Genomic DNA, 57,671 nt, shown 5'->3' with positions numbered 1-57,671 from the left:
GCGGGGTTGCCGCCTCCGGGCTCGGCGGCGAAGGCGGTGTACCGGAGGACGTCGATGCTCATGCTCCGACGCTACTGCGGGGACGGCGCGGTCCGCGCGGGCCGATCACCGACGGGTGGCTCGGCACCTGCAGGTGGGGGTAACCCCCGCACGACTCCGGGTGTGCACGTGATGTTTCAGCCGGTGATCCATCACGAGACTTGTTGCATGAGCACCGACACGCAGCCCACCACCTCCCGCCGGACCCTCCGGATCGCCCTCGCCTCGTCCGCCGCACTCTCCGCGCTGCTGCTGACCGCGGGGTGCAGCATGATCCAGGACATCGTCCCGAACAAGACACCGCAGAAGCACTTCGCCACGTACTCGGACGCCCCGCGGTCCGGCGAGTCGAAGGACATGGCGTTCTTCATGCCGGAGTGGGTGCCGGAGGACGCGAAGGACATCGACGTCCGTCTCAACGCCTCGGCGCCCGGGTACGTCATCGGGTTCGCGTCGAAGGAGGGCGTCGACACGGACTCCTGCACGCCGCTCGACGAGTCGTACGGCGGATCGGCGATGCAGGCGGACTTCCTGCCCGAGGACCTCCCGACGACGGGCCTGGTCACGTGTGGCGACGGGCGCGCGGTCGCCGAGATCGGGGACCGCTGGTACGGCTGGACCACGAAGGACGCGATCCCCGGTCAGGACGACTCGAGCACGTTGCGCACCGACGGCTGACGTGCCCACGGGGCGGACGGGAGGCCCGTGGCGAACCCGCCACGGGCCTCCCGTCCGCCGTGCACTCGCGCCCAGGGCTACTCCGCGGCCGCCGCCTTGCGACGGCGGACGATCAGGACGCCGGCACCCGCCGCGAGGAGGAGGAACGCGATGAGCGCACCGGCCCCGAGGCCCTCGGCACCCGTGAACGCGAGCTCGCCCGACGCGGTGATGGTGATCGGGGTCCAGCCCAGCACCGTGCCGTCCGCAGCGGTCACCACGATGCGGTGCTCGCCAGCCGGAGCATCGGCCGGGATCGTGACGCGCACCGTGCCGTCAGCGCCGACCGTCACCGTGCCGAGCAGCGTCGGGGTCGAGTACAACCACACGTTCACCTGGTCACCGGCGTACCGCGTGCCCACCGTGACCGTGATGGTCTCCCCCGCGCGGGCCGACGACTGGGCCGAGACGCTCCCACGGTTCGTGTCCGTCAGGCCGGTCCCCGAGGGAGCCACCGGGGCGATCGGAGCGTCCGGCGACGGGGTCGGCGTCGGCGTCGACGTCGATCCACCGGTCCCGGGGGTCGGCGCAGGCGTCGATCCGCCGTCACCCGGAGCAGGCGTGGGCGTCGGCGTCGGGTCGGTGCCCGGGTCCGTGCCGCCGCTCTCGCACGGGTACGTCCCGGTGCGGAGCGAGAACCCGTCCGTGTCGTTGTCGTCGGCGGTGAACGTTGCGCGCTCCCCGTCGGTGCAGACGCCGGAGATCGCGAAGCCCTCGTTGGCGAGCGTCCGGTCCGCGTTCGACGGCGCTTCGAAGACCTTCGCGGCGGTGAAGACACCGTCGGTCAGCTCGTACAGCGCGGTGCGTCCGGCGCAGGCGTCGTCGCACACCACCCAGAGCGCGTCGAGGGTCGGGTCGAACTGCACGTCGGCGACGACCGCGAACGGCGAACCGATGGTGGCAACGCGCTGGAACGAACCGTCCGCCATCAGGGCGTAGGCGGAGACGCTCGCGGTGCCCTCGACACCGACGAAGAAGAGCCCCTCGCCGTGTCCGGCGTACGTCGACGGCGCGTAGGCCGCGCCGGTGTGCTCGTCGGCGAAGCCGTGCTCGGTGAGCCACGAGTCCGGGATCCAGGTGACGCCCTCGAGGCCGGCGTTCGCACCGAGCCCCGGGAAGTCGGCTGCGAGGTCCCACTCGTCGGTGGCGCGCAAGGTCGACTCAGACCCGTCGGTGGTGGCGTACCGCAGGACCGACGGACGGCTGGTCTTCGACACGTCGTTGTCCCGCTCGGTCGACACGTACACGGCGCCCGGGTCGTCGCTCGTGACGGTGACGCCCTCGGCGTCCGGGGTCCCCGTGCCGTCGGCGTACCGCAGGTCCGTGCCCGCGGCGTTCGACGGCGCCCAGCCACCCTGACCGTCCGAGGTCAGCTGGTAGAGCAGGCCGTCGCCGTTCTGCACGGCCCAGAGCTGGCCGTCCTCGGACGTGCTGGACGTGGTCCAGTCGATGCCGCTCAGGTCACCGGTGAAGGTGTCCTCGTCGTCGAGCACGGTCTCGTCCGGGCCGCCGGGCCACGGCTCGGCGGTGACGACTCCGGCGAACCGGTTCGCCGTGCCCTTCGTCGGCTCGGCGGTGTCGGCGAAGTCGCCGGTGCCGTCCGGGTTGCGGCCGTACGTGGCGTCAGCGTGGGCCGTCCACGAGTACGAGTCGACCAGCGCACCCCGCGGATCGAAGACCCGGGCGGAGTCGGCCTTGCCGAGCCCGAAGCCGAAGTCCGTCTCGTCGAGGACGGTGAAGCCCCCAGCCGCGATCGTCGTGCCGGCGGGGATCGTGTACGCGTGGTCGTCCTCGCTGTCCCGCAGGACGTACCCACCCAGGTCGACCGTGGTGCTGCCGACGTTGGTCAGCTCCACCCAGTCGCCGGGGGTGCCGTCCTGCGACTCGACCTCGTTGATGCGCACGGGCGAGGAGCAGTCGTTGGCGGCGCCCTTCGTCGACGCGGTGGTGTCGACCAGCGCACCGGTCCCGTCGGCGCACCGGCCGTACGTGACGACCGCGTGGCTCGTCCACGAGTACCGGAGCACCAGGTCGCCGGCGGGGTCGTACATCCGCGCGGTGTCGGCGCCGCCGAGCCCGAAGTCGAACCCGGGCGCGGTCGCCGAGAGCTGGTCGATGACGAAGTACCCGCCGGGGGCGATCGTCGAGCCGGCGGGCAGGACGTAGGCGTCGTGGGTGCTGTCGTCGTCGAGGAACGCGTAACCGGTCAGGTCGATCGACGCCGACGACGTGTTCTTCAGCTCGACCCAGTCGGTGTCGTCGCCGTTCGACTCGACCTCGTTGACGACGAGGCCGTTCCGAGCGGCAGCGCCGACGCTCGGGTCGTCGTCACCGACGGCGGCGAGTGCCGGGCTGGCCGTGACGACGCCGGCGCCGACGGCCAGCGCGGTGACGATGACAGCGCCGAGCCGCACGGAGCGGGGGCGCAGGGCAGGAGTGCGCATGCAGGTCCTTCTCGGGAGGGGAGGGGAGACCTGCACGACTGTTCAGCACCTGGGCATCCGACCGGTGGCCGCCCGGTGAACGACAGGTGTCGCGCGGCGCCCCGGCGCCGGGATCCCTCAGCCCTGCGCGACCCCGGAGAAGTCGGGCGACCCGTCGGGCAGCGCCGGCAGTGGCGTGCCGTCGACGTACCGCGGCCACGCCAGGGCGCGCGACGACGCCGGACGCGGCTCGTACAAGTACCGGTCCGCGCTGACCGGACCGGCAGCCGCGGCAGCCGTCGGGGCATCGGGCACCGGGGTGGCACCCCACGTCGCGATCGGTGCCGCGGGCGCCGTCGGGGGTGCTGCCGGTGGCGCTTCCGGCGTCGGCCACGCTCCGACCGCCCCCGCCGGGACGGCGCCCCGCGGGCGGAAGAGCGCGTTGCTGAGCGGGACGACGACCGTTCCGAGCAGGTCGAGGATGACCACCACCCAGACGAGTCGCCAGTAGCCGCGGGCGTAGTCCACGTCGGGCGCGAGCAGCGGGATCGACAGCAGCAGTGCGAGCAGGGCGATGACCCCGACGGTGGCCTTCGCGACGACCTGGAGCGCCGGTGTCGGGTACCGGCGGTGGATGACGAGCAGCAGGTGCACGTGCAGGAGCGCCACGCGGGCGACGCCGACGAGCCAGATCCAGTGCCAGAACCGCTCGCCGACGAGCCAGAGGCCGTCCTCGCCGGAGGAGTCCGTCGGGGCGAACCACACCTTGTACAGCCCCGCGACGAGCAGGTACATCGACGTGGCGATGCTGACGAACGCGAACGTGCCCGATCGGCGTGACGAGACGTCGGCGTCGTACCAGGACAGCAGGGCGAAGACGACCACCACGACGATCGTCAGGAGCAGCTGCACCGCGACCCGTCCGAAGTCGCCGACCAACACCGCCACGATGCCGACGAGCCCGGCTGCGACGACCGCGCCGATGATCGTCCGGAACACGAGTGGCCGGACCTTCGCCCAGCGTCGGTCGATCGTGCCCGCGGCGCGGTTGTCCGTCATGTGTCCCCCGTCGTTCGCCGCCCACCTGGCGGATCCGTCGGTTCGCAGCGTAGCGGGCGGTGCGAGCCACCCCCGACCGCCGTCAGCGGCGGATGAACCGCGGTCAGCGGCGGATGAGCAGCCCGCTCGCCCGCGGGGACAACGCGGCGTCGAGCACCAGGCACGCGGCCCCCACCGCGGCGACGTCGGCACCGCGGTCACTCTCGACCACGTCGACCGCGTGCTTCGGCACGAGCAACGGCGACCCGACGATCGCCGCGCGGGCGGCCGGCAGTGCGGCGCTCGCGATGCGCGACCAGAACGGTCCGCCGAACACGACCCGGTCGATGTCGAGCAGGTTCACGATGACGACGGCGGCGTCGCCCATGACGGTGCCGGCCTCGGCGGCGAGCGTGGTCGCGGCCTCGTCGCCGTCGGCGATGGCCTCGGCGAGTTCGTCCCAGGCACGGTTCACCGCATCGACCGACCCGTCGGACGAGACCGGGCCGTCGGGCGAGACCGCACCAGCAGCGTCGCCACCACCGGACAACGCCACCCCCCGCTCCCGCGCGATCCGCACGAGCCGGTCCGGCGCCACGGCCGCACCCACCTCGCCCCGGGTGCCGGACCCGTCCGGGGTGCCGGCGAGCGATCGCTGGTCGACCATGATGTGCCCGGCGTCCCCGGCGTTCGACCCGACCCCGCGCACGGGTTCGTGGTCGACGACGAGCCCGACGCCGAACCCGGTGCCGAAGTACACGAACGCGAAGTTCCGCGCCGACGACTCCCCCGCCAGGAACATCTCGCCGACCGCGGCGGCCGTGACGTCCTTCTCGAGCAGGACGGGGTAGCCCGTGGCCTCGGCGAGCGCGTCGCGCAGGGGCACGTCCCGCCACCGGGGCAGGAACGGCGGGTCGACGACGATGCCGGCGTCGACGTCGATGGGGCCCGGGCTGGCGATCCCGACACCGAGCACCCCGTCGACGTCCACGCCCGCGTCGGCGATCAGGCCGTCGACGGCGGAGCCGATGGTGCGGACGACCTCGGACGGGTCGTCGGCGGTCGGCGTCGAGGTGGTCGACGAGGCGACGACGGTGCCGGCCAGGTCGAGGAGCACGTAGGTGACGACGGCCGGGTCGACGTGCACGCCGACGGCGTAGCGGCTGCCGGGTTCGAGCCGCAGGATGGTGCGGGGCTTGCCCCGACCGGCGACGACGGTGCCGGACTCGACGATCATGCCGGCCTCGATCAGGAACCGGGTGACGTTCGACACGGTCTGCGCGCTGAGGCCCGTTCGCGAGGCGAGTTCGACGCGGCTCAGGCCGTCCGGCGAGCGTCGGACGGCATCGAGCACGACCGTGCGGTTGAACCCGCCGATCGACGGGAGGTTCGCTCCACGCCGATGTTCTGCCATTCCGCGACCATACCGCGGCAACGGTGCGGTCTCGGTCTGCCGTCCGCGCTGGCCCCCGCACGGGTCGCACCGTTACCCTGGCCGCATGGCCGACCTGCGTCTCGAAGAACTCTCCGCGAAGACCGCTGCCGCGGCGAACTCCCTGACGCTCAAGCCGGGCCAGGAACAGTTCGTGCAGCCGACCACCTACGGGGTCGCCGAGTCCGACGTCAAGCCGAGCTCCGCGTGGACCCGTGTGGTCCTGGACGGCGACGAGGTCCTGGGCCTCATCATCGGTTCGTTCGACGCGGACAACGCGCAGGAAGAGCTGCGCAGCGCCATCTGGCGGGTCAACGTCGCCGGCACGGCGCAGGGTCGCGGCGTCGGCCGCTTCGCCGTGCACGGCCTGGCCGACGAAGCGCGCAGCCGCGGGCAGGAACGCCTGACGGTCGTGTACGAGCCCGGTGGCGACGACAGCCCCGAGGCGTTCTTCCGCGCCGTGGGTTTCGAGGTCGTCCGCGAGACCCAGTACGGCGACCACTTCGCGGTCCTGACGCTCTAGCGTTCTCCAACGACGTGCCCGAGGACGACGCGCCGGATCAGGACTTCGGGGCGGCGGTGGCCGAGGTGGTCCGGATGATCCCGCCGGGTCACGTCATGACGTACGGCGACGTCGCCGCAGCGCTCGGCTCTCGCGCGTCGCGTGCGGTCGGCAAGGTGATGGCGCACGAGGGCGCCGACCTGCCCTGGTGGCGCGTGGTGCGCGCGGGTGGGCACCCGCCGCTGCACCACGAGGCCCGTGCGCTCCAGCACTACCGCGCGGAGGGGACGCCGCTCGTGCAGGGGACGGCGGCCTGGAGGCTCGACATGCGTCGTGCCCGCTGGTCGCCGTCCACGGATGCGGACGACCCGTTCTGATGCCCGGCCCGCGCACGTCGGCCGTGCGTCCGCCGGCGGTCAGCGGTCGAAGCGCTCGCCCTTCGGGCTCGTCGGGATCAGGCACAGCACGTACACGACGAGCGAGCCGATGCCGGGCACGACGTGCAGGAACTGCCAGAAGCCGGACAGGCCGGCGTCGTGCAGCCGTCGGGCTCCGAGGGCGAGCGACCCGATCAGGGTCGCGAGGCCCCAGAGGACGAACAGGTAGGACCCGACGGGGTTCTCGAACAGCGCGGTGTCCGGCGTGAACGCCTGCGGGACGAGCTGCAGCACGAGTCCGATCGCGAGCGACGTGATCCACCACCACCAGAACTCGGCACGCGAGGCCCGTCCGGTGAACACGGTGTACTTCCGCCAGAACCGCCGGACGGCCTCGGTGAAGGGTGCGCCGTAGAAGGGGTCGCGCAGGGCGACGCCGCCGGGCTGCACGCTGTCGTTGCTCATGGAGCAAGCCAACCACGTGGTGCAGCCCGGCTGCGTCCTACACGAGCGAGTCGCGCCAGGCCGCGTGCAGCTGGGCGAACCGCCCGGTACCCGAGATGAGGTCGGCGGGGGTGCCGTCCTCGACGATCTTCCCGTGTTCCATCACGAGCACGCGGTGGGCGATCGCGACCGTGGACAGGCGGTGCGCGATGATCACCGCGGTGCGGTCGGCGAGCAGGGTCTCGAGCCCTTCCTGCACCAGCCGCTCCGAGGGGATGTCGAGCGACGCCGTGGCCTCGTCGAGGATGAGCACCTTCGGGTCCGCGATGAACGCCCGCGCGAACGAGAGCAGCTGCCGCTGTCCCGCCGAGACACGACCACCGCGCTTGTTCACGTCGGTGTCGTACCCGTCGGGGAGCGCCATGATGAACTCGTGCGCGCCGACCGCCTTGGCTGACGCCTCGATCTCGGCGCGGGAGGCCCCCGGCTTGCCGAGCGCGATGTTGTCCGCGACCGTGCCGGAGAACAAGTAGGCCTCCTGCGTGACCATGACGATCGCGCGGCGCATGTCCTTCGTGTCGAGGTCGCGCAGGTCCACGCCGTCGAGCCGCACGGAACCGTGCGACGGGTCGTAGAAGCGCGCCATCAGCTTGGCGAGCGTCGACTTGCCGGCGCCGGTGGACCCGACGAGCGCGATGGTCTGCCCGGACGGGATGTGCAGGTCGAACTCCGGCAGGACGACCTTGCCCGCGTTGTACGCGAACACGACCTCGTCGAAGTCCATCTTGCCCGTGGCGTCGGCCAGCTTGGTCGGCTTCACGGGGTCCGGCACGCTCGGTCGTTCCTCGAGGACGCCGGAGATCTTCTCCATCGCCGCCGAGGCCGACTGGTACCCGTTGTAGAACATCGCGAGCTCCTGCGCCGGGTCGAAGAAGCGCTTGGCGTACAGCGCGACCGCGAGCAGCGCACCGACCTCGAGCGTCCCGCCGACGATCCGGAACCCACCGACGATGACGACCGCGGCGAGCGTGGCGTTGCCGATGAGCACGAGCACCGGGTCGAAGGTCCCGAACAGGTTGAACACCTTCGTGTTCGCCAGCCGGTAGTCCTCGACGAAGCCGCCGTACTCGTCCTTGTTGCGGGACTCCTTGCGGAACGCCTGCACGGCACGGATGCCCGTCATCGTCTCGACGAAGTGCACGATCACGCGCGCCGAGGTGACGCGGGTGGCGCGGAACAGCGTCTGCGAGTTCTTCTGGAACCAGCGGATCAGGAACCAGAGCGGCACGAGCGACACCGCGAGCACGAGCCCGGACGTCGGGTCGAGCAGCACCAGGGCCACGGCGGTGAACACCATGTACAGCACGCCCTGGATGAGCTGGTTCAGGCCGGAGTCGAGCAGCTCGCGGATCGAGTCGAGGTCACTCGTCTGGCGGGAGATGATCCGGCCGGACGTGTAGGTCTCGTGGAACTCGAGCGACAGCCGCTGCGTGTGCAGGAACACCCGCTTGCGCAGGTCGAACAGGATCGCCTGGCTGATCCGTGCGGCGAGCACGGTGTACCAGGCGGTGAGCACCGCGCCGAGGACGGCCACGACGATGTACGTCGCGACGACGCCGAACGCCGGCACCCAGTCGTTCTGGTCCATCACGGCGGGCAGGGCGTTGTCGATGCCCCACGCGATGAGCGCCGGGCCCGCGACGGTGCCCGCCGTGGAGACCACGACGACGATCCCGAGCAGCACCAGGCGGAGCTTCAGCGGGGCCGCGAGGGAACCGAGCAGGGCGAGGGAGCGACGCCGCAGGCGCTTGCTCTCCGCCTTGGTGAAGTCCTCGCGCTCCTCGCCGCGCACGCCCAGGGTGGTGATCGAGGCGGTGACGGGCGCGGCAGACTGCTCGTCTGGAGCTTCCTGCGGGACGGACGCCGTGCCTCCCGGCAGGTTCTGGTCGGTCTGCTGGCTCATGCCATCGCCTCCTGTCGTGCGGTCGCGTCGTCGTCGTCGAGCGACGAGATGACGTAGCGGTAGTGCTCGTTGGTGGCCATCAGGTCGTGGTGGGTCCCGACGGCGGTGACGACGCCGTTCTCCATCAGGGCGACCCGGTCGGCCAACGTCACCGTCGACGGACGGTGCGCCACGATGAGCGAGGTCGTCTCGGCGAGGACACGGCGCAGGCCCGCCTCGACCCGCGCCTCGGTGTCGACGTCGAGCGCCGACAGCGGGTCGTCGAGCACGAGCACCGACGGCCGCGCAGCGATCGCACGGGCCAGCGCCAGACGCTGCCGCTGTCCGCCGGACAGCGACAGCCCCTCTTCGCCCACCCGGGTGTCCACGCCGTCGGGCAGGTCGTCCACGAAGGACGCCTGCGCGATGTCGAGTGCCTCGCGCATGAGCGCCTCGGCCTCGGCACCCTGCACGTCCGGTCGACCGAGCAGCACGTTCTCGCGCACGGTCGACGAGAACAGGGTGGCGTCCTCGAAGGCGACGCCGACGTGCCGGCGCAGTTCTTCGCGGGTGAGGTCGCGGATGTCGACCCCGTCGATCGTCACCGATCCGCCGGTCACGTCGTACAGGCGCGGCACCAGCGAGAGCAGCGTCGTCTTGCCGCAGCCCGTGAGCCCGACGAGCGCCATGGTCTCGCCCGGCTGCAGCTGCAGCTCGACGCCGTTGATCAGGTCCGGGTACTGCGGCGCGGAGTCCTGGTACCGGAAGTGCACGCCGTTGAACGACAGTGCACCGTGCGGCTCCGCGATCGTCTTCGGGTCCTTCGGGTCCGTGATGGTGTTCTCGGAGTCCATGACCTCGAAGAAGCGGTCGACCGCCGTGCGGGTGTCGAACGTCATCGAGAGCAGGAAGCCGATCGACTCGATCGGGAACCGCAGCACGGTCGCCGTCGCGAAGAACGCGAACAGCTGACCGACGGTCATATCGCCTTGCGACGCCAGCCAGATGCCGGCGAGCAGGCACAGCGCGAACGCGACGTCCGGCACGAGCAGCAGCCACAGCCAGATGCTCGCGATGGCCTTCGCCTTCTTGATCTCCGTGCCGCGCAGGGCTTCGGCCTGCTCGCTGAACTCCTCGAGCTTCGACCCGCCGCGGCCGAACGCCTTGAGCACGCGGATGCCGTGCACCGACTGCTCGACGCTCGTCGCGAGGTCACCGACCTGGTCCTGGCTGCGGCGCGCGACGACGGAGTACCGACGCTCGAACAGCAGCCCGTTGATCCACAGTGGGATCGACGCGATCAGGAAGATCAGCCCGAGCAGCCACCCGAAGGTGAACAGCACGACGAAGCCGACGACGATCGTCACGACGTTCACGACGAGCAGGACGACACCGAAGGCCAGCCAGCGGCGGATCAACGACAGGTCCGACACGGAACGGGACAGCAGCTGCCCCGACTCCCACCGGTCGTGGAACGCGACGGGCAGGTCCTGCAGCTTCGCGTACAGCGAGTTCCGCATGCTGGCCTCGATCCGCGTCGAGGGGCGCATCACCATCCGGCGACGCGAGGCGATGAAGAACGCCTCGAGCACACCGAGGGCGAGCACGCCGAGGCCGGCGGGCCAGATCTGTGCGCCGTCCTTCGATGACAGCGGGCCGTCGACGAGCCACTGCAGGACGTAGGGGATTGCGAGCGCCACCAAGGAGGCTCCCATCGCTGCGGCCATGCCGCCGATGAGGCGCCCCTGGTAGGGCTTCACGTAGGGGTAGATCCGCGCGATCGCGCGGAAGGTGGACGGGCGCGCCGTGGTGGGCGACTTGGACATGCGTTGCGTCCTCATGCGTCTGCCGGGTCCCCGGGTCGCGCTGCGCCCTGGCCGCCTGCTGCTTGCGTGCTGCTGGCGTGCGGTGCGTGCGCGGCCTCGACCTGGAGGCTCGGTGTGGCGTTGCGTGGTGATCATCGGCCGGGCGCGTGGTCGCGCCTCCGCCGTCACTCGCGTGACGTCGGTCGGGCCGGAGGGCACCGGGAGACACTCGTCCCCCGGGTTCAGGCGGGTGGTTCGCGGACGCTGGTCGTGCGGCGCCGCGAGGCCGTGGGAACGGCCTGGCTAGACGGCGGCCGCGACGCGCGGTCGCGGTGCGATCAGGGATCGCCGTGCGGGAGTGGTCCCCACGACGGACACGAGACCTGCACGGGCGGCCGTCGCCACGGTTCCGGTCATGTTGTCCATCGTCACTCCAGTCGTCGTCTTCGTCACCGTTGTGTCCGCGGTGCCACCGGTCCCGAGGGACCGTCGGCTGCCTGTCGCGGAGCCTTACAGACTATTCACAGTGACTCTCAGCGCGCAATAGGGTGCCGCGATTTGTTCACTGCAGTGGACGAAGTGGTGCTCGCCTCAGTGCTCGAAGTGGTGCTCGCCTCAGTGCTCGCCTCAGTGGAAGAAGTGGCGCTCGCCCGTGAAGTACATCGTGACGCCCGCGGCCGTCGCCGCGGCGATGACCTCGTCGTCGCGGACGCTGCCACCGGGCTGGGCCACCGCGCGCACACCGGCGTCGAGCAGCACCTGCAGGCCGTCGGCGAACGGGAAGAACGCATCGGACGCCGCGACGCTGCCGGTCGCGCGGTCACCCGCACGGTTCACCGCGAGGTGGCACGAGTCCACCCGGTTGACCTGGCCCATGCCGACCCCGACGCTCGCACCCTGGTTCGCCAGCAGGATGGCGTTCGACTTGACCGAACGGCTCGCCTTCCACGCGAAGGCCAGGTCGGCGAGGGTCTGGTCGTCGGCGGGCTCGCCAGCGACCAGGGTCCACGTGGACTGGTCGAACGCCGTGAAGCGGTCGGCGTCCTGCACCAGGAAGCCGCCGGAGATCTGCTTGACCTCGCGCGGCGCCAGGGCGAAGTCGGCCGGCAGCGTGAGCAGGCGGATGTTCTTCTTGCGCGACAGGATCTCGAGCGCCTCGGGGTCGAAGCCTGGGGCGACGACGACCTCGGTGAAGATGTCCTTCACGGTCTCGGCCATCGCCACGGTGACCGGACGGTTCGCGGCGATGACCCCACCGAACGCCGACAGCGGGTCGCAGGCGTGCGCGGCGGCGTGGGCCGAGGCGATCGGATCGGCGGCGTCCGCCGGGGCGATCGCGATGCCGCACGGGTTGGCGTGCTTGATGATCGCGACCGCGGGGGTGTCGAAGTCGAACGCCGCACGGACGGCCGCGTCGGCGTCGACGTAGTTGTTGTACGACATCTCCTTGCCGTGCAGCTGCGTCGCCTGCGCGATGCCGGCGCCGTCGGTGCTCGTGTACAGCGCGGCTGCCTGGTGCGCGTTCTCGCCGTAGCGGAGCGTGGCCGACAGGTCGGCGGTGAAGCCGAGGTGCTCGTCGAACGCGCCGGGCGTCTGGATGTCGCCGCTGGTCGTCGGCGCCGCAGCGGCCGCGACGACGTCGCTGGCGAAGTAGGACGCCACCGCGGTGTCGTACGCCGCGGTGTGCGCGAACGCCTGGGCCGCCAGACGCTTGCGGAGCTCGAGCGAGGTGCCGCCGGCGCGGACGGCCTCGACGACCTCGGCGTAGGACGACGGTGAGACCACGATCGCGACGTTCGGGTGGTTCTTCGCCGACGCACGGACCATCGCGGGGCCGCCGATGTCGACGTTCTCGACCACGGTCGCGGTGTCGGCACCAGAGGCCACCGTCTCGACGAACGGGTACAGGTTCACGACGACGAGCTCGAACGCCGCGATCCCGAGGTCGGCGAGCTGCTGCTCGTGCGACTCGAGGCGCAGGTCGGCGAGCAGACCGGCGTGCACCGAGGGGTGCAGCGTCTTGACCCGGCCGTCGAGCGACTCCGGGAACCCGGTGACGCTCGCGACGTCGGTGACGGCGTACCCGGCGTCACGGATCGTCTGGGCGGTGGACCCCGTCGACACGATCTCGACACCCGACTCGGCGAGGGCGCCGGCGAGCTCGAGCAGGCCGGACTTGTCGCTCACCGAGATGAGTGCGCGGCGGACCGGCACCACGTCACGGTCGCGGTAGAGGCTGGGGTCGGCTGCGTGCACGCTCATGCGCTCGGGGTGCCCTTCAGGTCGGTGGTGCCGTTGGCGATGTCGAGGATGGTCTGGATGAGCAGGCGGCGCTCGACCGGCTTGATGCGGTCGTGCAGCGTCGACTCGGAGTCGCCCGGCAGCACGGGGACGCGCTCCTGGGCCAGGATCGGGCCGGTGTCGACGCCGTCGTCGACCGCGATGACGCTCGCGCCGGTCTCGGTGACGCCGGCGGCCAGGGCGTCCCGCACGCCGTGGGCGCCGGGGAACTCGGGCAGGTACGCCGGGTGGGTGTTGATGATGCCCGGGGCGAACTCGGACACCACGGCCGGGGGCAGCAGGCGCATCAGGCCGGAGAGCACGAGCAGGTCGGGCGACCACGGTCGGATCTGCTCGGCGAGCGACTGTCCCCACTCGGCGCGGGTCTCGTAGCGCGAGAACGGCACCGTGAAGGTCGGGATCGAGAACTCCTCGCCCAGACCGAGACCCTCGGCATCGCGGTCGGCACCGATGGCGACGACACGGGCGGGGTACTCGGCGTCGAAGGTCGCTTCGAGCAGGGCTCGGAGGTTCGACCCGGTACCGGAGATCAGGACGACCAGTTCGAGCACGGCACCAACCCTACCGGGACCCGCGCGTCGTGACGTCGGCGCTAGCGATCGCCCTTCGGTCGGCGCCACCAGGGCAGCTCCTCGTCGGGGATCTGGTCGGTGACGTCCCAGTTCGTCGGACGGGCCGCCTGGGTGGGAGCGGCGGCGGGACCCTCGGGCGCGGCCGGTTCGTCGTCGACGTCGTCCCGTCCGGCGACGAACTCCTCGGTGCTCCACGGGAACGCCGGCTGCGCGTCGGTGTGGTCGGGTGCGGGCGTCGACGTGGCGGGCCGTTCGGGAGCGGGCGCAGGGCGCTGCTGCTCGGCGTCGGCACCGGTCACGCGGTCGCGGAGTCCGCCGGCGCGGTCGCGGAGTCCACCGGCCCGTTCGCGGAGTCCACCAGCTCGCTCGCGGAGTCCACCAGCCCGTTCGCGCGCACCGTCGGCGACACCGTGCAGTCGATCGCGCAGGGCACCCATCGCGGCACGTCCCGACGAGCGGGGCTCGGTCGGGCTCTCGTCCGCCAGACGCTCCGAGGCGACGGCGTCGGTCTTCGCCCAGGCCGGCAGTTCCACGTCGTGGTCCGGGTCGCGCGGGGGCGTCCGAGGCGCTGCGATGGGCGCCGGCGCGCCCGGTTCGTCGGCGATCGGCTCCGTCGGGCTGGTCACAGCGGCGCGCGAGCCAGCAGCGGTCGACCCGTCGTGGGACTCCTCGACCACGAACCGGTGCACGTCGGTGGTCCGTCCTGCGCCGGCCTGGTCGAGCGCGGCGAGCAGGGATCCCGTCCCGGCCTCGGCTCCGTTCCGGTCCGCGTCGTCGTCGTCCGCCTCGGTCCACCGCTCCCGTGTCCAGCCCCGGTCCGGCAGGCGGACGAGGTCGCTGCCCGCGGCGAGGGCGATGACCGCCGGCAGGCCGATCTCGAGCGCGGCGAACCCACCCACCACCAGGGCGTGCGGGCCGACGTCGGCCAGTCGTCCGGGGCCGAACGAACCCGACGACGCCCAGGCGATCAGCCCGGTCAGGACACCGGCGACGATGCCCGTCGCGACACCGGCGAGCGCTCGGTGGAGTGCGGAGTCGGCGTTCCCCAGCGCACGGACGAGTCGCGGGCGCATCGAGCCGCCGATCGCGAAGCCGGCGACCACCGGCACCAGGATCCAGACCAGGCCGAAGGTGTGGCCCGAGGTCGGCAGTGCGCCGAACACCGGCAGTCCGGGGATCGGTCCGAGGGTCGTGGCGATCGGGGACACGCTCGAACCGGTGCCGATGGCGAACCCGGGGCCGATCAGCCACGACGTCGCCCACCCGACGAAGTCCGGCAGGAACGCGAGCTGCCCGACGGTGAGGGCGATGCCACCGATCACGCCGGCGTGCGACTGCTCGTACAGGGTGATCACCTCGGCGAACGACGTGAAGAGCAGGAGTGCGACGACGACCCCGGCGAACGCGACGACGACTCCGGTGGCGGCGGCCCCGGCACGGAGGCCGAACCCGGCGATCGCACGCCAGAGCACGGGCACGCGGTCGAGCAGGTCGAGCACACGCTGGGTGGCGGGGTCCGCCGGCAGGTCGCGCCGTCGTCGGCAGACCTCCGAGCTGATGAGCGCCGGGATCCCGAACCACAGCGCGGGCAGGACCACCGCCTGCCAGATCGTCGGCTGCGTGGCGGCGGAGGTCGACGACAGCGCGACGCCCAGGCCGAGCGCCGCGACGACCGCCGTCCCGACCAGCAGGCCGGTGGTGCGGTGCTCGGTCTCCGCGAAGCGTCGACCGGCACGGGCGCCGAGCCAGGCGGTCACGACCGCGAAGCCGAGCGCCGCGAGCGTCACGTGGATGGGGTCGGCGGCACCGCTGACCCCCGAGCTCTTCGCCAGCGCGGACCCGAGCAGGAACGAGACGTCGACGCCGTGGCCGACGAGCCAGACGCTGCCGGTGGCCTTCCAGAACACGTCCCAGTCGATCTGCAGGCCGTACTCGAAGCCCCACAGCAGCGTGAGCGGGACCAGGGCGATCCCGATGCCGACGCCGACCGTCACGACCGCCTCGATCGCGGCGAGCAGAGCGGTTCCCAGGCGGTTCATCGCAGTGAGGATACGTGGCACTCCGGCTCTCGGCCGTGAGCCGCGCGGCTCCGCAGCAGACTCAGCGGGTGGTCCCGGACGGACTCAGTTCCGACGGCGCCCGCTGATCGTGATGATCTGCCACGCGACGACCGCGATGGGCGTCTGGCCAGTGCGACCGTCGACCTCGGTCACGTAGCCCGGTCGCCGTTCATAGTCGGCCGGGTCGTAGATCGCCGGGTCGTGCGGCATGTCGATGTCCTCGCGCCGCAGGCTCGGGTTCGTGCGGGATCGCGGCAGGAGGAATGCAGACCACGTGAACCACGCACCGAATGCGATCAGCGCGATGGCGATGCTCCAGAGGTGCACGCCTCCCGGGGTGTCGACCGCACGGATCGGGGTGGCGAGGAAGCCGACGCCGACCAGTGCCGACACGAGCCCGACCACGATCCCCACGCGTGCGGGTTCACCCCGCTGCCCGCTCCGCTCGACCACGCCGCGATGCTACCGGTGCCGCGGGGAACCCACGCAGAACACCGGTGCTCGTCGGACGAACACGCGCAGGACGCGGTTCGACGGACGAACACCGGTGTTCAGCGGAGGAACTAGCGGGCGGCGACGACCTCGCGCAGCAGCGCAGCGGTCTCGGACGGCGTCTTGCCGACCTTCACGCCTGCGGCCTCGAGCGCCTGCTTCTTCGCCTCGGCGGTGCCAGCGGAACCGGACACGATCGCTCCGGCGTGGCCCATCGTCTTGCCCTCGGGGGCGGTGAAGCCCGCGACGTACCCGACGACCGGCTTCGTGACGTGCGCCTTGATGAACTCGGCTGCGCGCTCCTCGGCGTCGCCACCGATCTCACCGATCATCACGATGGCCTCGGTCTCGGGGTCGGCCTCGAACGCGGCGAGCGCGTCGATGTGCGTCGTCCCGATGACCGGGTCGCCGCCGATGCCGATGGCGGTCGAGAAGCCCAGGTCCCGCAGCTCGTACATCATCTGGTAGGTCAGGGTGCCCGACTTCGAGACGAGGCCGATCGGGCCCTTGCCGGTGATCGTCGCCGGGGTGATGCCGACGAGCGACTCCCCCGGGGTGATGATGCCGGGGCAGTTCGGGCCGATGATGCGGGTCTTCCCGCCGAGCGCCTTGGCGTGCGCCCAGAACTCGGCGGCGTCCTGCACCGGGATGCCCTCGGTGATGACGACGACGAGCGGAATCGCGGCATCGATGGCCTCGAGCACGGCGTCCTTGGCGAAGGCCGGCGGCACGAAGACGATGGAGACGTCGGCACCGGTGGTGTCGATGGCCTCGCGCACGGTGCCGAAGACGGGCAGCGACACGTCACCGTGGGTGACGGTGGTGCCGGCCTTGCGGGCGTTGACGCCCCCGACGACCTGGGTGCCGGCCTTGAGCATGAGGGCGGTGTGCTTGGTGCCCTCGCCGCCGGTGATGCCCTGGACGATGACCTTGGAGTCCTTGTTGAGGAAGATCGACATGGTCAGTCCCTTCAGGCCGCGGCAGCGGCGAGTTCGGCGGCCTGCTCGGCCGCGTCGTCCATGGTCGCGGCGACGGTGACGAGCGGGTGCGCTGCCTCCGCCAGGATCCGTCGGCCCTCTTCCACGTTGTTGCCGTCCAGGCGCACGACGAGCGGCTTGGTGGCCGCGTCGCCGAGGATCCCGAGGGCGGCGACGATGCCGTTCGCGACGGCGTCGCAGGCGGTGATGCCGCCGAAGACGTTCACGAAGACGCTCTTCACCTGCGGGTCGCCGAGGATGACGTCGAGACCGTTGGCCATGACCTCGGCCGAGGCGCCGCCGCCGATGTCGAGGAAGTTCGCGGGCTTCACGCCGCCGTGCCGCTCACCGGCATAGGCGACGACGTCGAGCGTCGACATGACGAGGCCCGCCCCGTTGCCGATGACGCCGACCTGGCCGTCGAGCTTGACGTAGTTCAGGCCGTGGGCCTTCGCCTTGGCCTCGAGCGGGTCCTCGCTGGCGGAGTCCTCGAGGTCCTTGTGCGCGGGGTGGCGGAAGTCGGCGTTCTCGTCGAGCGAGACCTTGCCGTCGAGCGCCAGGATCTGGCCGTCGCCCGTGCGGACGAGGGGGTTCACCTCGACGAGCGTGGCGTCCTCGCCCTTGTAGACGTCGTAGAGCTTCGAGAAGACGTCGGCCACCTGGTCGACGAGCTCCGCCGGGAAGCCGGCCTGCTCGGCGATCGCGCGACCGGCGGCCGCGTCGATCCCGGTGAGCGGGTCGACCTCGACGCGGGCGAGCGCCTCGGGCTTCTCGACCGCGAGCTGCTCGATCTCCATGCCGCCCTCGACGCTGGTGAGCGAGAGGTAGGAGCGGTTGGCCCGGTCGAGCAGCACGGAGAAGTAGAACTCCTCGGCGATGTCCGCGCCCTGGGCGATCATGACGCGCTGCACGGTGTGGCCCTTGATGTCGAGCCCGAGGATGGCCTGCGCGTGCTCGAACGCCTCGTCGGGGGTCTTCGCGACCTTGACGCCGCCCGCCTTGCCGCGCCCACCGACCTTCACCTGGGCCTTGACGACCACGACGCCACCGATCTTCTCGGCCGCCGCTCTCGCCTCTTCCGGGGTGTCGGCGATGATCCCCTGGAGGACGGGGACGCCGTAGGACTCGAAGAGGTCCCTGGCCTGATACTCGAAAAGATCCACGCTGTTCTTCTTCCCGCACGGTTCGTGCGATCGGCATCGGTTTCCCGGTCGCGCACTCCACATCGAGGGTCGCTCGATGTCGAGACAACGGCCGTCACGCAGCCTAGCGCGGCGACATGGACGTCGAGACAACGGGCGGCGCGGGACGCAGGGGAAGGCGCGGTCGCTCGACCACCCGTCGGCGACCGCGCTCCACTCCCCCGAGCACCGGCAGTGTGCACGGCCACCGTGACGGGGAGGTGTCCCGCTGGTGAACTCGCGCACCCTGGACGCCGCTCTCACCGACCCGGCGTACACCGGAAGGCCCGAACCACCGGATGGCCCGAACGAAGGAGCGCGCATGACCGCGGAACGGAACCGGCAGGCACAGGAACGACTCGGCGAGATCCTGGAGGCGCGGGCCTTCGACCGCTTCCCCGAGGTGTGGGCCGACGACGTCGTGGACCACGACCCCGCGCCCGACCAGCAGCCCGGCCTCGCGGGGATCGTCGACTTCTGGACCGAGTTCACCACCGCGTTCCCGGACCTCACGCTCGAGCCCGACCCGCTCGTCGTCACAGACGACTACATCACCGCGGTGTTCACGATCCGCGGCACCCACACCGGTCCGTTCCAGGGCCACGCGCCGACGGGTCGCACCTTCGAGGTCCGCGGCATCCAGGTCTCGAAGTTCCGAGACGGCAAGATCGCCGAACGCTGGGGTGCCACCGACGAGAAGGGTCTGGCGGAGCAGCTCGCGCTCGGCTCCGGCGACGTCCACTTCGTCAGCGCCTGAACACCACCCGACACCCTGCACCACCCACACCCAGGAGGACACCATGAGCGATCCCGGCATCAGCCCCGTCGACGACTTCGAAGCCCAGCAGCGCCGCGACGACGACATCGACCGCGAGCACGTCGGCCCGTACGAGGTGGACGAGTCCGAGGAGTCCCTCGAGACCGTGACGAACGACGCGGTCGCCGGCGAGACCGTCGAGCCGCAGCCCGGTGACGGTACCGACGACGGCCCGACCGGCGGCTCCCCGCGCGAAGGGTCGCCCGACCTGTGGGAGCACGACGCCGACGAGGACCGGCCGGACCTGGGGGCGACCTCGGCACCAAGCCGCTCTGATCCGCACCGCCTGATCAGCGTCCCCCAGCGATCCGCGGAAGTCGGCCCGTAGCATCGTGCCGTGTTCCGTCGTGTCCGTGCCAGCGTCCGCAGCATGCCGTCGGCCGCCCGGCTGGTGGCGATCGCGGCGATGCTGCTCGTCGCGGCCTCTGCACACCTCGCCGCGCAGTCCGAGCCGGCAGGACGATGGGTCCCGCTCCTCGCGGTCGCGGTGGTCGGAGCCGTCGTCACCGGAGCACCGAGCCGCCTCTGGCCGCTCCCCGCGATCTGGCTCGTCGCCACCCTGCTCGCCCTGACGGGCGACGTCCGGGCCGACGGCACGTACCTGGTGACCGCCCTCGTGACCGGCGCGGCCGCACTCGTCGCGGCGATCGCCGCTGATCTCGTCCCCGTCCTGCGGGCGCGACGCCGACGGGGTGGAGCGTGACCACCCCACGGCCTGGAGGCCCGGTGCCGGGCCCGCCACGTCCCTCCAGTCACGGCCGTCACCCCGCTGGCGCGGTGCGCCGGAACCGGCTGGTGGGGCCCACCTCCCGTGCGTCGTCCGGTCGCGTCCACGACCGCAGCCTGCGCCGGTTCCTCGCTGACAGCACACCCGTGGCCGCGGGCGGCCGCGCCATCCTGCTGCAGATCGCCGACCCGATCGTCGCGGCAGGCGTCCGCCGGCACTCGGACTTCGCCCGTCGACCCCAGCAGCGGCTGTCCCACACTCTGATGTTCGTGTACGCCGTCGTCTCCGGCACGGAGCAGGACGCCGCGATCGCCGCGGGTTTCGTGAACCGGGCCCACGCGCCCGTGACCGGCGCGGACGAGGTCGACCGGCAGCTGTGGGTGGCCGCGACCCTGTTCGACTCGGCTCGTCGGGCGCACGACCTGTTCGGTGTGCCCGTCACGGCGGAACGCGCGGAGGACGTCCTCGCCGCGTACGCCCCGATCGCGACGACGCTGCGGGTGCCCGCCGAGCGCTGGCCGACCTCGGTGGCCGCCTTCGACGAGTACTGGGCCGACGCCCTCGACCGGCTCGAGGTCACCGACGACGCCCGCGGCGTGGTGCGGGACCTGCTCCACCCGCGCTTCGCGCCGTTCTGGGTGCGTGCCGCGATGCCGCTCGTCCGGATCGTCACGGTCGGGATGCTGCCGGAACGGCTGCGGACCGCCTACGGGTTCGCGTGGGGGCCGCGCGAGCAACGTCGGTTCCAGCGGACGGTCGCCGTGGTCACCGGGGTGCGGTCGGTCCTGCCCGGGGCCCTGCTGCGGCTGCCGGGTCCGCTGCTGCTGCGGGCGATGCGCCGGACGGCCGGGCGACACGCCACGGTACGGTAGCGGGCATGTCGGTCGACCACTTCGCCATCACGGTCCCGCGCTCCTGGTTCGAGCTGCCCGTCGAGCCGGAGCGCCGCGACGACCGGATCAGCGCCCTCGTGCAGGAGCGCATCGAGGACCAGCGCGAGCTCTGGGACCACCGCACCGAGATCGTCCGGGCCCTCCGTCGGTTCGCCCGGTCGGCATGGGACAGCGGTGCGCGGTACTGCGCGGCCTTCGCCGAGCCGAGCGAGGACGGCATCGTCTCCGGCGCCCTGACCGTCACGGTCCTGCCCGCTCCCGAGGCCGGCGGCGACCCGCTCGCCGCCCTGACCGACCACGTCGCCGCGCTCGGCGGTGACGACGACGGCATGCACGTCGACGTGCACGAGGTCCCGCGCGTCGGTCGGGTGCCGCGCGTCTGGGGCGTCTCGACCGTGCAGGCGCCGGACGGCCGCGGCTCGTTCGACGTCGTGCTCATGCAGACGTTCGTGCCGGCGGGTGACCAGGTCGCGCTGGTGAGCGTGTCCTCGCCCGCGACCGACCTGGCCGAGCCGCTGTACGAACTGTTCGAGACCGTGACCGACACGTTCGAGCTCATCGACTCGGCCACGGTCGGTGGCGGGGTCGACTGATGCGGATCTGGCCGTTCCGGAAGCGTCGGAAGCCCGTCGAACCCGTCGTCGAGCGGGTCACCGTCGACGACCTCGCGCGGATGGCGCAGCGCGGCGAACTCGCCCGCGCGGTCGTCACGCCGCCGCCGGCTCCCCGCGCCAGCGCCGACCGGGTGCGGGCGACCGTCGCGCAGCTGCCCGGGCGTCCCCTGGGCTCCGCCGGTGGCACGGCTCGCCGCGACGCGGCTCCGGCCCGGCAGACCGCGGCGGCCGTCCTGGTGCTCGACGACCACCAGCGGGTGACCGTGTCCGGTGGCGGGCTGATCGGCCGTGACCCGGCGAGCGCCCACCCGGACGGCGGCTACGCGCACATGATCGCCCTCGAGGACCCGGACAAGCTGCTCAGCCGCACGCACCTGGAGTTCGGCTTCGGTGCCGAGGGGTCGCTCTGGGTGCTCGACACGGCGTCGGCGAACGGGGTCGAGCTGCAGCGGCCGGGGTTCCCGGCGACGATCGTGCCGCCGGCGCAGCGCACCGTGGTGCAGCCGGGCGACGTGGTCGTGTTCGGCGGCCACACCCTGCGCGCCGAGCCGCAGACCGCGCTGGTCGGCGAAGCCCCACTCGGCTGACGCCGAGCGGCGCGGCGGCTCGACGACTCGACGCCGCGGCGACTCGACCCCGCGCCGCCGCGCCGTCCCCGTCAGTCGGCGGGCACCTGCACCAGCCGCAGCGCCTGGTCGGCGTCGTTGAGCAGCGCCCGACCCGGCACGCGGTCCTGTGTCACCAGGCTCTTCGACAGCTTCGTGCCGATCAGGTCGCCGTCGACGGTGCTGAGCGGCGCGAGCAGCATTCCGCGACGGGCCTTCTTCGCGTCGACCTGCCATCCACGGAACCCGCTCGCGACGCCCTCGACGTCGCCGGCGATGACGAGCCCGACCGATCGGCCCCGGTCGGAGTCCATGATCGCCCGGAACACCGGTTCGGCCGGGGTCTCCTTGAGCGCCTCGGCGTCGTCGACGAGCACGAGCGTGAAGCCGTCCGAGCCGGTGTCGATCGCGGCGGAGAGGCCCTCGGCCCCGATCCCTCCGTCGGTGACCACGGTCACGCGCGGTGCGCCGTCGAGTGCCCGGAGCGGGGAGTCCCGCGGCGTGACCGCGACGACCGACCCACCTGCGGACAGGACGTGCCGGGCCATCGCCACGAGCGCGGTGCTCTTGCCGGAGCGCGGGCTGCCGGCGACGATGAACACCGGGGTGTCCTGCACGAAGTCGTGGGTGAAGAGCCGGAGCTCGTCGCCGCCGACGCCGAGCGCGACCCGGCCGACCGAGGCGTCCGTCGAGGGCAGGTACCGCACGGCCTCCTCGAACGTGATGGACCGCGGCAGGACGTCGATCCGGAACGGCTTCGGCACGGTCGCGGGGACGTGGGCGCGGACCTCGTCGCCGATGCCGCGGATCGCCGCCGCCTGGTCGCGTCCGCCGAGGCCGCCGGGCAGCACGGCGACCTGGGTCTCCGTCGCGGTGGCGTTCCGGAAGCCGCGGCCGGGCGGGATCGACTCCGGCAGCTTCTTGCCGTTGATGCCCTCGTAGTTGTAGTCGCCGCGGTCGGCCAGGGCGAGCAGCAGCTTCCGCTCCACCTGGCTCGACATCCGGCCGGAGGTCAGCGTGCGGTCGCCGGAGACGATCAGGTGCACGCCGACGCCGACGCCCTCGCGCAGCAGCGTCTGGACGGCGTCGTGCAGCGCACCGTTCTCGGCGTCCGCCAGGGTCGCCATGAAGCTCTCCCACTGGTCCAGGAACACGACGACGTGCGGCAGCGGGGTGGTGTGCTCGTCGGACCGCTGCTCGGCGATGGACGAGTACCCGCCGCTCGCGAAGGCGGCCTGGCGCTCCTGCACGGTGCGGAGCAGGATGCCGAGCAGCCGCGAGACCCGGTCGGGCTCGTGCCGCTGCACCACGGCACCGCAGTGCGGCAGGGCCCCGAGCGCGAGCAGGGCGCCGTTGCCGCAGTCGATCCCGTACATGTGCACGTCGCCGACGCCGAGGCGCAGGGCCATCGCACCGGCCAGCGTGCGGAGCGTCTGGCTGCGGCCGGAGCGTGGCGACCCGATGACGAACAGGTGGCCGTCGGCGTCGAGGTCGAACACCGCGGGGCGCTGCTGCTGGTCGGCGGGGTGGTCCTCGACGCCCCAGGCCACGGCGAGCGGCGGCAGCTCGGCGGCTCCGGCAGCACCTGCGGCTTCGACGTCGTCGAGCCCGACGACCGCGCCGAGCGGCGGCAGCCAGGGCTTCCGCTGCTCGGGGGTGCCGAGGGCGCGGGTGGCGTCGCCGATCGACGCGACGAGGACGCTCAGGTCGGTGACCTCCACGTCGCTGGCGGCGGCCTCGACGGCTGCCGGGCGGGGGGCTGGTTCGCTGTACGAGGCGAAGGTGAGTTCGCGGACCAGGGCGGGCCGGGCCTCCTGGTCGTCCGTGCCGGGCCGACGCCCGCCCACCCGACCGGACTGGAAGGGCAGCAACGAGGCCGCGCCGAGCCGCACGTACGCGCGACCGGGCGTGGCCTTCGCGATCCGCGCGGCGTCGTTCGCACCGATGACGTCCTGGCTCTCCGACTGGTCGGTGACGCGCAAGGCGATCCGCAGGTTCGTGTTGGCGCGGATCTCGGGCGACACGACACCGCCGGGGCGCTGCGTGGCGAGCACGAGGTGGATGCCGAGCGACCGACCGCGCTGGGCGATGTTGACCAGGCCCTTGACGAAGTCGGGCAGCTCGCGGGCGAGCGAGGCGAACTCGTCGATGACGATGAGCAGCCGCGGCAGGCTCGGGATCGCGTCGCCCGACGCGGCGCGCTTCGCCTGCAGGTCCTGGTAGTCCTCGAGGTCCTTCGCGCCGACCTCGGCCAGGGCGTGCTCGCGGGTGCGCAGTTCTGCGCCGAGCGACTCGAGCGCCCGCTCCACCTGGTGGGTGTCGAGGTCGGTGACCATGCCGACCGTGTGCGGCAGGTCGACGCAGTCCTTGAACGCCGCACCGCCCTTGTAGTCGACGAGCACGAAGTTCATCTCGTCCGGCCGGTTCGCGACGGCGAGCGACGCGACGATCGTCTGCAGCAACTCGGACTTGCCGGAGCCGGTCGTGCCGGCGACGAGTCCGTGCGGACCGTCGTTCCGCAGGTCGATCGCGAACGGCCCGTCGATCGAGGCGCCGATGACGGCGGTCGTGCTGCGTCCACCGAGCAGCCAGCGGGCCTGCACGGCCTCGGACGTCGGCGGTTCGAGCTGGAGCACGTCGAGCAGCCGCGCCGACGACGGGATGGCGCCGTCCTGCACGTCCGGGCTGGCGTCGACGATCGGCGACAGCGACCGGGCGACCCACTCGAGCCAGTCCTGGTCGACCAGGTCGGGTCGCGCGTCGTCGATCCGCTCGCTGCGCTGCTGCGTGACCCGGATCCGGTCGTCGCGGACGACGACCACGGCGTCGCACTCCTCGGGCAGGAGCCGCTCGTCCAGGTCGAGGCAGATGCTGAACACCCCGACCGACGGCCCCTCCTTCAGCACCTGCACGAGCGACGGCATCGCTCGCAGGCGCCTGGCGCCGTCCATCACGACGACGATCTCGTCGGCCGGCGGGGTCTTCTTGCCGATGCCGGCTTCCTTGCGGGCGTCGATGATCGCCGCGAGTTCGGCGATGGCCCGCGCGGTCGTCGCGGCGTTCGAGGCGATGCTCGTCATCGGCTGGTCAGCACCGTCGCGGCGGACGTGCGGCAACCAGGACATCCACTCCCACAGCGCGGTCCGGGTGGTGTCGGTGAGCAGCGTGAAGGTGACGTCCTTCGGGCTCTGCAGCGTCGCGAGCTGCGCGACCACCCAGTTCGCCAGCCGTCGGGCGTCGTCGTCCGGACCGGCGATGCCGATCACGCCGCGCTCCGCCAGGCGGATCCGGACCGGCACGTCGGTTGCGTCCCACGCGACGGTCCGCTTGTGCGACAGCTGTTCCGGGTCCTCGATGGTCACCTCGGACCGCTGCGTCGCCGTGCCGACACGGACGAGCAGGTGGTCGGGGTCGGTGCGGCGCCGCTCCCACAGGCGCGGCAGCGGCGTGACCGCCGTCTCGTAGACGGCAGCCGGGTCGGGCGCGCTCGCGATCCAGCGTGCCCGTTCGGACTGGAGGCTCTCGGTCGCGTCCGCCTCGATGCGCGCCTTGGTGTCCTCGTACTCCACGATCCGCTGGCGGTACGTCTTCTTGCCCTGGCGGCGGCCCTGGAGGCCCGTGATGATCATCAGGATCGGCGACAGCAGGGCGATGAGCAGGTAGATCCAGCGACCGGTGGTCGACACGAACATCACGGCCATGCCCATCGGCGCCAGCGCCATCAGGATGGGCAGCGCCCGCGCCGGGGGTTCGGTCGGCGGGGCCGGCAGCTGGTAGCGGGTGTGCTCGTCGGGCGGCAGGATGCGCGGCGGGCGGTTGTACTCGAGCGACATGCCGTCGTCGGCCAGGGACAGGTGCGCCCCACGGTCCGGCGCCCGACCGAAGCCGAGCAGGACCCCGCCGATCGCCAGCTGCGCGGTCTCCGGCCAGTCGGTCTCCTCGGTGACGGCAGTACCGTCGAGCACTGCCCCGGCGAAGCCGTTCGCCGGACGGACCTTCGCGCCGTCGGCCGTGACCGACACGAGCAGGGCGACCTCCGGGACGGTGTCGGCCCCGGTGGCCTCGGCCTCGACCTCGGCGGTGGTGCTCACCGGGATGCGCACCGTGGCGTTCGTCGCCGTGCCGATCGTCACCGTGCCGGTGCCCACCCGCACGATGGTGCCGGCGTGCAGGCCCGAGACGATCCGGATCTCGGCGTCGGTCAGCGGACGGAGCGGCTGCGGCGGCACCTGCTCGAGGCTGCGGGCCACGACCACGCCCTCGCGCACACCGGACTCCGCGACCGTCGCGGCCAGGTCGAGCGGCTGCTCGCCGACGAAGTACGCCGGGGTCCGTCCGGAGGCCACGACGTCCGTCGCGATGAGGCGTTCGGCCTCGGCGACGAGCTCGCCGACCGCGCGGGTGTCGTCCCCGTCGACGTAGACGTTGGCGGTCTGACCACTCTCGCGGTCGACCATCGTGAACGTGAAGGTCATGGCATCCCCCGTAGCATTGACTACATGTCGCAGGACGATGGTAGTGTCCCCTGCAACACGCCCCGTTGGGGGGACATGACGAAACTCCGGGGAAAGGGAGTCACACCGTGGCGAACATCAACGTCTCGTACGCAGACCTCGAGGCAGCAGCCTCCGACCTCAAGGCGGGTCAGGCGGACATCGAAGACCGTCTCTCCGCCCTGCAGCGCAAGATCCAGCAGCTCATCTCCGACGGCTACGTCACCGACAAGTCGTCCGTCGCGTTCGGCGAGTCCTACGACGAGTTCAACCGTGGCGTGACCCAGACCGTCCAGGGGCTCGAGGGCCTGTCGACGTTCCTGTCGAAGGCGTCGCAGACCCTGTCCGAGACGGACGAGTCGCTCGCTTCCGGCCTCAAGGGCTGACACCGCTGACGACCCCGTGCCCCGCGATCGCGTGGGGCACGGGGTCGACGCGGTTCCGGTGGCGGTGGCTTCCGGTTCGTGATCGGGGAGGGATTGTTCCGTGGCTTCGAGACTGCTCGTTGACCTGATGGGGCTCGGGGAGCTCCAGACCGACCTGTCGACCGTGCACAGCACGCTCGAACAGGCGCACAAGCGCGTCGACGCGTCCGACGACGAGATCGGCTCGGGCACCGTGCAGGACGCCCTGCACGACTTCGACCACCGCTGGGGCGACAAGCGCGACAAGATCAGCGACTCGACGAAGGCGCTGGCGGACATGCTCAGCGCGTCCGTCGAGACCTACACCGAGACCGACGAGCAGCTCGCACAGGCGCTGCAGGTCAACGACGAGAACGGCGGCGGTGGACCCGCTGCCTCGAGGGCGGAGTAGTCATGGGGCGGCCGTCGGGGTGGGATGTCGTCGATCAGGGTGATGATCCGGTCAAGGGTGATCCGTCGACGTTGCGGATGATGTCGCGGGAGTACCAGCGCATCTCCGACGCAGCGGATGATGCCTCGACCCGGCTGCAGTCGGTGAAGGGGTCCGGGTGGCTGACCGACTGGGAGGGTGAAGCAGCCGACGTGTTCGTCGACGCGATCGAGGACACCCCGTCGGACCTGACCAAGCTCGTCGACTCGTACGAACTCGCCGCGACGGCGTTGTCGGGGTGGGCGGACACGGTCGATGACACCCAGTACCGGGCTGATGGGGCGCTCGCGGACGCGAAGGACGCGTCCGGGGACCTCGCCGCGGCGCAGGACCGGCTCTCCGATGCGCAGTCGAACCTGTCGCACTACCAGTCGGCGTCGAAGGACCTGTCGAAGGTCGCGGACGAGTACCCGGCCGGGTCCGAGGTGCCGGACGGGGTGGACGTGCCGTCGCCGGCGCAGCTGCGGGCGGCGTCCGACAACGCCGCCGTCGCGCAGGGGTCCGTGTCGTCCGCGCAGGGCGACATCGCGGCGGCGCAGTCGCGGATCGACGCGGCGAAGCGGCTCGTGGCGGATGCGAAGGGTGACTGGCAGGACGCGGAGCAGCGGACCGCGACGAAGATCGGTGAAGCCGCTGACGCGGGGCTGGGGAAGCAGTCCACGTGGGACAAGATCTTCGGGTCCGAGGCGTGGGAGACCATCGTCTCCATCGCGAAGGTCGTCGTCGCTGTGGGCGGCATCATCGTCATGATCATCGGCGGGCCACTCGCCTGGATCGTGCTCGGCGCAGCCCTGCTCGTACTCGCTGACACCCTGTACAAGATGTCGAAGGGCACCGCCGACGGGTGGGACCTCGCCTTCGCGTTGCTCGACTGCATCCCGGGGATGAAGGGGATCACCACCGCCGGACGGCTCCTGTCCGCAGCCGGCGACGCACGCAAGGCGTTCTCGCTCGCCCGCTCGACCGGATCGCTCGGCTCGCTCGCCGGCCGAACCCTCAGCGGAGCTGGCCGCTACGGCGTGATGGCGCTCAAGGAGCTTCCGCTGGCGGTGAAGCAGTTCGCGTCAAACCCGACGCGGCGACTCGAGCGCATGGCGCTCCAGGTGCGCTACCTGACCCCAGCGAACATGGTGCACAGCGCCGTCGATGCGGCGAAGGGGCTGCACACCGGCTTCTTGGGGTCGCAGGGGAAGCCGATCGTCGAGCGCCTCACCGACGCCTTCACCGCGAGTGACCGCGCCTTCAACCGCACCGTCAGCGGCGCCTACAACGCCCACGTGTCCGACATCGCTCGGACGGATCCGGCCCGGGCCAGCCAGCTGTGGCAGGGCGGCGACGGCTACTACGGTGTCGACTCGATGACCAACGTGACCGGCCCGCACGCGCAGATCGACGCGTTCGCCTCGACGCCGTCCGGCATGCAGAGCCCGTCGGCGAGCTACGCCGTCCCGAACGCCCCGAGCGGCGACTCCGCCGCGTTCCACGAATCGGCCCAGGTCGGCGCGAACTTCGACTACCCGACCCCGTACCGTGAAGACGTCTCAGTCGCACACATCGGAGCGGACCAGCCGTACGCCGTCGGTACGGCGCAGGCCAACCCGCAGTTCGGCGCCGGCGGTGGAACGCAGTACTTCCACTCCGGCATGGCGACCGACAGCCCATCGCCGTTCCCGGCAGGCGGGCCTTCCGGCATGGACCCGAGCGTTCGGTCGATCACCGAGTCGGTCGGTATGCGCGGAGCCCTGCACGCCCCGTGGCGCGCGGTGGCCTACACGCAGCCGCTCGTCGGGAGCAACGAATGATGCACGAGGGTTTCCCGGACGTCCTCGTCGTGGGACCGGTCGCCGATCGGTCGTTCTCCGATGACGGCCGGCTGGTCATCGATTACGGCACGGCGCCTCGGTGGTCCCCTGACGCAACGCTCCCGGATCTCGTCGCACGGGCGAAACTCCTGGCGCTGCTCCTCGACGCGCTCGACCCCGAAGTCGACGTCCGAGTCGGCGCACGTCACCAGTTCCTGCTCAACGACCACATCGACGGGCGCGTCGACACCCGCGCCGGTGGGACTCCGCCGCGCCTGCTCGCGTACGGCTCGCTGACGACCACTGTGATCCGGTCGAGTGACCTCGGCCGACTCGTGGATGTCCGCAACGAACCCTCGATGGCACAAGGGCTCTTCACCTTCCCCCGCGGCGCCGAAGTCGTCTCGCAGATCGGCCCCGGAGCCGCACTCACGCGCTACGGCGACACCGGGTACTTCGACCAGGTCCTCTCCTTCGAGACCGACGATGCTGCATCGCCCTCGAAGCAGACCACCAAGGCACTGCACCGATGGACGAAGATCGTCGATGGCTGGCGGAAGAAGGCCACTCCCGCGCAACGGGAACTCGAAGGCCCGTGGATCTGAGCGAGCCGGCCGAGCTCACGGCCTGGCGACGGGCGGTCGACACGGACCTGTGGATGCTGGCGACGGAGGACGGCGTCCCGGCGGTCATCGCCCCGGCTGACGAGTCGCCCCAGGCCGTCGCGCTCGCGTTCCTCGACCAGCAACAGGCTCAGGCCGCGGCCCCGGACGACGCGGTCCTCCTGCACACGACGCTGTGGTCGGCGCTCCGCGCGACCCCGGCCGACGTGGCTCTCCTGCTCCAGCCCGGCCAGCCCGACGAGCAGGTCCTGCTGCCCGAGGACATCGACCGGATCGTCGGTGGATCGCGGGACCGCGCGCCGGTGCTCTCACCCCGCGACCTGGCGATCACGTCGATGATCCCCGCGGTGATCGTGGACGGAGTCGTCAGCCCGCAACCGGATGGTCTGCCCGTGGGGGTGCTCCTCGACCAGGCCGGCCGATCCGGCGTCCCGTCGACGCTGGCGGCGGGGCCGACGATGCCCCTCGAACTCGACGCATGGACGACGGCGGCACTCATCCGAGCGGCGAGCCCGTTCCCGGCGGGGTTCGACGTCGTCGTCGGTGCCCCGAAGCCGGAGCAGTACCCGGCGGTGACCGACTTCCGCGAACAGTACGACGGGGCGGCGATCAGCACGGTCGGTGTCATCGTCGAACGGGCGTCCGAGCGGATCGTGGTACTCGTCGACACGGATGACGCCGACGAACTCGGACGCGTCCGGGTCCAGGCCGCATCGCTCGTGCCCCTGCCCGTCTTCGTGACCGATCGCCGGTCCTCACCGGAGCAGGCGTGGGTGCTCGGGCGGCCCGACAGCCACGTGTCCTGATGGTGACCTGGCGCGCGAGTACCCGTCAGACGACGGTCCGGGCCGTGCCGGTTCCGAACGGCCTCTCCCTGGCGATCGAGTCCGATGGTCACCCCGCCACCGAACCGCACGATCGGGGTGTTCGTGTCGAGTCCGCGTACTCGGTCGCCGAGGACCGTCCGGCGACGCGGGGCGTCGCGACGCGGCCGGTGACCCGGCAGTCTCTGCTCGAGGACGAGCGGAGCGGTCGCTTCGTCGTGCAGGTCGACGCCGCCGAAGGACACTGCGACGGCGTCCCGATCACGGAGCAGCGTCCACGGCGCCCAGGTCTGCTCCCGTTCGCACCGTCCGGCGTCCGCGTCCTCGAGCTGTCGGCAGCCAACGGGATCTGGGGGGACGTCGTCAGCAGACTGGCTCGACCGCACTCGGCATGGATGCTCCTCGAGGCGTCGACGGGCGGTGCGAGCTGCACCGTCGTCGACTCCCTCGACGCCGCCCCCCGTGCCTGGCGCACGGCCGCCCGCAACCTGCTCGGGCCGACATCGGCATCGACGCCCGGATGACCGAGTACGCGCGAACGGCTCACCGCCAGGGCGAGACGACGCCAGCCATGATCACCGTGAGCTCCGAGCCGTCCGGCGCGGACGGCCGGTTTCGCTACTCCGTGACCGTCGTCGTCGACGGTGTCGAGCACGTCGCCGTCGAGGACGACGCCTTCGAGGCCCTGTCGACGGTGCGGATGGAGCTCGAACGACGCGGCTGGCTGCTCGGCGTCGAGGGTGCACGGATCGACGTCTGGCCGAGCGGCATGGCGAGGGACCAGGGCGGGGGCCTTCGCGCCTACCGGCTCCGACGTGGGCGTTCTCCCCGTTCAGCGGACCTGGTCGACGTGTTCGCTCCGGCTGCCGATCACCTGGCGACCCTGGCCGAGCAGCGCCTGGCGGTCGGGGTCGCGCCACTCGATCTTGCTGCCGCATCGTACGAGGACGCCGACGAGGTGGTCTCGGTCTCGGCACCGTGCGACCAGCTCGTCGCCGAACGGAGCCGGCGAGGCGGCCTCCGTGCCGCACTCTTCGGTGGCCGACGCCCCGGCGACGAGCGATGGCAGGTCGTGCGTTCGCTGGTCGGCGATGCACTGCGACCAGACGAACGGGACGAGGCCGAAGCACTGTCCGACGAACCGGACGGTGTGCGGCTCGTGACGACGGTCGGTGCGGACGAGGACGGTGTGCGGTGGTCGGACCTCGTCGACATCCGGGTCGACGAGGCTGGCGTGGTGCGGGTCCGACGGTTCCGACGCCGCTACACCGGACGGACCCGCGCGCACGTGGAGGTGCTGCTCGACACCCGCGCGCAGGGCCTGCCGACAACCGGATTCCGACCCACCGAGTTGGCAGCGCTCACCCCGCAACGGCAAGTCGAAGCGCTGCGGCGACACATCGAAGGGCTCGGCATGGTGCCGGCGATCGCGATCGACGCCATGTTCTGGCCCGACCACGGTCGCGTCCCGACGGGGCGCGACGACGACCAGGGGGCGAACACGACCTTCCACGGCACGGCCGACGGGGTGGCGTACACGGTGCTCGTCAGCGGCGCCGGGCACCTCCGGATCGTTCGGGAAGAACCGTTCTTGTCCCAATGACAATTACCGTGGTACGGTCGAGCCATGGCAGTCGAACTCAGCACCTGGGACGCCCAGGGCAACCAGACGGCAGCGACGTTCTCCACCATGCGGTTCCCCGCCGGTGAAGCCCACGTCAAGGTCGCGAACGACACCGCCGAGCCGGGGGGCCTCACCGAGATCGCGACCCTGCGCGGCACGAACGGCGACGATCTGATCATGCTCGGCATGTGGGCGGACGCCGTGCGACAGCTCGGATCGAAGTCCGTCGCGCTCGTCCCCTACCTGCCCGGTGCCCGGCAGGACCGCGGCCTGCCGTTCGGCGCGAAGGTCTACGCCGACGTCCTCAACGGCTTCCACCTCGACCAGGTCATCGCGTTCGACCCGCACTCGCCGGTCATCGTCGGACTCGTCGACAACCTGACCGTCGTCACGAGCGAGCAGGTCGTCCGTGACGCCGTGGTCAGCGCCCCCGAACACGGCGGTGGCGACCCGTACACCGGCATCATCGCCCCCGACAAGGGTGCGGTACCCCGCGCCACCGCGGTCGCCGAGGCGTGCGGGCTGCCGCTGTACCGCGCCGAGAAGCACCGCAACCCCGACACCGGCAAGCTCGACGGCTTCACCTGCGAGCCGCTCCCCGACACCGGCCGGTTCCTGGTGGTCGACGACATCTGCGACGGCGGCGGCACGTTCATGGGCCTCGCCGGCTCGACGGGCCTGCCCAAGGAGCGCCTCAGCCTCTGGATCTCGCACGGCGTCTTCTCCGGTCGGGCCGCGCAGCTCGCCGACCACTTCGGCGAGATCGTCACCACCGACTCGTACCCCGCGCAGAACGCCATCGACGGCCTGCGCACGATCGCACTCACCCCCTACCTGACGGAGCAGATCCGATGACGCAGACCACGAGCACCACGAGCACCGAGAGCCCCCGCACGACCACGGGGATCGAACCGCGCATCACCACGGCGAGCCCGATCGCGCCCCTGCTGGCCGTCGACGGCTACAAGCACTCGCACCGGCAGGTCTACCCGGCCGGCACCACCCGCATCCTCATCAACTGGACGAACCGGTCGAACGCGCACATGCCCGAGTCGACGCACGCCGTGGTCTTCGGGCTGCAGGCGTTCATCCAGCGGTCGCTCGTCGAGGCCTGGGCACCGTTCTTCGCGGCGGACGAAGACGAGGTCGTCCGGCTCTTCGACGAAGCGCTGCAGAGCTACTTCGGCCCGAACCACATCGGCACCGACCACGTCCGTGCCCTGCACCGTCTCGGTTACCTGCCCCTCGAGATCCGCGCCCTGCCCGAGGGCACCCTCGCCCCGATCGGCGTCGCGACGCTGACCGTCGAGAACACGATCGACGAGTTCTACTGGCTGCCCAACTACATCGAGACCGCCCTGTCGGCGTCGATCTGGCACCCGTCGACGGTCGCGACGAAGGCGCTCGAGTACCGCGACCTGATGGAGGACTGGGCCGCCCGCACCGGCGCGGTCCCGGCCGGCATCGACTTCGCCGCGCACGACTTCTCGTTCCGTGGGCAGTCGAGCATCGAGTCGGCCGCAGCGGGCGGCGCGGGCCACCTGCTCTCGTTCCTCGGCACCGACTCGATGCCGTCGCTCGACTTCATCGACCGCTACTACCCGGGCGACAACGGTTGGGTGGCCGCGAGCGTCCCCGCCACCGAGCACAGCGTGATGTGCGTCCGCGGCGCCGACGGCGAGCTGGCGACCTTCGAGCAGATCCTCGACGTGTACCCGACGGGCATCGTCTCGGCGGTCAGCGACGGCTTCGACCTGTTCAAGGTCATCACCGAGACCCTGCCGCAGCTGAAAGACCGCATCACCGGTCGTGACGGCAAGCTCGTCATCCGCCCCGACTCGGGCGACCCGGTCGACATCGTCACCGGCACCGTGCACGGCGTCGACGAGGCGGAACTGTTCGCCGCCGACCGCAGCCACGAGCAGAAGGGCGTCGTCGAACTGCTCGACGAGATCTTCGGGCACACCGTGAACGAGCAGGGCTTCAAGGTCCTCGACCAGCACATCGGCGTCATCTACGGCGACAGCATCACGCTCGACCGTGCCCGTCGCATCTACGAGCGCCTGGCCGCCAAGGGGTACTCGAGCGACAACATCGTGCTCGGCATCGGGTCGTACACGTACCAGTACATGACCCGCGACAACCTCGGCAGCGCGGTCAAGGCCACGTGGGCACTCGTCGACGGCGAGCCCGTCGACATCCAGAAGGACCCGAAGACCGGCAGTGGCAAGAAGAGCGCGAAGGGCCGCATCGCCCTGCACCGCGACGAGACCGGCGAGATCCGGCAGACCGACCAGGCCACGGCCGACGACGAGGCGAGCAGCCTGCTCCAGCCGGTGTGGGTCAACGGCCGCTTCACGCGCCTCCAGTCCTTCGCCGACGTCCGCCAGACGCTCCGCGACGAGCGTTCGGCTCGTGCCACCCGCCGGGCGGCCACCGCGTGACCGATGCCGCAGCGGCGATCCGCGACCAACCGCTCATCGCGATCGACGTCGTCCCGGTGTCCTTCGTGACGACGGAGGGTCTGCGGGTCGCCACCGCGCGTCGGGCGTACGCACCGTACGTCGGACAGGAAGCGCTCCCCGGCGTGCTCCTCGACGGCACCGAGATCCTTGCCGACGGTGCACGGCGCGCCCTGCGGTCCAAGGTCGGCGTCGGCTCGACGGCGGTACGCCACCTCGCGCAGGTCGGCGCGTTCGACGGGCCCGACCGCGATCCACGGGACTCCGCGATCAGCATCGCGTTCCTCGCAGTCATCGACCCGGCAGCGCACGCCGACGCAACGTGGCACGACGTCGGCACGCTCCCGCTCGGACTGCCGTTCGACCACGATCGGATCGTCGCCTCGGCGCTTGAGCGTGCACGGGTCCTCCTCTGGTCAGACCTGCCGTTCACGCGAGCGCTGCTCGGCGATCCGTTCACCACGGCGGACGCCGCTCGGCTGCGGATCGCCCTGACGGGGACCACACCGGACCCGGGCAACCTCAACCGGACGCTCCGTACGAACACCGCGCTTGCCCGGGTCGACCTCCCAGCGAGTGCGGGACCCCGGGGCGGGCGTCCCCCGGCAGCCTGGACGTGGCAGGACTGAGCACGGTTGGGTGGACCCATGTCCTCTTCCCTGTCCGGTGACGACTCCCTGCACCTGCCCGAGTTCGACGCACCCCCGGCGTCGCCGCTCGACCTCGCGCAGCAGTGGCTGGATGCCGCGGACGAACGCGACGTCTCGGAGCCGAAGTCGATGACCCTCGCCACGGCCGGTGCGGACGGTCGAGTGTCCGCCCGCACGGTCGACGTGAAGCGACTCGACGACCGTGGGCTCGTGTTCGGCACCTCGACGCTCAGCCCGAAGGGTCGTCAGCTCACCGAGAACCCACACGCGGCGCTGCAGGTCTACTGGCGCGAGACGATGCAACAGCTCCGGTTCGAGGGCCGGGCGGTGCAGCTGTCCGACGACGAATCCGACGCGCTGTTCGCCGATCGGTCGCCGAAGTCCCGCGCCGCCACCGCCATCGCTGACCAGTCCGCCGTGCTCGAACCGCGGACGCTGCAGGACCTGATCGACGACGCCAACGTGTTGCTCGACGAGTCCGACGACGCCGTCCCACGGCCGGCTGGGTGGGTCGCGTGGCGGCTCGAACCCGACGTCGTGGAGTTCTGGCACGGCAGTCGCGACCGGATGCACCGCCGCCTGCAGTACGTGCTCGCCGACGGCGCCTGGTCGGCCACCCGCTTGCAGCCGTAGTCGATCCCGCTCCCGGTCAGTCCCGCTGCCACCACGATGGCTTCGCGGACTCGACGGTGATCGTCAGCGACCCGCACCGGCGCCGTCGCCGCTCCGGCTGGTGCGAGGTTGATCACTCCGTGCGCACTTCTTGCGCTGCACGGAGTGGTCAACCTCGCACCGAGAGAGTCCGTGGCGCAGCCCCTACCGCCCGATCGGGTTCGCCATCGCCCCCGCCCGGATGAGCGACGACGACTGGTCCGCCAGGTCGACCATCGACAGGGTGTTGCGCAGCTGCAGCCGGTTCAGGCAGGAGTGCTCGAACGTCGGCACCCGCAGGTCCAGCGGCCGTCGGCGCTCCGGGTGCGCGGCGGCGTGCGCGTCGATGCACTCCCCCACGACCTCCCAGAACCGGCCCTCCGGCAGCACCCCGTCGTCGTCGAGGATCGCCGCGACGAACCGCAGCACCCCGTCGAACACGTCGGTGAACACCGCGAGCGCGGCTTCGTCGTCGGACACCGGGTGCACGATCCGGTCGATGTCGGCGGGCACGGGGCGATCGTCGTGCCGCCCGAGCACCGCGGCTTCCTCCCCGATGTCCTTCATGACGGCACGGACCACGGCACCGTCGCGGACGACGAGCACGAGGTTCTCGCCGTGTGGCATGAACACCAGGTCGTGCACGGTCAGGCAGTGCACGACCGGCAACAGGTAGGCGTCGAGCCAGCGCCGCACCCACTCGTCGGCAGGAAGCCCCGACGCCTCGATCAGCGAGGAGACGACGGCGTTCCCCGCGGCGTCCCGGTGCAGCAGCGCCGCCATCGTCAGCAGTCGCTCGCCGTCCCTCACCCGCGGCAGAGGGCTCTCCCGCCACAGTGCCGCGAGCATCTTGCGCTGCGGCGACGACACGTCGACCCGGTGGTAGGCGTCGCCGGTGTACCCGATGGCGGCGTGCTCCCGGAGCACCGAGAACCCGACCGACGCGAGTGTCGGGTCGGCGGCGACGATCGACTCGACCCAGTCGTTCACCGCCGGGGTGTTCCGCATGTACGCGGGCGACATCCCCCGCAGGAACCCCATGTTCTGCACGGCGAGCGCCGTCTTGACGTACGAGCGGGTCGGGTCCGAGTGGTCGAACGCGGTACGGATGGACTGCTGCGGCTGGTACTCGTCCGGCCCGTCGCCGAGGTCGACGAGGTCCTGCCGCCCCAGGTCGGGTGCGAAGGTCACGGCGATCCGGTGCTGCCACTGCCAGGGGTGCACGGGGATCCACACGTAGTCGTCGGGGTCGAGGCCGCGACGTTCCAGCGTGGAGCGGAACCCGGCCACGACCGCTTCGGAGAGCTCCGCCTCCCAGTGGGCTTCTTCGGTCCGGTCCGCGGCGAGCGCCAGGTGGGTGTGCGCACGTCGGGCGGCGAGCCACCGGTAGCGGAAGCGGCCGCCGACCTCGGGCGCGAAGGCGCGGTACTCGTCGAGCCCGAACCCGATCCGCCCGTTCGCGGCGACGAACGCCGGGTGGCCCTCGGTCATCGCCGCCTCGACGTCCTGGAACGAGGCGACGACGTCGTCGACGGACGGACCGGACGAGCCGGCCGAGCCCGCAGCGCACCGCCCACGCGCGAGCTGCGCGGCCGACGGCCCACCCCGCCGGTGCTTCGCGGCGGCGCTCGCCAGGGTCGAGGCGATCTCCTCCAGGTAGGTACCGAGCAGCTCGTCGGGGATCCCGAGTACCTCGTGCAGTTCGAGCACGAGGTCCTGCGCGCTGAGTGACGCCGACAGCCCAGAGCGAGTGCGCGTCAGCGAGGCTTCATCGATCGACCAGTGCTCGAGCACGTGCCGCCGTGCCCGGAACCGGTAGGTCGAGTCCCCCGCGTCGAGCCGCCACCCGTCCCCGTCCCCGTCCGGCACGGGTTCGATCAGCCGCTCGTGAGTGAACTCGGCGATGGCCTTCGCCACCAGGTGTCGTTCGGCGGGTTCCAGGTGCTCGGGTCGCAGGTGCGCGGACGGGCCGTCGTCGTCGGGCACGCCGATCCGGTCGGTGTCGAGGACCGACAACAGGGCCCGCTTGCCGTCGACGTCCACCTGGCGCAGGGCGCGGAAGCCCACCTCAGCGTTCTTCGCCTGCACCGCGGAGTTCCGGACGTCCGGCTCGACGACGACCCGGCGTGCACCGAGGACGTCGCGGCAGTGCTCGACGACGGCGCGCATCACGGCGCTCGTCAGTCCGTGCACGCGGCCGCCGGCCGGGGCCGGTGCGACGAGCAGGTGCATGCCGACGTCACCGCGCTCCGCCGCCCACACGTCGGTGAGCAGGACGGCGGCGGGGTCGTAGGTCTCGACCAGGAAGCACGGCTCACCGTCGCGTCGGCCGAACCACGCAGCCTGCGCCGGGTCCGCCTGCACGCCGGCCAGGTAGTCGCGGACCTCTGCCACGTCGAGGTGCCCCATCTCCCACCACGACGACGCCGGGTGGGCGAGCCACGACCGGACGACGGCGGCGTCGCGGTCCGGGTCCACGGGTTCGACGGTCAGGAGGCCCGGAGCGGCTCCGGCAGAGACCGGCACCTCACGCGCACTGGCCAGTGCAGTGCCCGTCAGATCGGCGCCCGTCACGTGCGCGCTCACGCGGGCACCTCCGTGCGCTCGGTCGCCTGCCGGGCCGGCGCGCGGTGCGCGCCGTCGGGTGGGGTGGTGGACTGGTCCGTGGCGGGCAGGCCGAACTCCTGGAAGGCGATCCGGGCCTCCAGGCCGTAGACGGGGCGAGCCGTGACGGACCGGATGATCGATGCGTTCCGCCACGCACCCATGCCGAGGTCGGGCGCGGTCAGGCCGTGCGTGTGTTCCTCGGCGTTCTGCACCCAGATGCGTCCGCCGAGGGTGTCGACGTGGTGATCGCGCGCGACGGCCAGGCGACCACGCGAGTCACGGGCGACGAGGTGCTCGACGGGGTCGAGGAACCGTGGTGTGCGCGGCGTGTACCCGGTCGCCAGGACGAGCCGCTCGACCTCGTGCTCGTACGTCTCGCCGAGCTGCTCGTGGCGGAGCGTCAGGCGGTACGTCCCCCGGTCGGCGAGCCACTCGGCGTCGACGACACTCGTCTCGGTGCGCAGGGTCGTCGGGATCGGGCCTCGAGCGCTGATCCGGTAGAGCTGGTCGTAGAGCTCGTCGACGAGGTCCGCGCTGATGCCCTTGTAGAGCCCGCGCTGCTCGCGCCCGAGGCGGTCGCGCTCCCCCTCGGGCAGGCCGTGGAAGTGGTCCGTGTACTCCGGACTCGTCATCTCGAGCGTGAGCTTCGTGTCCTCCATCGGGAAGAACCGCGGCGACCGGGTGATCCAGTCGAGCCGGTAGCCGTCCTGGCGCAGGTCCTCGAGCAGCTCGCGGTAGACCTCGGCGGCGGACTGCCCGCTGCCGACCACCGCGATCGAGGCGGCGCTGCGGAGCGCATCGCGGTTCGGCAGGAACTCGGCGGAGTGGATGACCGGTCCGGCGATCCCACGCAGCGGGGCGGGGACCGACGGCTCCGTACCGATGCCGACCACGACGTGGCGTGCGCGGTACGTCTCGGGACCCTGATCGGTCTCGGCGTGCACCGTGAACACGTCCGTCGCCGGGTCGTGCTCGACTGCCGTGACGGACCGGCCCCACCGGAGGGTGTCGAGCCGGTCGGCGGCCCAGCGGCAGTAGGCGTCGTACTCGCTGCGCAGGGGGTGGAAGTCCTCGCGGATGCAGAACGGGTACAGGCGGCCGGTCTCCTTGAGCCAGGCGAGGAACGAGAACGGCGAGGTCGGGTCGGCCATCGTCACCAGGTCCGCCATGAAGGGCACCTGGATCGTGGCGTCGTCGAGCATCATGCCGTGGTGCCAGGCGAAGCCGTCGGCGGCGTCGAGGAACACCGCGTCGAGGTCGTCGAGCGGGTCGGTGAGGCAGGCGAGGCCGAGGTTGAACGGGCCGATGCCGATGCCGATCAGGTCGTGGACGGGCTGCTCGTCGTGGCTCATCGGATCGCTCCTTCCGGGGTGGTGGTGACGGCTCGGACACGCTCCGCGGTCGCGGCGACGTGGTCGAGCGACGCGCGCATCTGCGCCGGGGTGGTCTCGGGGTTGAGCAGCGTCAGCTTGTTGCAGGGTCGGCCGTCGATCACGGTCTTCGCGATGAGGACCCGGCCCTCGGCGAGCAGCGCCGCACGGATCGGGGCGACGAGCGCGTCGGCCTGCTCGTCGGTCACCCCGGCCGGCTGCCAGCGGAAGAGCACGGTGCTGAGCTGCGTCGGCGCGACGAGCACCAGGTCGGGATGCTCCTCGACGATCCGGTGGGTGGCGGCGGCGAGGTCGATGACGGCGTCGAACGCGGTGCCGATCGCGTCGGCCCCGGTCGCGCGCAGCGTGGCCCAGAGCTTCAGGGCGTCGAAGCGGCGGGTGGTCTGCAGCGACTTGTCGACCTGGTTCGGCTCGGCGGCGTCCTCGGGGTTGAGGTAGTCGGCATACCAGGCGGTCCGGCGCAGGTCGGCCGGGTCACGGACGAGCAGTGCACTCGAGGACACCGGCTGGAAGAAGGACTTGTGCAGATCCGTCGTCACGCTGCGCGCGCGCTCGATGCCGGCGAGCAGGTGCCGACGCGTCGGGGACACGAGCAGTCCGCAGCCGTACGCGGCGTCGACGTGCAGCCAGACGTCCTCCAGATCACACACGTCGGCGATCGGCTCGATGGGGTCGATGACCCCGCGGTCGGTGGTGCCGGCGGTCGCGACGACCGCGATCGGGGTACGGCCCGCTGCCCGGGTCGCGGCGATCGCCTCGGCGAGGGCTGCCGGACGCATCCGGCCGGCGTGGTCCGTGGCGACGTCGACCACGGCCTCGAGCCCGAGGAGTCGTGCCGACTTCGCGATGCTGAAGTGCGTCTCCGCCGTCGTGAACACGGTGCCGGCCACGCCGACGGCTTCGCGCGCCAGCAGCAGGGCCTGCAGGTTGGACTGCGATCCGCCCGAGGTGAACACCCCGTCGCCGGCAGCGAACCCAGCCCGGCGGGCCAGCCAGTCGACCACATGGCGTTCGATGTCCGTGCCGATGCGGGACTGGTCCCAGGTGTCGACCGACGGGTTCACCGCGGCGAGGACGGACTCGGCGGCGACCGCGGGCAGCGCGACCGGGCAGTTCAGGTGCGCGAGGTAGCCGGGGTCGTGGAACCACACGGCCTCGCGGACGAACAGGTCGTCGAGTTCGGCGAGCGCCTGTTCCGTCCCGACGGGAGCGGCGTCCAGGTCGACCGCGCGCACCCGGTCGTGCAGCGCGTCCGGGGCGGTCGCGGTCGTCGGGCGGTCGACGGTGGCGAGTCGGTCGGCGAGCTGGTCCACCGTCGACCCGACGGTCGACCGGTAGCGCTCGGCGTTGGCAGTGGTCAGCAGTTCGATGGGTGTCACATTAGGTAAGGCTAACCTCACCTGCTTTTCGGTGTCACCCGAACAGGGGTGGACTCCCAGGTCTCGGGCGTGGCGCGACGTCCTCGTGCCCACGACGAACGCACCCCGCCGGGGAACCGGCGGGGTGTACGGACGTTCAGCTGGCTCCGGCTAGAGCTTCTCGATCGGCGCGATCTTGATGAGCAGCTTCTTGCGGCCCGCGGAGTCGAACGCGATCTCGGCGATGCGCTTCGCGCCCTGACCGGTCACCGCCGAGACGGTGCCCTCGCCGAAGTCGACGTGCTTGATCCGGTCGCCGGCGACGAGTTCCATGTCGCCGTTGTCGCGCACCTGGCCGGACACCCGGTTCGCCCACTCGGTCTTCGGGCGGGTCTTCGACGCAGCGGCCGCGCGGTCGTACGAGCCACCACCCCAGCCACCACCGCCGCGGTAGCCGCCGCCACCTCCGCCGCCGATGCCGCCCTCGCGCTTCGCGTTCAGCGCACGGGGCTGCGTGCCACCACGGCTGTTCGCCATGCCCGGCGACTGCTTCCACTCGATGAGCCCCTCGGGGATCTCCTGCAGGAAGCGCGACGGCATGGCGACGTTGACGTCACCGAACTGGGCGCGGGTCATCGCCAGCGACAGGAACAGGACCTTCTTCGCGCGGGTGATGCCGACGTAGAACAGCCGGCGTTCCTCCGACGGACCACCCGGTTCGTTCGCGGACATCCGGTGCGGCAGCAGGTCTTCCTCGACCCCGGTCAGGAACACGGCCTCGTACTCCAGCCCCTTGGCCGTGTGCAGCGTCATGAGCGACACCGTGCCCGACGAGTCGTCGAGCTCGTCCGCCGCGGCCACCAACGAGACCTCGGTCAGGAAGTCCGTCAGCGTGCCCTCGGGGTTGTTCTTCTGGAACTCGCGCGTCACCGCCACGAGCTCGTCGATGTTGTCGGCCCGGGCGGCGTCCTGCGCGTCGGGCGACTTCCGCAGGTTCTCGAGCAGGTGGGAGCCGTCGAGCAGCTGGGTCAGGGTGTCGACGACCGGCTGCGTCGGGGCCTTCTCGGAAACGGAGTCGAGCAGCGCCGCGAACTCGGTGATGGCGTTCCGCACCTTCGGACCGAAGCCGAGCTCACCCGCGTGCCGCAGGGCATCGCGCATCGTGGTCTCGTGCTCGTCGGCGTAGCGCTGCAGGGTCGTCTCGGTGACGGAGCCGATGCCGCGCTTCGGCACGTTGAGCACACGACGGAGCGCCATCGGATCGGCAGGGTTCGCCACGGTGATCAGGTACGCCATGGCGTCCTTGATCTCGGCGCGCTCGTAGAACTTGGTGCCGCCGAGCACCCGGTACGGGATCGCCGCGCGGATGAAGATCTCCTCGAGCGCACGGGTCTGCGAGTTGGTCCGGTAGAACACCGCCATGTCGCGGTAGTCCATGCCGTCCTCGCGCAGGCGTTGGATCTCGTCGGCGACGAACTGGGCCTCGTCGTGGCCGGTGTACCCGGTGAAGCCGACGATCTTCTCGCCCGCGCCGACGTCGGTGAACAGGTTCTTCGCCTGACGGTCGAAGTTGTTCGCGATGACGGCGTTCGCGGCGTCGAGGATGGTCTGCGTCGAGCGGTAGTTCTGCTCGAGCAGGATCACCTTGGAGTTCGGGAAGTCGCGCTCGAACTCGACGATGTTGCGGATGTCGGCCCCGCGGAACGCGTAGATCGACTGGTCCGAGTCGCCCACGACGGTCAGGGACGCTCCGGCGATCGACCCGTCGCGCTCGCGCATGCGGGCGACGTGCTGGCCGGAGTCCTCGAGCTTGTCGACCTGCTCGACCGGCACCGGACGCGTGAGCTCGCGGATCAGGGAGTACTGCGCGTGGTTGGTGTCCTGGTACTCGTCGACCAGGATGAATCGGAAACGCCGCTGGTAGAGCGCAGCGACCTCGGGGAACGCCCGGAACAGGAAGACCGTCTGGCCGATGAGGTCGTCGAAGTCGAAGGCGTTCGCCCGGCGCAGGTCGTTCGTGTACCGACGGAAGACCTCGGTGAACATGACTTCCTGCGGGTCGTTCACGTTGATGTTGCGGGCGTAGGAGTCGATGTCCTGCAGCTCGTTCTTGAGCTTCGAGATCTTCGACGCCGCGGCGCCCACCGTGAGCCCGAGCGTGTCCGCCTCGAGGTCCTTGATGATCCGCTTCAGCAGCGCCTTGGAGTCGGCGGAGTCGTAGATCGTGAACGACTGCGCGAATCCGAACCGCTCCGCCTCGCGCCGGAGGATGCGCACGCACGCCGAGTGGAACGTCGAGATCCACATGCCGTCGGACTCGCCACCCACCAGGGCCCGGACGCGCTCACGCATCTCGGCCGCAGCCTTGTTCGTGAAGGTGATCGCGAGGATCTGCGACGGCCAGGCTTCACGGTTGGCGAGCAGCAGCGCGATGCGGCGCGTGAGGACGCTCGTCTTGCCGGATCCGGCACCGGCCACGATCAGCAGGGACTCGCCGCGGTACTCGACGGCTTCCTTCTGCTGGGGGTTCAGACCCGCGGTGAACGGGTCTTCGTACGCACGGGCACCGGCGCCCGGCTCGGGCGTCGATTCGAAGGGGTCGAGCACGATCGTCATGTTCGGGACAGTCTAAGCGGGACCCCCGACAGCCGACCGGGCGAGGACCGCCAGGTCGGTGTGGTCCGCGAACACCCCGTCGAGGCCGGTCCGGATCACCGAGGTGTACCAGCGCTCCCAGTCGCCGAAGGCCGCGACGTCCCCACCGCGGCGCAGCGGCCCGGGCAGGAACCGGTTCTCCGGCCGGAGCGTCCACGTGTACACCGCGAGGCCCACGGCGTGCGCCCGGTCGACGATCGCACTCCGGACCGGCGTCCGGTCCTCGAGCGCGACGCTGTCCACCCCGGCCATCAGCGTGCCGAGGTCGACGCTGATGCCGTGGAACTCGGTCGCGAACGACGCGAGCGCGTCCTCGGAACGCTCCGCGGCGTAGGTGGGGGCGAGCGATCCGTGGGACGCGACCTCGTCGGCGGCGCTGCCACGGGCCTCCTGGAGGTACACCAGCCGACCACCCGTGTGCCGCTCGCGCAGGTCGCGGAGCACGCCCTTCTCGAAGCTCTCGACCGTGAGCCGCTCGTCACGGCGCCACCCCGCGTCACCGAGCGCGCGGTCGACGAGTTCGTCCATCGGGAAGCCCGCGCGGCCGAAGAAGGCCGCGTGCTTGACCTCGGCGACCAGCCCGACCGGACGAGGCGCGGCGTCGAGGATCGCGAGCAGGTCCTCGAGGCGCAGGATCGGCTCCTCGCCGTCGTGCTCGGCCGACCCGGGCCGCAGCGCGGGCAGGCGTTCCCGGGTGCGGAGCGTCTGCAGCTCGGCCCAGGTGAAGTCCTCGGTGAACCAGCCGGTCAGGCTCTGGCCGTCGACGGTCTTCGTCGTGCGCAGGTGCCGGAACTCCGGGTGGTCCGCGACGTCGGTGGTGCCGGACACCTCGTTCTCGTGGCGGAGCACGAGCACGCCGTCCTTCGTGGGCACCAGGTCCGGCTCGATCGCGTCGGCACCGAGCTCGATGGCGAGTTCGTACGCGCTCCGCGAGTGCTCGGGGCGGTAGCCGGACGCACCGCGGTGGGCGATCACGAGGGTCATGGCGCGACCCTACTGGGCCAGGGTGACGGCGGACCGTCCTGTGTCGCGGGACACACGCGCCCGGCCGGAGCCCGTGCATCTCAGCATCGGCGCTGACCATCGCTGCATGACCGTCCGATCGCTCTCCACCGCCGTCGAGGCCCGGATCGACCGTGCCGCCCGCCGACTGCTCGACGCCGGGCACCAGCCGCACCGGCCCGTCCGGCTGTTCGTCACCGAGTTCCTGGTGTTCGGTGCGAAGCAGGCGTGGGCGTGCGCGTTCGGGGCACTGCTGCTCGGTTCGATGGCCGTGGCCTCCGTGACCGTGCCGGCGACGTTCCGGAACGACGTGCTGACCGTCGTGGCGGTGCTGCTGCAGGTCGGCATGCTCGTGTTCGGGCTCGAGACCGTGCGGGAACTCCGGGTCGTGCTGCTCTTCCACATCGTCGGCACCGCCATGGAGGTCTTCAAGACGCACATGGGCTCGTGGTCGTACGAACCCGGCGGGCTGTTCGTCATCGCCGGTGTCCCGCTGTTCTCCGGGTTCATGTACGGCGCGGTCGGGTCGTACATGGTCCGCGTGCACCGCCTGTTCGACCTGCGGTTCGACCGGTACCCGCGGCAGCGGCTGCTCGCCGTCGTCGCTGCCGGCGTGTACCTGAACTTCTTCGGGCACCACTTCCTGCCCGACGCCCGCTGGTTCCTGCTCGCACTCGTCGTGCTGCTCTTCGCCCGCACGACCATGCACGTCCGGATCCACCGAGCGACGATGCGCATGCCGGTGCTCGTCGCCATGGGACTCGTCGCCGTGTTCATCTGGTTCGCCGAGAACGTCGCGACCTGGGCCGGGGCCTGGAGCTACCCCGCGCAGCTCGCCGCCTGGCACCCGGTGGCCCCGACGAAGATCGTGGCGTGGTTCCTGCTCATGACGATCTCGGTGGCGCTCGTCACCTGGCTCTACCCGGCGGTGCCGTCGGGCTCGGCGCGCTGGACGGCGGACTCTCGACGTCTTCGAGGCGTGCGTGCAGCGGGCGCCCATAGGCTGCCGTCGTCAAGGCCTCCGGGCCCGCGTCCGCTCGCCGCGAATCCTCAGCCTTCCGCGACCGAGCGCACCTAGGCTGAGAGGACTCATATCTCCTAGGAAGAGGACACCATGGCCTTCAAGCCCGGTTTCGACCAGTCCCCCGCCTTCAACGCCCAGGGAGCCAACACCTGGGGTGGGCGTGGCGCTGGTCAGCAGCAGGCCGGCTGGGGACAGACCCCGCAGCAGGCACAGGGCGGGATGACCCCCGAGCAGCTGCAGTACATGTACGACCGCCCGGCGGCATCGACGGTCGACACCGACCGCATGTCGTACGAGGACACCATCGTCAAGACGCTGCTCGCCTTCGGCGTGCTCGTCGTCGGTGCAGTGGCCGGTTGGAACCTGCCCCCGATCGTCTGGATCATCGGCGCCGTCGTCGGGTTCGTCCTGGCGCTCGTGAACATGTTCAAGAAGAAGCCCTCACCGGGCCTCGTCCTGGCGTACTCCTTCGCCCAGGGCCTGTTCGTGGGTGGCATCTCCGGCGCGTACAACTCGATGTGGGGCGGAATCGTCACCCAGGCGGTGTTCGGGACGCTCGGTGTCTTCGCCGTGACGCTCGCGCTGTTCGCATCGGGCAAGGTCCGCGCCACACCGAAGGCCACGCGCTTCTTCCTCGTCGCGATGGTCGGGTACATGGTGTTCTCGCTCATCAACCTGGTCCTGATGTGGACCGGGGTGACGAACACCGCGTTCGGTGCCCTCGGGTACGAAGTCTTCGGCATCCCGCTCGGCGTGATCATCGGCATCCTCGTCGTGGTCATGGCGGCGTACTCGCTGATCCTCGACTTCGACCAGATCCAGACCGGTGTCCGTCGTGGAGCTCCCCGCATCTACGCCTGGACCGCGGCGTTCGGCCTGATCATGACGATCGTCTGGCTGTACCTCGAGATCCTGCGCATCCTCGCCATCGTCGCGAGCAGCGCGCGCAACTAGTACCACCGCGTACACGAAGGGCCCCGGCGCTGCCGGGGCCCTTCGTCGTTCCTGGGGTGCCGTGGGGGCTGCGGGGCTGCGGGCTGTGGGCTGTGGGGCTGTGGGGCTCGCCGTGCCCGCGGCGCCGAGGTTCCACGACATGCCGCGGGTGCGACGCCGAGGTTCCACAGGTGCCCCGGGGGAGGCTCGAGATGCCGAGATCTCGGAACCTCGGGGACGCCCGACGGACGCGCGGAGGCCCGGCACGCAGGGCGTGCCGGGCATCCGGTCGTTCAGGGGAGCGTCACTCCCACTCGATCGTCCCCGGCGGCTTCGACGTGACGTCGAGCACGACCCGGTTGACGTCGGGCACCTCGTTCGTGATGCGGTTCGAGATCTTCGCGAGCACGTCGTACGGCAGGCGCGTCCAGTCCGCGGTCATGGCGTCCTCGGACGAGACCGGACGGAGCACGATCGGGTGCCCGTACGTGCGGCCGTCGCCCTGGACACCCACGGAGCGGACGTCGGCGAGCAGGACGACCGGGCACTGCCAGATCTCCCCGTCGAGACCCGCTGCGGAGAGTTCCTCGCGCGCGATCTTGTCGGCGGCGCGGAGCAGCTCGAGCCGCTGCTTGTCGACCGAACCCACGATGCGGATGCCGAGCCCCGGTCCGGGGAACGGCTGGCGGCCGACGATGACCTCGGGCAGGCCGAGCTCGCGACCGACGGCACGGACCTCGTCCTTGAAGAGCGCACGGAGCGGCTCGACGAGCTCGAAGGTCATGTCCTCGGGCAGGCCGCCCACGTTGTGGTGCGACTTGATGTTCGCGGTGCCCGCTCCGCCGCCGGACTCGACGACGTCGGGGTAGAGGGTGCCCTGCACGAGGAACTTGACCTCACCGTCGTCACCGTCCCCGCGCGCCTCGAGCACGAGCGCCTCGGCCGCGGCCTCGAACGTGCGGATGAACTCGCGCCCGATGATCTTGCGCTTCTGCTCGGGGTCGCTCACACCGGCGAGCGCGTCGAGGAACTGCTGCTCGGCGTCGATCGTGATGAGCCGGACGCCGGTGGAGGCGACGTAGTCCTCTTCCACCTGCTTGCGCTCGTCGGCGCGGAGGAGCCCGTGGTCGACGAAGACGCAGGTGAGCTGGTCACCGACGGCCTTGTGCACGATGGCTGCGGCGACGGCGGAGTCGACACCGCCGGACAGGCCGGCGATCACTCGGTTCGACCCGACCTGGGCCTGGATCCGGGCGACCTGCTCGTCGATGACGTTGCTCGAGTTCCAGTCGCCGGGCAGACCGGCGGCGCGGTGCAGGAAGTTCTCGAGGACGGCCTGGCCGTGCTCGGAGTGCTTCACCTCGGGGTGCCACTGCACGCCGTAGAGCTTGCGCTCGTCGGACGCGAAGGCCGCGACGGGAGTCGACGCGCTCGACGCGAGGACCTCGAAGCCCTCGGGGGCCTTCGCCACGGAGTCGCCGTGCGACATCCACGTGACCTGCGACCCGGGCTGGCCACCGAGCAGGACACTGTCGGTGCCGCTGACGTCGACGGACGTCGCGCCGTACTCGCGCAGGCCGGTGTTCGCGACCTCGCCACCGAGGGCGGTCGCCATGGCCTGGAAGCCGTAGCAGATGCCGAGCACGGGGACGCCGAGGTCGAGGATGTCACCGTCGAGGGACGGCGCACCTTCTTCGTACACGGACGACGGACCGCCGGACAGCACGATGGCTGCGGGGTCCTTCGCGCGGATCTCCTCCGCCGTGATGGAGTGCGGGACGATCTCGCTGTAGACGTTCGCTTCACGGACCCGACGCGCGATGAGCTGCGCGTACTGGGCCCCGAAGTCGACGACGAGGACGGGACGCTGTTCGGTCTCGCTCACCGAGCGGCCTCCTTCTCACGCTGCTGGGCAGCGATCAGCTCGTGGTAGGTGTCCATGGCCTTCTGCTGCATGCGGTGTTCGACCACGAAGGACATGAACGGGATGATGCCACCGAGGGCGATGAGCAGGAAGCGGGACGGCTTCCAGCGCATGATGCTCCACAGACGGAAGTCCGTGAAGAGGTAGAGGACGTACAGCCAGCCGTGCGCGATGAGGATCGCGATCGACAGGTTGAACGTGCCGGGTGCTTCACCGGCCGTGCCGTTCGGCACGAAGAACGGGCCGTTGCCGAGCTGCATCTCGAGCTGGAGCGGCGTGTACTTGATGATGACCTCGATCACGAGGGCCAGCAGCAGCACACCGGTGATGTACGCGGAGACGCGGTACCACTTCACCGCACCCGGGATCTTCGGGATGTCGCGGGTTCGGACGGTCAAGGCCATGACGACCAGCCTACCGTCGGTCCGCGAGGGCCCCGTCGACGCTGAGGGCAGCCTCACGCCGCTCCTCTTCCTCGCGCTCCCAGGCGTCCTTCACGAACCGGTACCAGAGGAACACCGCGAAGCCGGCGAAGACGACCCACTCGATCGCGTAGAACAGGTTCAGCCAGTCGAACTGGACCTCGCGCGACGGCGCCCGGTCGGCGATGGTGCCGAGGTCGGCGGCCTGCGCGGTGGCACCGTCGGCGACGACGTACCCGAGGTACATCCGGTCGTCGAACGCCTTCCACGTGTTCACGAAGCGCGCGGGTGCCACGGCGGAGTACTCCGCCTGCTTGTAGGTGTCCTGGTCGGGCGACTCGGCGGGGTAGTACCGGCCCTGCACCGTGAGCGTCTGCCCGTCCGTCAGGCGGTCACCACCGGCGACGGCGGCCGACCGTTGGTCGGACCACCCGATGACGACCGGGAGGCTCGCCCCACCATCCGAGTCCACCAAGTGGCCCACGGTCTGGTACGTCCCACCCCCGGTGCGGCCGGTCAGGATCGTGGTGTCGCCGGCGACGAACGTGCCGGTGACGGTGACCTTCTGGCCGGCGATGGTCTCGCTCGCGGGTTCTTCGGGCGCGGTGACCGCCTCGAGCGTCTTGCGGGTCTCGGTGGTCGCCGGCAGCGGTTTGCCGTTGGCGATGCTCCGCTCCAGCTGCCACTTGCCCAGCCCGGCGAACACCGCCGCGAGCACGAGCGCCAGCAACAGCAGCGCGATCCACCTCGGTCGTCGGGCAACGGCCCACATCTGTATCAGTACTCCGGATCGCGCTGTCGGACCGGACGCTCGGGGCGTTCGGTGGGGATCTCGACGGGCGACGTGACGGGTTCGTCGGTCGCCTCCGGTGACCCATTCTCCTGCTCGTCCCTGCCAGCGGCCTCCACGAGCGCGAACTCCTCCGCGAACTGGCGGTCCCGCTCGGCACGGCGGACCGCGGCGGCGGACGCTGCTTCGGCTTCCTCGGCCTCTGCCGCCTCGGCGGCGGCAGCCGCGGCGACCGCCCGGCGGCCACCGAGTCGTCCGCGCAGGCGGGCGAGGCGGGCGGGGCGCACCACGAGGCGGCCGATCCGCTCCGAGTTCACCGCGAGCAACGGCCCGAGGATCGCCATGACGAGGACGTAGAGACCCGCGAACGCGGTGATCCGGGATTCCAGTCCGGCGGCAGCCGAGAGCGTCGCGAGGATCAGCGCGAACTCCCCACGGTTCACCAGGATGACGGCGGTGTTGATCCCCTGCTGGACGTTGAAGCCGTTCATGCGCGCGACGATCTGCCCGGCGACCGCGTTGAGCACGACCGTCATGCCGATCGCACCGAGGACCGGCCAGAGCACCTCGCCGAACGTCGACAGGTCGAGGCCGAGGCCGAAGTTCACGAAGAAGAACGCGGCGAAGACGTCGCGCATCGGCAGGGCGAGCTGTTCGATGCGGTCGCGGTACCGGGTGGCACCGCAGAGCAGACCGATGACGAACGCACCGATGGCGTCGGTCACGCCGAGCAGGTCGCCGATGCCACCGAACATCACGGCGAGCCCGAAGAACAGCACCGTGAACAGTTCGTCGTCCCGCGTCGCGAAGATCTTCGACACCCACTTGCCGGCGAACCGGGCGAGCGTGAACATCACGATGAGGAAGCCGAACGCGAGCGCGAGCTTGCCGACGACGGCCCAGGCGTTGGTGTCGCCGGACAGCACGACCGAGACGATCGCCAGGTAGACGGCGATGAAGACGTCCTCGATGACCGTGACGCCCAAGATCATCGGGGTCTCGTCGTTCGCGAGTCGTCGCAGCTCGATGAGGAGCTTCGTGACGATCGCGCTCGACGAGGTGGCCGTCATGCCGGCGATGATCAGGGCTTCCCGGGTGCCCCAGCCGAGCGAGAACCCGAACGCGAACCCGACGCCCATGTTGATGACGACGTAGGTGCCGCCCGACACCAGGAGCTTGCCGGCGTTGCCGTAGAACTCCTCTTGGTCAAACTCCAACCCGAGGTTGAACAGCAGCAGGATGAGCCCGAACGTCGCGATGAGCTCGATCGTGTGCGACTCGACGTTCAGGCCGATCCACGGGGTGTGCGGGCTCGCGATGAGCCCGACGATCATGTAGATCGGGATCGCCGGCAGACCGATGGTCTTGCCGAGCCGCCCGAGCACGTAGGCGATGACGAACAGCACACCGATGGTGAGCAGTTCACCGCCCAGGTGCATGCGCTAGCTCTTCCGCGGGGCCTCGGCCGATGCGGCCGCAAGCTCTCCGCTGCGGTAGAAGGAGAAGGCCTTGGCGACCTTCTCGGGGGAACCGGCGACGACGATGGTGTCACCGGGGAAGACGACGAAGTCCGGCGAGGGTGCCGGGTTGGCGCTGTCGCCACGGACGACGGCCACGACGGTCAGGCCGATGAATCCGGAGTCGTGCAGGTCGCCGAGCGGCTTGCCGGCGATCGCGTCGTCGTAGTCGACCGAGAACCAGTCGATGGACAGACCGGGGATCTCGTCGAGCTTGTCGAGGCCCTCGGTGATCCGGGTGCCGCCCAGGAGTTCGGCGAGGGTGTGCGCCTCGTCCTCGCTGAGGCGCAGCGAGACCTTCTCGGACTTGTCCGCGCCGTCGGAGACGTCGGCGAACGAGATGAGGTCGGAGTGACCCGACCGGTGCGTGATGACACCGCACTTGCCACCGTCGTCGGTGTAGAAGCTGTGCAGCACGCCGACTCCGGGGAGTTTGACGCGATGGACGTCGACCATGATGGCTCCCTTTTCGAGTACCCCGATGATAACCACCGGTGGTGCCCGGCCATTCCACACCTGCCGGGCCGCTATCGTCACCGCATGGGGAGAACTCGGATCGTCGTCGGGGTCGTCGGGACGCTGGTCGTCACGCTGTACGCGGGGTTGCTGGCGCTCAACGCGCTCGTGCTCGACCCGCTCAGTGCGGTGCCGGGGCAGTCGCTCGGTGCGATCTACGGCCACCTCGACGCGCAGGGGTACCAGGTGCGGACCGACGTCGTGGCCGTACTCGTCATCGCGGCGGTCGGCATCGCGTTGGCGGTCACGGTCCTGGTCGTGACGCTGGTCCGGCGGACGACGGCGCACGTCGCCGCCGCCTGGCTGCTGGCGATCGTGGCCGCCGGCGCCGTCCAGGTCTTCGGTTCCGGTTTCCAGCTCGGGATGGACGTGGCCGACGGCTACGGCATCGGCGGCGAGGACCACACCATCTGGGCTGGTGTCCTCTACGTCACCAGCCTCGTCGCGCTGCTCGCGATCCCGGTCGTGCTCGTCGTCGGCGAGCGACGCCGTGGCCGCACCGTGTCGGGGACGCTGGCCGTCTGACGGACGCACCACGGGCCTCCCGTCCGCTCTGCCGCCTGCCTGGAGGCGCGGGTGGGCGCCGTCGTCTCGGTGACACGACGGCGTCTGCCGGCCGCGCTACTCCGGCTCGCTCGTCTTCTCCCCCACCACCTGCTCGTCGGACGCCTTCGCGCCCTCGGCGCCGCTGCTGCGACCGCCGCCCACGACGACGTCGTCCTCGTCGAAGCCGAACGCGATGTCCGGTGCCTCGAGCCGCACACGGTCAGCGCTCTCGTCGTCGGGCTGCAGCTGCGACTCGCGTTCCGCGGCCACACGCTTCAGGTAGTTCGACACCTCGTGCTCGGTGGTCTCCTGGTCCCAGCCGAGCACGTCGGCCATGAGCTTCGCGGCGACCGGGGCCGCCGACTCGCCGCGGTCCCAGGCCTCGATCGAGATGCGGGTGCGGCGGGCGAGGACGTCCTCCAGGTGCAGGGCCCCCTCGTGCGAGGCGGCGTACACGACCTCGGCACCGATGTAGTCGTCGGCGCCCGGCAGCGGCTCGGCCAGGGCGGGGTCCTGCTCGACGAGCTGCAGCACCTCGGTGGCCAGGGTGCCGTAGCGGTTCAGCAGGTGCTCGATGCGGACCTTGTGCACGTTGAAGCTGCGGGCGGTCCGTGCGCGACGGTTCCACGCGGCCGGGTAGCCCTCGGCCCCGAGCAGCGGGATGTCCTCGGTCGTCGACGCCGGGATCTTGCCGTCCATCGCGGCGACTGCCTCGTCGATGGCGTCCTTGCCCATCACCCGGTAGGTCGTCCACTTGCCGCCGGCGACCACGACGAGTCCGGGCACCGTGTGCGCCACCACGTGCTCGCGGCTCAGCTTCGAGGTCTGGTCGGACTCCCCCGCCAGCAGGGGACGGAGTCCGGCGTAGACGCCCTCGACGTCCTCACGGGTGAGCGGGACGCGCAGCACCTTGTTGACGTGCTCGAGGATGTAGTCGATGTCGGCCGCGGTCGCCGCCGGGTGCGCCTTGTCGAGGTACCAGTCGGTGTCGGTCGTGCCGACCAGCCAGTGCCGGCCCCACGGGATCACGAACAGCACGCTCTTCTCGGTGCGCAGGATCATGCCCATGTTCGACTGGAACCGGTCGCGCGGGATGACGAGGTGCACGCCCTTCGACGCCCGCACCTTGAACTGCCCGCGGGTGCCGATCATCGCCTGGGTGTCGTCCGTCCAGACGCCCGTGGCGTTCACGACCTGCTTCGCGCGGATCTCGAACCGCTCACCGGTCTGGATGTCGTGGGCCTGCGCGCCGACCACGCGCTCCCCGACCTTGATGAAGCCCTCGATCCGGATCCGGCTCGCGGCGTGCGCACCGTAGGACGCCGCCGTGCGGACGAGCGAAGCGACGTAGCGGGCGTCGTCGACCTGGGCGTCGTAGTAGGTCATGCCGCCGACGAAGGCGTCCTTCTTGAGCGACGGCATCGAGCGGAGCACCTGCGTGCGGCTGAGGTGCCGGTGGTGCGGGACCCCGGGCGGACGACCGCCGGACCAACTGAAGGCGTCGTACATCGCCATGCCGATGCCGATGTAGAACCGCTCCCACACACGGTGGTTGAGCGGGTAGAGGAAGCGCACCGGCTTCACCAGGTGCGGGGCGATCCGCTGCAGCAGCAGGCCGCGTTCGATCAGGGCCTCGCGCACGAGCCCGAAGTTCAACTGCTCCAGGTAGCGGATGCCACCGTGCACGAGCTTCGACGAACGGCTCGACGTGCCGGAACCCCAGTCACGGGCCTCGACGATGCCGACCGTCAGTCCACGGGTGACGGCGTCGAGCGCACTGCCCGCACCGACGATGCCGCCGCCCACGACCAGGACGTCGAGCTCCTTCGTCTTGAGGGTCTCGATCGCCGCCGCGCGTTCGTCGGGGCCGAGCTTGGCCGCGGGGTCGAACCCCGCCCCCGGCACGACGTCGCCGGGACGTCCGGCCGAACTGGTCTGCTTCGTGGTGCTGGACTTCGCCATCGTCGCCTCCGGGTCACGGTCGGCGCCGAAGCGTCACCCGCGTCGGTGCGCGGGTGCCACCAGGATCACTGGTGGTACGGCGCCACGACCACTTCTACTCGCTGGAACTCCTTGACGTCGGAGTATCCGGTCGTCGCCATCGAGCGGCGCAGCGCACCGACGAGGTTGGCGCGGCCGTCGAACGTCGGGGTCGGACCGTTCAGCACGTTCTCGAGCGGGGCGATCGTGCCCACCTCGACCCGGCGGCCGCGGGGCAGCTCCGGGTGGTGCGCCTCGGCACCCCAGTGGAAGCCGCCACCCGGTGCCTCGGTGGCGCGGGCGAGCGCGGTGCCGAGCATGACGGCGTCGGCACCGACCGCGATCGCCTTGACGACGTCGCCGGCGGTGTCGAGACCGCCGTCGGCGATGACGTGCACGTAGCGGCCACCCGACTCGTCGAGGTAGTCACGACGCGCACCCGCGACGTCGGCGACAGCGGTGGCCATCGGCGCGTGGATGCCCAGCGCGGCACGCGTGGTGGACGCAGCGCCGCCGCCGAAGCCGACGAGGACACCGGCAGCACCCGTGCGCATGAGGTGCAGCGCCGACGTGTACGTCGAGGCACCGCCCACGATCACCGGGACGTCGAGCTCGTAGATGAACTTCTTGAGGTTGAGGGGCTCTTCGTTCTGCGACACGTGCTCGGCCGAGACCGTCGTGCCGCGGATGACGAACAGGTCGACACCGGCGTCGACGACCGTCTTCGAGAACTCCTGCGTGCGCTGCGGGCTGAGCGAGCCGGCGACCGGCACCCCGGCGGCGCGGATCTCGGCCAGGCGCGCGGTGATCAGCTCCGGCTTGATCGGCTCGGAGTAGATCTCCTGCATGCGCTTCGTGACGTTGCCGTCGGTGAGCGACTTGATCTCGTCGTAGTAGGGCGTCGGGTCCTCGTAGCGGGTCCACAGCCCCTCGAGGTCGAGGACGCCCAGGATGCCGAGCTTGCCCATCTGGATGACCGTGGCCGGCGAGGACACGGAGTCCATCGGCGCGGAGAGGATCGGCGACGCGAAGGTGAACGCGTCGATCGACCACTGCACGCTGACGTCGCGCGGGTCACGCGTGCGCCTGGAGGGGACCACCGCGATGTCGTCGAACGCGTACGCCCGACGTCCGCGCTTGCCTGCACCGATCTCGACTTCGCTCACCCGGCAAGCCTACCGGGCAGGTCCGGGGGCGTGCACGGACCGGACGGTGCGGACCGGGGCCGGGGCCGCGGGGCGGCGGGGGCGGCGGGCCGCGCGGTCAGCGCGGGCGGCGCGGGCGGCGCGGGGTCCGGCGTCGCTTGCGGAGCACCCGCAGCACGAAGCCGAGCAGGAGCGCGAGCACCACGAGCACGACGAGGAGCGCAGCCGCCACCTTCACGAGCAGCGCCGCACCGACGAACAGCGCGATGAAGACCACCCACACCAGGGCGTCCATCGCGCCCGCCGACAGTCTCTGCACCTGCGGAACGATACCGACCCGGCGGACGCGGGGCGGGCCTCCCGGCAGAACCGGAGCCGGCCACGCACCGTCGCGAGCCGATGGGGCCCCACGTGCAGGAGCGGGGCCGTGCGGCGCGAAGCGACCACGCACGGCCCCACCCGTCGCGGATACCACCCCCACAGCGGTACCCGCAGTCGACGCAGCGCGCTAGCGCCCTGCGTCGACGTCCTTGGCGAGCGTCCCGAGGTACAGCTCGATGACCTTCGGGTCGTCCGCGAGTTCCTTCCCCGTGCCCGAGTACGCGTTCCTCCCCTGGTCGAGCACGTACCCACGATCGCAGATCTGCAGACAGCGTCGCGCGTTCTGCTCCACCATGACGATCGACACACCGGCCTTGTTGATCCGGCGGGTCCGCAGGAACGTCTCGTCCTGGCGCACCGGGGACAGTCCGGCACTCGGCTCGTCGAGCAGCAGCACCTTCGGGTCCATCATCAGCGCACGTGCCATGGCGACCGACTGCCGTTCGCCGCCGGACAGGGACCCCGCCCGCTGGCCGCGGCGCTGCGCGAGCACCGGGAACAGGTCGTAGATGACCTCGAGGCGCTCCGCGAACTTGCGGGGCCGCAGGTACAGCCCCATCTGCAGGTTCTCCTCGATGGACAGCGACGGGAACACGTTGTTCGTCTGCGGGACGAAGCCGACGCCGGCCTGCACGAGCTTGTTCGCCTTGAGGTTCGTGATGTCCTCGCCCTGCAGCGTGACCGACCCCTCGCGGATCGACACGAGACCGAACAGGGCCTTGAGCAGCGTGGACTTGCCCGCACCGTTCGGCCCGATGATCCCGATCAGCTCACCGGGGTAGCAGTCCAGGTCGCAGCCGTTCAGGATGTTCACCCCCGGCAGGTAGCCGGCGACGAGGTTCTTCGCGCTCAGCACCGGCTCGCGTTCCAGCGTGGCGGTGCTCGCCTTCGGCGCTTCCGGACTGGAGGCGCTGCTCGCGTTCGTGGGGTCGACTGCGTCCGTCATCGGGTCTTCTCCTCTGCTGCTGCGTCCGCCGCGTCTTCTTCCGCGACTTCCTCCGCCAGTTCCTCGAAGGTCTCCTCGGTGAGGAGCGAGTCGTCACCCAGGTCGGTGTCGTGGTGCGCACCCAGGTACGCGTCGATGACCGCCTGGTCGTCCATCACGGTGTCCGCCGGCCCCTCGGCGACGACCTTGCCCTCGGCCATCACGACCACCCAGTCCGAGATGTGCCGGACCATGTGCATGTCGTGCTCGACGAACAGCACGGTCATGCCGTCGTCGCGCAGGGACTGGATGTGCCCGAGCAGCGACTGCGTCAGCGCGGGGTTCACGCCCGCCATCGGCTCGTCGAGCATGATCATCGTCGGGTCGGACATCAGCGCCCTGGCCATCTCGAGGAGCTTCCGCTGGCCGCCCGACAGCGAACCGGCGTAGTCGTCCGCCTTGTCGTCGAGCTTGAAGCGGGCGAGGAGGTCCTCGGCCTTCGCGGTGATCTCCCGCTCGCGCTTCGCCCACACCGGCTTGATCAGCGCGGCGAAGAAGTTCTCGCCGGGCTGGTCGCGGGCGCCGAGCAGCATGTTCTGCATCACGGTGAGCC

General features: G+C 71.0%; 52 protein-coding genes (2 of these 52 cut by a window edge). 23 read left to right on the top strand and 29 right to left on the bottom strand.

The features are described from left to right. A protein-coding gene (locus ITJ60_RS07170) for a PhzF family phenazine biosynthesis protein (RefSeq protein WP_194647415.1) crosses the window boundary here: on the bottom strand, positions 1–62 show its beginning. It extends 781 nt beyond the left edge of the window; 62 of the gene's 843 nt are visible here — the first part of the coding sequence; the start codon lies at positions 60–62; its stop codon lies beyond the left edge, outside the window. Between the two features lie 145 nt (positions 63–207). On the opposite strand from ITJ60_RS07170, the gene ITJ60_RS07165 reads away from it, so the two are divergent. Further along, complete coding sequence (locus tag ITJ60_RS07165) at positions 208–717, top strand: hypothetical protein (protein ID WP_194647414.1); 510 nt, start codon at positions 208–210, stop codon at positions 715–717. Between the two features lie 77 nt (positions 718–794). Here ITJ60_RS07165 and ITJ60_RS07160 read toward each other — a convergent pair whose 3' ends face one another. The 3 genes from ITJ60_RS07160 to ITJ60_RS07150 all read right to left on the bottom strand — a co-directional run bounded on the left by ITJ60_RS07160 (position 795) and on the right by ITJ60_RS07150 (position 5,631). Further along, the gene (locus tag ITJ60_RS07160) at positions 795–3,200 is read right to left on the bottom strand and encodes a lamin tail domain-containing protein (protein ID WP_194647413.1); all 2,406 of its coding nucleotides are present in this window, start codon (positions 3,198–3,200) and stop codon (positions 795–797) included. A gap of 117 nt (positions 3,201–3,317) precedes the next feature. Next, the gene (locus tag ITJ60_RS07155; protein WP_194647412.1) at positions 3,318–4,238 is read right to left on the bottom strand and encodes a hypothetical protein; all 921 of its coding nucleotides are present in this window, start codon (positions 4,236–4,238) and stop codon (positions 3,318–3,320) included. A gap of 103 nt (positions 4,239–4,341) precedes the next feature. After that, positions 4,342–5,631, bottom strand: coding sequence for an ROK family transcriptional regulator (locus tag ITJ60_RS07150; protein WP_194647411.1), 1,290 nt, complete (start codon positions 5,629–5,631; stop codon positions 4,342–4,344). An 85-nt stretch (positions 5,632–5,716) separates the two neighbouring features. Here ITJ60_RS07150 and ITJ60_RS07145 point away from each other — a divergent pair, with 85 nt between their 5' ends. Both ITJ60_RS07145 and ITJ60_RS07140 read left to right on the top strand, forming a co-directional pair. Beyond that, positions 5,717–6,172 (top strand): GNAT family N-acetyltransferase, encoded by a 456-nt coding sequence (locus ITJ60_RS07145; RefSeq protein ID WP_111085338.1) that lies wholly within the window; start codon positions 5,717–5,719, stop codon positions 6,170–6,172. Positions 6,173–6,186: 14 nt separating this feature from the next. Further along, the gene (locus ITJ60_RS07140) at positions 6,187–6,528 is read left to right on the top strand and encodes an MGMT family protein (protein WP_194647410.1); all 342 of its coding nucleotides are present in this window, start codon (positions 6,187–6,189) and stop codon (positions 6,526–6,528) included. Positions 6,529–6,567: 39 nt separating this feature from the next. Here the strand turns inward: ITJ60_RS07140 and ITJ60_RS07135 are convergent, their stop codons facing one another. From ITJ60_RS07135 to sucC, 9 genes are all read right to left on the bottom strand, one after another. Then, complete coding sequence (locus ITJ60_RS07135; protein ID WP_123293233.1) at positions 6,568–6,993, bottom strand: DUF805 domain-containing protein; 426 nt, start codon at positions 6,991–6,993, stop codon at positions 6,568–6,570. A gap of 37 nt (positions 6,994–7,030) precedes the next feature. After that, entirely contained in the window at positions 7,031–8,839 is a 1,809-nt protein-coding gene (locus ITJ60_RS07130) for an ABC transporter ATP-binding protein (RefSeq protein ID WP_123671580.1), read from the bottom strand. A gap of 92 nt (positions 8,840–8,931) precedes the next feature. After that, positions 8,932–10,740, bottom strand: coding sequence for an ABC transporter ATP-binding protein (locus tag ITJ60_RS07125; protein ID WP_194647409.1), 1,809 nt, complete (start codon positions 10,738–10,740; stop codon positions 8,932–8,934). 606 nt (positions 10,741–11,346) lie between these two features. Beyond that, positions 11,347–12,981 (bottom strand): bifunctional phosphoribosylaminoimidazolecarboxamide formyltransferase/IMP cyclohydrolase, encoded by a 1,635-nt coding sequence (gene purH / locus ITJ60_RS07120; protein WP_123671462.1) that lies wholly within the window; start codon positions 12,979–12,981, stop codon positions 11,347–11,349. Then, positions 12,978–13,571 (bottom strand): phosphoribosylglycinamide formyltransferase, encoded by a 594-nt coding sequence (gene purN, locus ITJ60_RS07115; RefSeq protein WP_111085342.1) that lies wholly within the window; start codon positions 13,569–13,571, stop codon positions 12,978–12,980. Before purN ends, purH begins: the two co-directional genes overlap by 4 nt. 41 nt (positions 13,572–13,612) lie before the next feature. Further along, on the bottom strand, positions 13,613–15,631 hold the full coding sequence (locus ITJ60_RS07110; RefSeq protein WP_194647408.1) for a DUF6350 family protein: 2,019 nt from the start codon (positions 15,629–15,631) through the stop codon (positions 13,613–13,615). 84 nt (positions 15,632–15,715) lie between these two features. Next, a complete protein-coding gene (locus ITJ60_RS07105) occupies positions 15,716–16,105 on the bottom strand; it encodes a hypothetical protein (RefSeq protein ID WP_194647407.1) in 390 nt (129 codons plus the stop codon). A 110-nt stretch (positions 16,106–16,215) separates the two neighbouring features. Then, the gene (gene sucD / locus ITJ60_RS07100; protein WP_111085344.1) at positions 16,216–17,103 is read right to left on the bottom strand and encodes a succinate--CoA ligase subunit alpha; all 888 of its coding nucleotides are present in this window, start codon (positions 17,101–17,103) and stop codon (positions 16,216–16,218) included. 11 nt (positions 17,104–17,114) lie between these two features. Further along, the gene (gene sucC, locus ITJ60_RS07095) at positions 17,115–18,284 is read right to left on the bottom strand and encodes an ADP-forming succinate--CoA ligase subunit beta (RefSeq protein ID WP_123671459.1); all 1,170 of its coding nucleotides are present in this window, start codon (positions 18,282–18,284) and stop codon (positions 17,115–17,117) included. A 340-nt stretch (positions 18,285–18,624) separates the two neighbouring features. Between sucC and ITJ60_RS07090 the strand changes: the two genes are divergently transcribed. The 6 genes from ITJ60_RS07090 (at position 18,625) to ITJ60_RS07065 (ending at position 21,940) form a co-directional block, all read left to right on the top strand. After that, the gene (locus tag ITJ60_RS07090; RefSeq protein ID WP_194647406.1) at positions 18,625–19,059 is read left to right on the top strand and encodes an ester cyclase; all 435 of its coding nucleotides are present in this window, start codon (positions 18,625–18,627) and stop codon (positions 19,057–19,059) included. Positions 19,060–19,102: 43 nt separating this feature from the next. After that, complete coding sequence (locus ITJ60_RS07085) at positions 19,103–19,447, top strand: hypothetical protein (RefSeq protein ID WP_194647405.1); 345 nt, start codon at positions 19,103–19,105, stop codon at positions 19,445–19,447. Between the two features lie 9 nt (positions 19,448–19,456). Then, positions 19,457–19,822 (top strand): hypothetical protein, encoded by a 366-nt coding sequence (locus ITJ60_RS07080; RefSeq protein ID WP_194647404.1) that lies wholly within the window; start codon positions 19,457–19,459, stop codon positions 19,820–19,822. 92 nt (positions 19,823–19,914) lie between these two features. Then, positions 19,915–20,718, top strand: coding sequence for an oxygenase MpaB family protein (locus ITJ60_RS07075; RefSeq protein ID WP_194647403.1), 804 nt, complete (start codon positions 19,915–19,917; stop codon positions 20,716–20,718). Between the two features lie 5 nt (positions 20,719–20,723). Beyond that, positions 20,724–21,332: a hypothetical protein gene (locus ITJ60_RS07070; protein ID WP_111085350.1), complete on the top strand. Its 609-nt coding sequence runs from the start codon at positions 20,724–20,726 to the stop codon at positions 21,330–21,332. Beyond that, the gene (locus ITJ60_RS07065; RefSeq protein ID WP_194647402.1) at positions 21,332–21,940 is read left to right on the top strand and encodes an FHA domain-containing protein; all 609 of its coding nucleotides are present in this window, start codon (positions 21,332–21,334) and stop codon (positions 21,938–21,940) included. The genes ITJ60_RS07070 and ITJ60_RS07065 overlap by 1 nt, the downstream gene beginning before the upstream one ends. 71 nt (positions 21,941–22,011) lie before the next feature. Here the strand turns inward: ITJ60_RS07065 and ITJ60_RS07060 are convergent, their stop codons facing one another. Further along, positions 22,012–26,433 (bottom strand): FtsK/SpoIIIE domain-containing protein, encoded by a 4,422-nt coding sequence (locus tag ITJ60_RS07060; RefSeq protein WP_194647401.1) that lies wholly within the window; start codon positions 26,431–26,433, stop codon positions 22,012–22,014. Positions 26,434–26,540: 107 nt separating this feature from the next. On the opposite strand from ITJ60_RS07060, the gene ITJ60_RS07055 reads away from it, so the two are divergent. The 11 genes from ITJ60_RS07055 to ITJ60_RS07005 all read left to right on the top strand — a co-directional run bounded on the left by ITJ60_RS07055 (position 26,541) and on the right by ITJ60_RS07005 (position 35,924). Further along, complete coding sequence (locus ITJ60_RS07055; protein WP_071404660.1) at positions 26,541–26,837, top strand: WXG100 family type VII secretion target; 297 nt, start codon at positions 26,541–26,543, stop codon at positions 26,835–26,837. A 100-nt stretch (positions 26,838–26,937) separates the two neighbouring features. Then, entirely contained in the window at positions 26,938–27,267 is a 330-nt protein-coding gene (locus tag ITJ60_RS07050; protein WP_123936922.1) for a DUF6507 family protein, read from the top strand. A gap of 2 nt (positions 27,268–27,269) precedes the next feature. Further along, entirely contained in the window at positions 27,270–29,108 is a 1,839-nt protein-coding gene (locus ITJ60_RS07045) for a WXG100 family type VII secretion target (protein ID WP_323749122.1), read from the top strand. After that, positions 29,108–29,713, top strand: coding sequence for a hypothetical protein (locus ITJ60_RS07040; protein WP_194647399.1), 606 nt, complete (start codon positions 29,108–29,110; stop codon positions 29,711–29,713). Before ITJ60_RS07045 ends, ITJ60_RS07040 begins: the two co-directional genes overlap by 1 nt. Next, positions 29,704–30,537, top strand: a complete 834-nt coding sequence (locus ITJ60_RS07035) for a hypothetical protein (protein ID WP_123340967.1) — start codon at positions 29,704–29,706, stop codon at positions 30,535–30,537. The genes ITJ60_RS07040 and ITJ60_RS07035 overlap by 10 nt, the downstream gene beginning before the upstream one ends. Before the next feature lie 44 nt (positions 30,538–30,581). Continuing rightward, positions 30,582–31,079, top strand: a complete 498-nt coding sequence (locus ITJ60_RS07030) for a hypothetical protein (protein WP_194647398.1) — start codon at positions 30,582–30,584, stop codon at positions 31,077–31,079. Positions 31,080–31,126: 47 nt separating this feature from the next. After that, on the top strand, positions 31,127–32,158 hold the full coding sequence (locus ITJ60_RS07025) for a hypothetical protein (RefSeq protein ID WP_194647397.1): 1,032 nt from the start codon (positions 31,127–31,129) through the stop codon (positions 32,156–32,158). Positions 32,159–32,182: 24 nt separating this feature from the next. Next, positions 32,183–33,034 carry a phosphoribosyltransferase family protein gene (locus tag ITJ60_RS07020; protein WP_194647396.1) on the top strand — a complete coding sequence of 284 codons (852 nt, stop codon included), beginning with the start codon at positions 32,183–32,185 and terminating at the stop codon, positions 33,032–33,034. After that, entirely contained in the window at positions 33,031–34,623 is a 1,593-nt protein-coding gene (locus ITJ60_RS07015; protein ID WP_228509882.1) for a nicotinate phosphoribosyltransferase, read from the top strand. The genes ITJ60_RS07020 and ITJ60_RS07015 overlap by 4 nt, the downstream gene beginning before the upstream one ends. Next, positions 34,620–35,270 carry an NUDIX hydrolase gene (locus ITJ60_RS07010; RefSeq protein WP_194647395.1) on the top strand — a complete coding sequence of 217 codons (651 nt, stop codon included), beginning with the start codon at positions 34,620–34,622 and terminating at the stop codon, positions 35,268–35,270. The genes ITJ60_RS07015 and ITJ60_RS07010 overlap by 4 nt, the downstream gene beginning before the upstream one ends. A gap of 18 nt (positions 35,271–35,288) precedes the next feature. After that, a complete protein-coding gene (locus ITJ60_RS07005) occupies positions 35,289–35,924 on the top strand; it encodes a pyridoxine/pyridoxamine 5'-phosphate oxidase (RefSeq protein ID WP_194647394.1) in 636 nt (211 codons plus the stop codon). A gap of 183 nt (positions 35,925–36,107) precedes the next feature. Here the strand turns inward: ITJ60_RS07005 and ITJ60_RS07000 are convergent, their stop codons facing one another. From ITJ60_RS07000 to ITJ60_RS06980, 5 genes are all read right to left on the bottom strand, one after another. Next, a complete protein-coding gene (locus tag ITJ60_RS07000; RefSeq protein ID WP_323749121.1) occupies positions 36,108–38,528 on the bottom strand; it encodes a GNAT family N-acetyltransferase in 2,421 nt (806 codons plus the stop codon). Beyond that, on the bottom strand, positions 38,525–39,901 hold the full coding sequence (locus ITJ60_RS06995) for a lysine N(6)-hydroxylase/L-ornithine N(5)-oxygenase family protein (RefSeq protein WP_194647393.1): 1,377 nt from the start codon (positions 39,899–39,901) through the stop codon (positions 38,525–38,527). The genes ITJ60_RS07000 and ITJ60_RS06995 overlap by 4 nt, the downstream gene beginning before the upstream one ends. After that, the gene (locus tag ITJ60_RS06990) at positions 39,898–41,319 is read right to left on the bottom strand and encodes a pyridoxal phosphate-dependent decarboxylase family protein (RefSeq protein ID WP_123340977.1); all 1,422 of its coding nucleotides are present in this window, start codon (positions 41,317–41,319) and stop codon (positions 39,898–39,900) included. The genes ITJ60_RS06995 and ITJ60_RS06990 overlap by 4 nt, the downstream gene beginning before the upstream one ends. Positions 41,320–41,469: 150 nt before the next feature. Next, positions 41,470–43,914: an ATP-dependent helicase gene (locus tag ITJ60_RS06985; protein WP_123293192.1), complete on the bottom strand. Its 2,445-nt coding sequence runs from the start codon at positions 43,912–43,914 to the stop codon at positions 41,470–41,472. A 12-nt stretch (positions 43,915–43,926) separates the two neighbouring features. Beyond that, complete coding sequence (locus tag ITJ60_RS06980; RefSeq protein ID WP_194647392.1) at positions 43,927–44,937, bottom strand: glycerophosphodiester phosphodiesterase family protein; 1,011 nt, start codon at positions 44,935–44,937, stop codon at positions 43,927–43,929. A 106-nt stretch (positions 44,938–45,043) separates the two neighbouring features. Between ITJ60_RS06980 and ITJ60_RS06975 the strand changes: the two genes are divergently transcribed. Beyond that, complete coding sequence (locus ITJ60_RS06975; RefSeq protein ID WP_194647391.1) at positions 45,044–46,033, top strand: DUF817 domain-containing protein; 990 nt, start codon at positions 45,044–45,046, stop codon at positions 46,031–46,033. Between the two features lie 36 nt (positions 46,034–46,069). Next, positions 46,070–46,933 (top strand): Bax inhibitor-1/YccA family membrane protein, encoded by an 864-nt coding sequence (locus ITJ60_RS06970; protein WP_194647390.1) that lies wholly within the window; start codon positions 46,070–46,072, stop codon positions 46,931–46,933. Between the two features lie 283 nt (positions 46,934–47,216). Here the strand turns inward: ITJ60_RS06970 and guaA are convergent, their stop codons facing one another. The 5 genes from guaA to ITJ60_RS06945 are packed head-to-tail and all read right to left on the bottom strand — an operon-like array spanning position 47,217 to position 52,021. Next, on the bottom strand, positions 47,217–48,797 hold the full coding sequence (gene guaA / locus ITJ60_RS06965) for a glutamine-hydrolyzing GMP synthase (RefSeq protein ID WP_111083415.1): 1,581 nt from the start codon (positions 48,795–48,797) through the stop codon (positions 47,217–47,219). Further along, entirely contained in the window at positions 48,794–49,240 is a 447-nt protein-coding gene (locus ITJ60_RS06960; RefSeq protein WP_111083416.1) for a DUF3817 domain-containing protein, read from the bottom strand. The genes guaA and ITJ60_RS06960 overlap by 4 nt, the downstream gene beginning before the upstream one ends. A gap of 10 nt (positions 49,241–49,250) precedes the next feature. Next, complete coding sequence (locus ITJ60_RS06955; RefSeq protein ID WP_123671443.1) at positions 49,251–50,030, bottom strand: SURF1 family cytochrome oxidase biogenesis protein; 780 nt, start codon at positions 50,028–50,030, stop codon at positions 49,251–49,253. Positions 50,031–50,035: 5 nt separating this feature from the next. Continuing rightward, positions 50,036–51,487 carry a cation:proton antiporter gene (locus tag ITJ60_RS06950; protein WP_123339493.1) on the bottom strand — a complete coding sequence of 484 codons (1,452 nt, stop codon included), beginning with the start codon at positions 51,485–51,487 and terminating at the stop codon, positions 50,036–50,038. 3 nt (positions 51,488–51,490) lie between these two features. Further along, a complete protein-coding gene (locus tag ITJ60_RS06945) occupies positions 51,491–52,021 on the bottom strand; it encodes a cation:proton antiporter regulatory subunit (protein ID WP_071260110.1) in 531 nt (176 codons plus the stop codon). Between the two features lie 84 nt (positions 52,022–52,105). On the opposite strand from ITJ60_RS06945, the gene ITJ60_RS06940 reads away from it, so the two are divergent. Then, positions 52,106–52,606: a hypothetical protein gene (locus ITJ60_RS06940; protein WP_194647389.1), complete on the top strand. Its 501-nt coding sequence runs from the start codon at positions 52,106–52,108 to the stop codon at positions 52,604–52,606. A 96-nt stretch (positions 52,607–52,702) separates the two neighbouring features. Here the strand turns inward: ITJ60_RS06940 and ITJ60_RS06935 are convergent, their stop codons facing one another. The 5 genes from ITJ60_RS06935 to ITJ60_RS06915 all read right to left on the bottom strand — a co-directional run. Beyond that, on the bottom strand, positions 52,703–54,589 hold the full coding sequence (locus ITJ60_RS06935; RefSeq protein ID WP_123293182.1) for a glycerol-3-phosphate dehydrogenase/oxidase: 1,887 nt from the start codon (positions 54,587–54,589) through the stop codon (positions 52,703–52,705). 65 nt (positions 54,590–54,654) lie between these two features. After that, a complete protein-coding gene (locus ITJ60_RS06930; protein WP_123293181.1) occupies positions 54,655–55,773 on the bottom strand; it encodes a GuaB3 family IMP dehydrogenase-related protein in 1,119 nt (372 codons plus the stop codon). A 97-nt stretch (positions 55,774–55,870) separates the two neighbouring features. Further along, positions 55,871–56,071, bottom strand: a complete 201-nt coding sequence (locus ITJ60_RS06925; RefSeq protein ID WP_194647388.1) for a hypothetical protein — start codon at positions 56,069–56,071, stop codon at positions 55,871–55,873. Positions 56,072–56,260: 189 nt separating this feature from the next. Continuing rightward, on the bottom strand, positions 56,261–57,079 hold the full coding sequence (locus ITJ60_RS06920) for an ABC transporter ATP-binding protein (RefSeq protein WP_123293180.1): 819 nt from the start codon (positions 57,077–57,079) through the stop codon (positions 56,261–56,263). Then, positions 57,076–57,671 carry the 3' portion of an ABC transporter ATP-binding protein gene (locus ITJ60_RS06915; RefSeq protein WP_123293178.1) on the bottom strand. 307 nt of this gene lie beyond the right edge of the window, so the window shows 596 of its 903 coding nt (coding positions 308–903); the start codon falls outside the window, past its right edge; it ends in the stop codon at positions 57,076–57,078. The genes ITJ60_RS06920 and ITJ60_RS06915 overlap by 4 nt, the downstream gene beginning before the upstream one ends.

It is taken from the genome of Curtobacterium sp. VKM Ac-2884 (assembly GCF_015350945.1).
Taxonomy (GTDB): Bacteria; Actinomycetota; Actinomycetes; order Actinomycetales; family Microbacteriaceae; genus Curtobacterium.
Note: the sequence above shows the minus strand (reverse complement) of the source record. Positions and strands in the feature narration are given on the sequence as shown.

Excerpts from the sequence above, each read along its gene's own strand:
- ITJ60_RS07165 (WP_194647414.1), top strand. The coding sequence starts at position 208 with ATGAGCACCGACACGCAGCCCACCACCTCCCGCCGGACCCTCCGGATC.
- ITJ60_RS07160 (WP_194647413.1), bottom strand. The coding sequence starts at position 3,200 with ATGCGCACTCCTGCCCTGCGCCCCCGCTCCGTGCGGCTCGGCGCTGTC.
- ITJ60_RS07155 (WP_194647412.1), bottom strand. The coding sequence starts at position 4,238 with ATGACGGACAACCGCGCCGCGGGCACGATCGACCGACGCTGGGCGAAG.
- ITJ60_RS07150 (WP_194647411.1), bottom strand. The coding sequence starts at position 5,631 with ATGGCAGAACATCGGCGTGGAGCGAACCTCCCGTCGATCGGCGGGTTC.
- ITJ60_RS07145 (WP_111085338.1), top strand. The coding sequence starts at position 5,717 with ATGGCCGACCTGCGTCTCGAAGAACTCTCCGCGAAGACCGCTGCCGCG.
- ITJ60_RS07135 (WP_123293233.1), bottom strand. The coding sequence starts at position 6,993 with ATGAGCAACGACAGCGTGCAGCCCGGCGGCGTCGCCCTGCGCGACCCC.
- ITJ60_RS07125 (WP_194647409.1), bottom strand. The coding sequence starts at position 10,740 with ATGTCCAAGTCGCCCACCACGGCGCGCCCGTCCACCTTCCGCGCGATC.
- purH (WP_123671462.1), bottom strand. The coding sequence starts at position 12,981 with ATGAGCGTGCACGCAGCCGACCCCAGCCTCTACCGCGACCGTGACGTG.
- ITJ60_RS07110 (WP_194647408.1), bottom strand. The coding sequence starts at position 15,631 with ATGAACCGCCTGGGAACCGCTCTGCTCGCCGCGATCGAGGCGGTCGTG.
- sucD (WP_111085344.1), bottom strand. The coding sequence starts at position 17,103 with ATGTCGATCTTCCTCAACAAGGACTCCAAGGTCATCGTCCAGGGCATC.
- ITJ60_RS07090 (WP_194647406.1), top strand. The coding sequence starts at position 18,625 with ATGACCGCGGAACGGAACCGGCAGGCACAGGAACGACTCGGCGAGATC.
- ITJ60_RS07085 (WP_194647405.1), top strand. The coding sequence starts at position 19,103 with ATGAGCGATCCCGGCATCAGCCCCGTCGACGACTTCGAAGCCCAGCAG.
- ITJ60_RS07070 (WP_111085350.1), top strand. The coding sequence starts at position 20,724 with ATGTCGGTCGACCACTTCGCCATCACGGTCCCGCGCTCCTGGTTCGAG.
- ITJ60_RS07065 (WP_194647402.1), top strand. The coding sequence starts at position 21,332 with ATGCGGATCTGGCCGTTCCGGAAGCGTCGGAAGCCCGTCGAACCCGTC.
- ITJ60_RS07060 (WP_194647401.1), bottom strand. The coding sequence starts at position 26,433 with ATGACCTTCACGTTCACGATGGTCGACCGCGAGAGTGGTCAGACCGCC.
- ITJ60_RS07045 (WP_323749122.1), top strand. The coding sequence starts at position 27,270 with ATGGGGCGGCCGTCGGGGTGGGATGTCGTCGATCAGGGTGATGATCCG.
- ITJ60_RS07040 (WP_194647399.1), top strand. The coding sequence starts at position 29,108 with ATGCACGAGGGTTTCCCGGACGTCCTCGTCGTGGGACCGGTCGCCGAT.
- ITJ60_RS07025 (WP_194647397.1), top strand. The coding sequence starts at position 31,127 with ATGATCACCGTGAGCTCCGAGCCGTCCGGCGCGGACGGCCGGTTTCGC.
- ITJ60_RS07020 (WP_194647396.1), top strand. The coding sequence starts at position 32,183 with ATGGCAGTCGAACTCAGCACCTGGGACGCCCAGGGCAACCAGACGGCA.
- ITJ60_RS07015 (WP_228509882.1), top strand. The coding sequence starts at position 33,031 with ATGACGCAGACCACGAGCACCACGAGCACCGAGAGCCCCCGCACGACC.
- ITJ60_RS07005 (WP_194647394.1), top strand. The coding sequence starts at position 35,289 with ATGTCCTCTTCCCTGTCCGGTGACGACTCCCTGCACCTGCCCGAGTTC.
- ITJ60_RS06995 (WP_194647393.1), bottom strand. The coding sequence starts at position 39,901 with ATGAGCCACGACGAGCAGCCCGTCCACGACCTGATCGGCATCGGCATC.
- ITJ60_RS06985 (WP_123293192.1), bottom strand. The coding sequence starts at position 43,914 with ATGACGATCGTGCTCGACCCCTTCGAATCGACGCCCGAGCCGGGCGCC.
- ITJ60_RS06980 (WP_194647392.1), bottom strand. The coding sequence starts at position 44,937 with ATGACCCTCGTGATCGCCCACCGCGGTGCGTCCGGCTACCGCCCCGAG.
- ITJ60_RS06975 (WP_194647391.1), top strand. The coding sequence starts at position 45,044 with ATGACCGTCCGATCGCTCTCCACCGCCGTCGAGGCCCGGATCGACCGT.
- ITJ60_RS06970 (WP_194647390.1), top strand. The coding sequence starts at position 46,070 with ATGGCCTTCAAGCCCGGTTTCGACCAGTCCCCCGCCTTCAACGCCCAG.
- ITJ60_RS06960 (WP_111083416.1), bottom strand. The coding sequence starts at position 49,240 with ATGGCCTTGACCGTCCGAACCCGCGACATCCCGAAGATCCCGGGTGCG.
- ITJ60_RS06955 (WP_123671443.1), bottom strand. The coding sequence starts at position 50,030 with ATGTGGGCCGTTGCCCGACGACCGAGGTGGATCGCGCTGCTGTTGCTG.
- ITJ60_RS06950 (WP_123339493.1), bottom strand. The coding sequence starts at position 51,487 with ATGCACCTGGGCGGTGAACTGCTCACCATCGGTGTGCTGTTCGTCATC.
- ITJ60_RS06945 (WP_071260110.1), bottom strand. The coding sequence starts at position 52,021 with ATGGTCGACGTCCATCGCGTCAAACTCCCCGGAGTCGGCGTGCTGCAC.
- ITJ60_RS06940 (WP_194647389.1), top strand. The coding sequence starts at position 52,106 with ATGGGGAGAACTCGGATCGTCGTCGGGGTCGTCGGGACGCTGGTCGTC.
- ITJ60_RS06935 (WP_123293182.1), bottom strand. The coding sequence starts at position 54,589 with ATGGCGAAGTCCAGCACCACGAAGCAGACCAGTTCGGCCGGACGTCCC.
- ITJ60_RS06920 (WP_123293180.1), bottom strand. The coding sequence starts at position 57,079 with ATGACGGACGCAGTCGACCCCACGAACGCGAGCAGCGCCTCCAGTCCG.